Source organism: Alphaproteobacteria bacterium, assembly GCA_020638555.1.
Lineage (GTDB): Bacteria > Pseudomonadota > Alphaproteobacteria > Bin95 > Bin95 > JACKII01.
Genome location: JACKII010000003.1, coordinates 110551 through 167520, shown reverse-complemented (window position 1 = coordinate 167520; position 56970 = coordinate 110551). Strand labels below are relative to the sequence as shown.

Sequence of the window (56970 nt, the reverse complement as noted above, 5' to 3'; positions counted from 1 at the left end):
GGCAAAGCCGCACCATCTGCCAGACGGGCCGGCCGGGAAAGAAGGGGCCCGTGCGGAAGTATTTCATGGCGATCAGAATCAACACCATGCCAAGCAAGACTTGCAGGTGAAATGGCCATATGTTCCCGAACCGTCCATCCCAGGCCAAGGGGGCCCAATCCCGGGGGGGCATCGCAAACGGGATCAGGATCAGCGCAAAATATGTCCAGACATAGCGCGTATGCAGTTTCCAATAGCAAAAATAATGCCATATCAAGAAGGCAAAAAATCCGAGGGTCGATTTTATTAACCCAAACGATCCTATGCCGAGATGATTTTTGATTTCATTGTAGAAGTCGGCAATGATTTTCCGGACTGTTTTTGAGTCCAGTCGTCGATCCAACATCGCGACCACTTCGGAACCGGTGGGTGTCGCGAAATTGGCGCCGCAAAACAGGGCTGCGGCGCTGACGGAGAGAACGGGGTCGTAGCCGAGATTGATGAGAATGGGCGCGACAACATTCACGGTCCAGGCCAGCGAAAACAGCAACGGCATGTTGTTGGTGAACACAACAATGATCACCAGCATCAGCACCAAGCCACGGAAATTTTCGTTGGGGTTCAGGCCGTAAGTCAGTTCGTACAGGCGGTCGATCGCGAAGGTCTGGAAAACCAGTTCAATGGTCATTGTGAAGAGAATAATTTTTACTATATTGATTAATATTGAAGATAAAATAAGGTATTTAAAATTTATATCTTGTTTAGTTTTATTGGTATTAAGTATATCATAAAGATATCTTAACAAGAAGGAGGTGTTTATTTTATCGGTTGACCACATATTGCGGATAATTGTCAATCTTAATTTCTTATATTTTTCTTTTTCGTCGTTTTTTTCCTTATCTTTGCAGAGTGTGGCGCGCAAATTCGCTATGAATAAAAGGGAAATCACCAATAATATCGTGGTGTAAATGACAATCGTCGTTACCAGTCGCAAGCTGGTTTCGTGGATGGGCAGCGAGCGGATGTTGAAAATTCCATCGACGCAGAGCGCGCTGACGGTGACCAGCCCTCCCAGCCAAATGGCGATGCCGCCATAAAGCGGAAACCAGTAGAAACGGGCTAGAGCGGAATCGTTTCATTCTGGTTCGTAACCGCATGCGGTGAAGAAGCTGCGGGCGTCGTTCGGAGTGACGGCGTCGATGGCGTCGCGGATGGCGTCCCAGAGTGCGGGAAGTGTGCGGGCGGCGGCCTTTTTGAGCAGCGCCTTGATCTTGGCAAAGGCAAGCTCGATCGGATTGAAGTCGGGGCTGTAGGGCGGAAGGAACAGCAGGACGGCGCCGGCAGCCTCGATGGTCTCTCGGACGGCGATGGATTTGTGGGCCGGCAGGTTGTCCATCACCACGACATCGCCGCGGCGCAGCGTCGGCGCCAGGACTTGGCTGACATAGGCGAGGAAAGCCGCTCCGCTCATGGCACCGTCGAGCGTCATCGGCGCGACCACGCCCGCAAGCGTCAGGCCGCCGACGAACGTCGTTGTCTTCCAATGCCCGTGCGGAACCGGCGCCCGGCAGCGCTCGCCCTTGCGCGCACGGCCATACATCCGCGCCATCTTGGTCGAGGTTCCACTCTCGTCGATGAAGACCAGACGCTCCGGATCGAGGTCCGGCTGGGCGTCGAACCAGGCGTGCCGTCGCTGCGCTACGTCCGGCCGGTCTTGCTCGGCCGCATGCGCCGTCTTTTTTTGCGCGTCACGCCGTGGCGCTTGAAGAAAGCGTGCACCACACTCGGTGGCGGGCGGTAGCCGACCGCATCGTCCAACCGCATCGCGATCTCCGGGAGCGTCAGGTCCGGCTCGGCATCGATCCAGCCCATGACCAGAGCCGCATGCCGGTCGATGATGCTCTCCCGCCGTGCACCGCCTTGCGGCTTTGGCGCGAGATTGCCCGTCTCCCGCGCCTGCCGAACCCAGCGGATCGCAGAAGAGTAGCTGACACCAAACCGCGTCGCGGCCCGACGACGGCTCATGCCGTCATCAACGGCAGCAATCACACGGGAACGAAGATCAACGGAAAGAGCTGTCGCCATCGCGGCTGGCCTCCCTCACCAGCCCTTACTCTGAATCAGAAATTCGGTCCCACGGGAATCCCCCAACGACTCTTTCAGAAGCGAAACCGCTCTAGGGTCGCATCATCGGCAGGGTTGTTTGCGGCCTTCTCCCAAGCCTTTGCGTCTCCGTGCAGGTCAAAATCGCAGCGAACCCGAATATTGGTAAAGACCCATAGCCAGGAGAGTTGGATTATGATCCAAATCGGACGCTGCGAGTTCTTTGTAATTCTTAGAAATGCGCAATAAAATACTGCGCTAATCGCCGTAAAGCCGATGAACAGGATGAGGAATCCGCCGGTATGGCGCCAAAAAGCGCTCGTAGCTGAAGGCCAATCCCAGTCCAGGTTGGTGAACACATGGCGACCCTGGATGAGGGTGGCGGCGGTGGACCAATCCGCATCCACAGTGCCGATGCCGCTCCCCAGGCAAGACGCCCAGATCACCAGAACCAGCGACCAGGGCGTCAGCAGCACATGCTCGGTGAAACCGCGAAGCCAGCGCCAAAGTGGATGCCGCTGGACAGGTTCTTCGGTTGCTTGTTGGTTCGGCTCTTGCCCCGGAATGCCCGCATCTGCCATTCGCTCGCCCCCGCGCCGTGGCACAATTCAACCATGGACCGAGTGTATCGCCAATGGTTCCCGTCTGACAACAGCGCACACGGCCCCCCGGTTGCGCCAAGCATGAACGGGCGTGGCGCGACCGGGGGCAGGAGGGGCGGTGCCGGCCCTTTCCTCCTTGCCTAGCCGCCTTTCACTGCGGCGATCTGGGTGGCGGAGTAGCCCAGCATCTCGGCCAGCACCTCGTCGGTGTGCTCGCCGTGCAGCGGCACCCGGCCCGGCTTGCGCGGCGGCGTGTCGGAGAGGCGGAGCGGCGACCAGACCACGTCCTGGGTCGTCTCCGCATAGCGGGCCGGTTGCAGCATGTCGCGGCCGGTGGCCTCCGGTGAGGCGACGGCCTCTTTCGGCGTACGCACCGCGCCGGCGGGCACGCCGGCGGCGCGCAGCCGGTCGACCCATTCGGCGCGCGGGCGGGTCTTGAGGGCCGCCACCACTTCGGCCTCCAGCGCCGCGCGGTGTTCCAGGCGCGAGGCGATGCTGGCATAGCGCGGGTCGTCCGCCATGTCCGGCCGCTCCAGCGCCTCGCAGAAGCGGGCGTATTGCCGGTCGTTGCCGACCACGATCATGATCTGGCCGTCGGCGCAGTCATAGGTGCCGAGCGGGGTCAGCACCAGCGAACCGTTGCCGAGGCGCGGCATGTCCTCGCCCAGCATCAGCGGATACATGGCGGCATAGCCGGTGGCGGCGAACATGGAATCGAACAGCGACACGTCCACGTGCTGGCCCCGGCCGGTGCGGTGGCGCGCCTCCAGCGCCGCCATCAACCCCATGCCCGCATGCAGGCTGGTGAAGGTGTCCGCGACGGAGCCGCCGGCCTTTTGCGGCTCGATCTCCTCCGGCCCGGTCAGGTACATCAGGCCGGTTTCCGCCTGGGCAATCGGGTCGTAGCCGGCCACCAGGCGGAAGGGGGAGGAATGGCCGTAGCCGGAAATGGAACAGTAGACCAGGCGCGGGTTCAGCTCCTTGAGATCGTCATAGGCGAGGCCGTATTTCGCCATGACGTCGGGGCGGAAATTCTCCACCAGGATATCGGCCTTGGCCGCCAGTTCGCGGCAGGCCCGGCGCCCGGCCTCGCTGGCGAGGTCGACCAGCACGCTTTTCTTGTTGCGGTTCAGGCCCAGGAAATAGGGGGCATCGCCCTGCCAGCCGGCGGGCCGGTAGTGGCGGAAGTCGTCGCCGCCGCGCGGGTCCTCGATCTTGACAATCTCGGCGCCCAGATCGCCCAGCATCTGGGTCAGATAGGGGCCGGCAATCACCCGGGTGAAGTCGAGCACCAGCAAGCCGTCGAGCGGCGGCGCGGAAGGGGAGGACATGGGGAGGCGGTTCCTTGATGGGGAAGATACGGATGGCGTTGGCGGAAAAGTCTACACGCATTGGTCTTTGGAACAATGCCGGTGCCCTGTGCCGGGTGTGGGAAGTGGCCGAAATCACAGCCGTTGCGGTTGAATCGTGTTACCAGGACGGCAATGACACGCGGCGACAGCAAGGACGATCCCACCATGGCCAGTTCATCCGCTCTGCGTTGGTTGGAGCGTCGCCTGTTCGACGTGGTCGAAGCCGTGCCCGTCCTGGCCGTGCACGCCAACCGCATCCTGATCAACCGGGCGGTGGGGCGGGCCCGCACCCGGCCGCATCCCTGGAGCACGGCCCAGCCCTATACCAGTTGGACCGCGCTGTCGGACCGGAGTTGGAGCGGCCGCCACCTGCCGCCCAAGCCGGTCGCCGACCTGCCGCCGGTCGAGACGCTGACCCGGCTGTTCGCCCGGCCGGAGGATCGGCCGGCGGACCCGGACGGCAAGTCCACCTGTCTGTTCCCGGCCTTCGCGCAATACCTGACCGACGGCTTCATCCGCACCCTGACCGAGCCGCTGGCCGACCGTATCGGCTTGTCGGGTCTTTCGGACGACGAGTTGTTCCGGCGCACCACCTCCAACCACCAGATCGACCTCTGCCCGCTCTATGGCCGCACCCCGGCGCAAACCGCGGCGCTGCGGCAGAACAGCGAGACGCCGGGCGAACGCGGCCGCCTGAAGTCGCAGACGATCGACGGCGAGGAGTATGCGCCGTTTCTCTACCGCGACGGCGAACTCGACCCGCAATTCGCGGTGCTGGACCCGGTGCTGGGCGACGGTGACGGCCTGGCGGCAGAGAAGCGCGCCACCCTGTTCGCGTTCGGCGGCGACCGCGCCAACTCGGTGCCGCAGGTGGCGATGCTGAACACGCTGTTCCTGCGCGAGCACAACCGGCTGGCCGGCGAGATCGCGCAGCGCCACCCGGATTGGGACGATACCCGCGTGTTCGAGACGGCGCGCAATGTGGTGATCGTCCTCTTCATCAAGATCGTGGTCGAGGAATACATCAACCATATCTCGCCGAAGAATTTTTCCATCCGCGCCGACCCGCGCGCGGCCTGGCGGGCGGCCTGGAACAAGCCGAACTGGATCACGACCGAGTTCAGCCTGCTCTATCGCTGGCACGCCCTGATCCCGGACGCGATCCCCTGGGGCGGTGGCGAGCCGGTGCCGGTGGCGCGCACCTTCCTCGACCACGGCGTGCTGTTGCGCGGCGGCCTGCTGGCGGCGTTCCGGGATATCAGCGCCACGCCGGCGACGCGGCTCGGCCTGTTCAACACCACCAAGCGGCTGTTGCATGTGGAGGAACGCTCGATCCGCCAGGGGCGGGCCTGCCAGCTGGCCAGTTACAGCGACTACCGCGCCTATGTGGGCCTCGACCGGCCGCAGCGTTTCGAGGACGTGACCAGCGATCCGCAAGCGGCCGAGATGCTGCGCCGGGCCTATGGCAGTGTCGACCGGATCGAGTTTTTCGTCGGCCTGTTCGCGGAGGACCGGACGGTCAATTCCTCGCTGCCGCCGCTGATTCTGCGCTTCGTCGCCATCGACGCCTTCAGCCAGGCGCTGACCAACCCGCTGCTCTCGGAGCACGTGTTCAAGCCGGAGACGTTCAGCGCGCCGGGGTGGGATGCGATCCAGAACACGGTCTCGCTGCGCGACCTGCTGGCCCGAAACACCCCCGGCGGGATCGGCGAGACCTTTGTCGGCATGACAAGGCCGGAATGGGATTTCGTTTGAAGGCCGTTTTTTTGGGGAGGCGTGGCGGCGAATCCGGATGGTCTCCACTCCCTCCCCTCTCCCGCGCAGGCGGTAGGCCATGCCTCAGCGCTTCTCGCAACCGCCCGCCACGGGGAGGCAATCTCCTGGATACCTCCGGAAACCGTCATTGCGAGCCGAAGGCGAAGCAATCCAGGGTTTGACATGTTGAAAACCCCCTGGATGGCTTCGTCGCTCCGCGCCTCGCCATGACGGAATTGCGGGTTTCGGAGGCGTCTCGGTCGGCGATCCCCCGCGGGCCATTGGCGTTCCCCGAAGCGGACGGAGCCGCCGTCCGGGGCCGGTGTCGGCCGCCGCCTTACCCCAGCACCACGGCCTTCTGCTCGGCCAGCGCGGCGATCTCGGCCTCGCTGTAGCCGGCTTCCCGCATCACCTCGGCCGTGTGTTCGCCGACTTGCGGCGCCTGGCAGTGCAGGCCCAGATCGTGATCGCCCATCTCGATCGGCAGGCGGGGCAGTTTGGTCCAGTCGCCGTTCGGCAGTTGGATCGGAAGCAGGCCACCGCCGGCCGCGGCCAGTTGCGGATCGTCGAACAGGTCGGCAGCGGTGGCGACCGGGGCGAACGGGATGCCGATGCGCTCGGCAATGGCGACGATCTCGGCAGTGGTATGCCGCTTCACCAAATCGGCCACCAGCGGCAGCAGGGTCGGGCGCTCGGCGACGCGGGCCTCGTTCGAGGCATAGCGCGCGTCGGCCAGCAGGTCGTGGCGGCCGAATTCCTCGCAGAAGCGGCGCCAGTGATTGTCGGAGGTGAGGCCGATGAAAATCTGGTCGCCGTCGGCGGTCTCGAACGGTTCGTAGACCGCCCAGGCGCCCTCGCGCGCCGGCATTGGCGGCACCGGTCGGCCGGTGATCGCCTGGCCGGCCATGTGCTGGGTCATGAGCCAGGCCGTGCTCTCGAACAGCGCGCTTTTCAGATACTGGCCCTTGCCGGTGCGCTTGCGCTCCTCCAGCGCGGCGAGGGCCGCGACCACGGCCATGGTGCCGCCCATCATGTCGATCACGCTGGCGCCGGCGCGCAGCGGGCGGCCGGGCGGGCCGGTCATGTAGGCGAGGCCGCCCATGAACTGCACCACCTCGTCCAGCGCCGGCCGGTGCTCGTAGGGGCCGGAGAGAAAGCCCTTCAGCGCGCCATAGATCAGGCGCTCGTTCAGGTGCTTGACCTGGTCATAGCCGCAGCCGAGCCGCTCCATCGTGCCGGGGCCGTAATTCTCGAACAGCATGTCGGCCTGGCCGATCAGCCTGTGGGCGACGGCCCGGCCGGCCTCGCTCTTCAGGTCGAGGGCGATGCCGCGCTTGTTGCGGTTGAAACTGACGAAGAACCCGGCGGCGAACCCCGGCAGGCGGCGGGTCTTGTCGCCGGCGGGCGCCGGCTCGACCTTGATGACGTCGGCGCCGAGGTCGGCCAGAATCACGCCTGCGGTCGGCCCCATGATGGTGTGGCAGAATTCCAGCACACGGATGCCGGCAAGGGGGAGGGGGGCGGAGTCGGTCATCGCGGGGCGCTTCGGCTTGGGTCCGGAAAGGGGCGGTCAGCGGCTGCGGAGGGCAGCCAGGTGCGAGGCGAACTCGGCCAGCACCTGTTCGTAGACCGGGCGCTTGAAATCGACGATGCAGGCCAGCACCTCGTCCGGCTCGGCCCAGCGCCAGGCGGAGAATTCCTGGTGATGGGTGCGCAGGTCGATCTCGCGTTCCCGGCCGGTGAAGCGCAGCAGGAACCAGCGTTGCTCCTGGCCGCGATAGCGGCCGCGCAACGCCCGACCGGCCACCGCAGGCGGCAGGTCATAGCGGTACCAGTGCGCACTTTCGAACACCAGATCGGCCTGGGCAATGCCGGTTTCCTCGCGCAGTTCGCGCATGGCGGCCGCCCGGGGGGACTCGCCGGGGTCGATGCCGCCCTGCGGCATCTGCCAACTGTCCTCGGTGCCGACCCGCCGGCCGAGGAACAGCAGTCCCTCGGCATTGGCCAGCGCGATGCCGACGCAGGGACGGTAAGGCATGCCCTCCGGGTTGCGCGCCGCGGCCATTACCCGTCCTTGCGGCTGTTGAAGAGGGCGAGGCCGCGCAGCAGGTCGATGGCCCGCGACAACTGGTAGTCGACCGGCGCCGTTGCCGGCTTGGCCTCTGCCTTGTCGCCGGTCTTGTCCTCCGGTGCCTCGGGTGCGCCTTCGTCCTTGTCCATGCTGTCCGGCTTCGGCTTGGCCGCGGGGGCCGCGTCCTTCTTCGCCGGCGTGCCGTCCGACGTGCCGTTGGGATTGGCGAGCGCGCCCGGCAGGTCGGCCTCGCGCCGGCGGGCGGAGACGTCGATGGCCTCGACCTTGGCCGGCTGGACCTCGATATCCGGTACGATGCCGGTCGCCTGGATCGAGCGGCCGGACGGGGTGTAATAGCGTGCGGTGGTCAGGCGGATCGCGCCATGGCCGGGGATGGGCTGGATGGTCTGGACCGAGCCCTTGCCGAAGGAGGTGGTGCCCATGAGCAGCGCGCGACGGTGATCCTGCAACGCGCCGGCGACAATCTCCGAGGCGGAGGCCGAGCCGCCGTTGATCAGCACGACCATGGGCAGGTTGTCGGTGATGTCGCCCGGGCTGGCGTTGAAGCGCTGCGCGTTGTCCTTGTCGCGGCCGCGGGTCGAGACGATCTCACCCCGCTCCAGGAAGGCGTCGGAGACGGCTATGGCCTGGTCGAGCAGGCCGCCCGGATTGTTGCGCAGGTCCAGCACCAGGCCGATCAGCTTGCCGTTCGGCGCCTCTTTCTCCAGCTTCTTGACCGCCTTCGTCAGGCCGCTTTCGGTCTGCTGGCTGAAGCTGGTGATGCGCACATAGCCGATATCGCCTTCCAGCCGGGAGCGCACGGACTGGATCTTGATCACGGCGCGGGTGATGGAGACTTCGAAGGGCGGTTGGTCGCCGCGCCGCACGGTCAGCTTGATGTCGGTGTCCGGCTTGCCGCGCATTTTCTCGACGGCCTGCTCCAGGGTCAGGCCCAGCACCGGCTCGCCATCCAGATGGGTGACCAGGTCGCCGGACTGGATGCCCGCGCGGTAGGCGGGCGTGTCGTCGATGGGGGAGACCACCTTGACCAGGCCGTTCTCCATGGTGACCTCGATGCCGAGCCCGCCGAACTCGCCCTTGGTCTGAACCTGCATATCCTTGAAATTCTTCGGATTCAGATAGCTGGAATGCGGGTCCAGCGAGGACAACATGCCGTTGATGGCGGCTTCGACCAGCTTTTCGTCGGAGACTTCCTCGACATATTCCGAGCGCACCCGCTCGAACACATCCCCGAACAGGTTCAGCGCCCGGTAGGTTTCGGACGAGTTGGAAGCCGCCTGCGCCGGCGGTGGGTCGAGAAGGGGGGTGGTGACGAGAGCAAGGGCAAAACCGGCCCCGATCAGACCGAGCTTGCAGCAGGCGTTGCGCCGCATGTGTTCCAACTCCTAACGCGCGTCTAGCTGCGCCCAGCGGTAAACCATTGCAACGGATCGACCGGCCGGCCGTTCCGCCGGATTTCGATATAGAGCGAACCATGCGCTGCCACGCGCCCGACCGGTTCGCCTGCCAAAACCCATTGATCGGTCGCGACGTTCAGCCTGGAAAACCCGGTCAACACCGAATGGAAGCCGCCGCCGTGATCGATGATCAACACTAGGCCATACTTCTGGAACTCGCCAGCATAACGAATGCGGCCGTCTGCCGGGGCCAGGACCGGGGCGTCGGGCGTGGCGGATACGCTGATACCCTCGCTGAAGGCGTCCTTGCCCTCGCCAAAGCGCCGGGTGACGGAGCCGGTGACCGGCAGCAACAGGCCGCCGCGTCGCGATTCGAGACCGACCAGACGCAGCGGCGGGCCCGGGTCCGGCGGCGGGGCGGTGCCGGCCCGTTGGGCGATGATGGCGCGGCGCGCTCGCTCGGCCGCCATGGCGGCGTTGCGGGCGCTGCGGGCGTCGTCGAGGCGGGCGATCAGTTCGCGCACGTCGTCGGCGCTCTTGGCCTGGCGGTGGGCGGCGGCGATGGCGAGGTCGGCCTCGTTCTGCCGCACCGCCAGCACGGCGTTCTTGCGCCGCACCAGTTTCTGCACCTCGGCGAGACGGCGTTCCAGCCCGGCCTTGGCCTGCACCAGGTCGATCCTGGCGGCGGCCACGTCTTTGGCCGCCCGGCGGATATCGGCCAGGTCCTGGCGCACCCGATCGGCGCGGTGTTGCAGGCGCGGAACCAGGGCGCGCAGGACGAAGGCGCTGCGCAGGCGGCTGGTGGTATCGGTGCCCTGCAACAGGGTGGCGGCGGGCGGCACGGTGGCAAGGCGGGTGAGGGCGGAGATCGCCGTGCCGACCTCGGCCCGGCGGGCGTGCCAGGCGGCGAGCGTATCCGCCTGCTTGCGTTGCAGGGCGTGCAGTTCGGCGGCGCGCTGCCGGATCACCTGCTCATGGCTGCGCAAATCGTCGGCGGCGGACTGAACGGCGGTCTGCAAGGCCGCCACTTCGGCGCGCATGGCATCGGCGGCGGCGGCCGAGGCCGTCTTGGCCGCTTCGGCGGCGCGCAATTGCTGCTGCGCCTGCTCCAGATGGCGCTCGGCCGCGGCGCGTTCCGGGTCGGGGGCGGCCGCGCGGGCGGGGCCGACGGCCAGCGCCAGGGCCAATGCCAGGGCGGCCAGACGAAGAAGGGGCGCCATGCGGCCTCAATCCCGGTGATAGGGGTGGCCCGCCAGGATCTGCTGGGCGCGATAGAGTTGCTCGGCCAACATCGCTCGAACCATCATGTGCGGCCAGGTCGCCCGGCCGAAGCGGAGGGTTTTGGACGCCCGCCGGCGCACGCTTTCGTCCAGGCCGTCGGCTCCGCCGATGGCGAAGCCGCAGGCCGCATGGCCCTGGTCCCGCCATCCGCCCAGCAGATCGGCAAGGGCTTGGCTCGAAAGATCGTCGCCACGTTCGTCCATCGCGATGATCGGACCAGATTCGGGCAGCGCTTGCAAAAGCAATTCCGCCTCTGCGACCATCCTTTTCGGCACGGGCAGGCTGGCGCGCGCCTGCACCTCGCGCACGTCGAGCGGCAGGGTGGTCATGCGGTTGCGATAGGTATCGAGCAGCCCGCGCGCCGGGCCGGCACGCATCCGCCCGACAGCGGCGATGACGATGCGCATGGCACCGGCCCTTTTCGGGTGCGCGGGCCCCGGCGGCTCGCGATCAGGAGACGGAGGAGCCTGCTGTCCGGGCGCCGGCCGGCGATGCGGTCCACATGGCTTCGATGTTGTAGAACTCGCGCACTTCCGGGCGGAACAGGTGCACGAGCACGTCGCCGGTGTCGATCAGCACCCAGTCGCCCTGGGCGAGGCCTTCCACCTTGGGCGCGCCGGCGCTTTCCTTCACCGCACGGGCGACATAGTCGGCCAGGGCCTGGACCTGGCGTTGGGAGCGGCCGTTGGCGACGATCATATAGTCGGCCATCGGGCTCTTGCCGGCCAGGTCGACGGTGACGACGTCCTCTGCCTTGTGCTCGTCCAGCACGTGCAGGATCAGGTCGCGCAGCCGGTCGGCGGCCGCTTGCTTTGCCTTGGGCTTCCGCGCGCGTTGGGCGGGCAGGAAGTCGACGGCGGGACTCGCAGTCGGGCGACTGGGAGGTTCGGGGTCGGGGATTATCGGTTGGGTCCTCCGCTGAGGGCTGGCGACCGTCCGGCCCGGCGAAGCGCCGTGGCGGAAGCGGAATGCAGCCGGATGGGTAAAAACGTCCAGGCAGGCGGCTCACTCAGGGCCAATTGGCCCGCCGCCTCCAGGGGAACACGGTTGCGCGCATAGCGCTGTGCGGCTTTGCCTAGCATCGCCCGCATAGAATAGGTGGGCCGGCCCCAGACTGCAATGGGAACCGTCGCGGCGATGGTCTGCCACCGGGCCCAGCGCGGCAGCTGGATCAGATTGTCCGCCCCCATCAGCCAGACGAAGCGGGTGCCCGGAAAGGCCCGGCGAAGTGCGGCCAGCGTGTCGGCGGTGTAGCGTGTGCCGAACCGGGTTTCCAGGTCGGTGGGGGCGATGCGCGGATGCCGGGCCATGGCCTTCGCCGAGGCGAACCGGGCAGCGAACGGGGCCATGTCCGCCGCGGATTTCAGCGGATTCTGCGGCGAGACCAGCCACCAGACCGCGTCCAGCCGCAGGTATTGCAGCGCCAGGCGCGAAATGTGCAAATGCCCCTCGTGCGCCGGGTTGAACGAGCCGCCAAGCAGGCCGATGCGGCCGCCATTGGCGCGGCCCAGGCCATAGAGCAGGGGCGGTGTGGCGGTGGAAAGGCTCACCCCCATTCCTTCTTCATGGTCGGCTTCACGGCCGGGTTTCGCCGTGGCCGCGCACCACGTATTTGTAGCTGGTGAGCTGGTCGGCGCCGACCGGGCCGCGGGCGTGGAAGCGGTCGGTGGAAATGCCGATCTCGGCGCCGAACCCGAACTCGCCGCCGTCGGCGAACTGGGTCGAGGCGTTGTGCAGCACGATGGCGCTGTCCACCTCGGCCAGGAAGCGCTCCGCCGTGGCCGGGTCGCCGGTGACGATCGAATCGGTGTGGTGCGAGCCGTAGGTGTTGATGTGCTCCATCGCCCCGTCGACGCCGTCGACGATGCGGACCGCGATGATCGCGTCCAGATATTCCGTGCGCCAGTCGCTTTCCACCGCCGGCGTCACCCGCGGGTCGGCGGCCTGGGCGCTCTCGTCGCCGCGCACGGCGCAACCGGCCGCGAGCAGGTCGGCAATCAATGGTTGTAGATGGGTGCTGGCCGCACGCCGGTCGACCAGCAGCGTCTCGGCCGCGCCGCAAATGCCGGTGCGGCGCATCTTGGCGTTGACGGTGATGGCGCGCGCCATGCCCAGGTCGGCCGCGGCGTCGATATAAAGGTGGCAGAGCCCTTCCAGATGGCCGATCACCGGCATGCGCGCCTCGCGGAACACGCGTTCGGTCAGGCTGGCGCCGCCGCGGGGCACGATCACGTCGATCAGGCCGCGGGCGCGCAGCATGGCGCCGACGGCGGCCCGGTCCTTGGTGGGCACGCGCTGCACTGCGTCGCGGGGCAGGCCGGCGGCGGCGAACCCGTCCTGAAGGCAATCCACCAGCAGGCCGGAGGTGGCAAAACTGTCGGAGCCGCCGCGCAGCACCGCCGCATTGCCGGCCTTGACGCAGAGGCCGCCGGCGTCCGCCGTGACGTTCGGCCGGCTCTCGTAAATGACGCCGATCACGCCCAGCGGCACCCGCACGCGGCTGATATTGAGGCCGTTCGCCGGCGTCCAGGCCTGGTCGACCATGCCCACCGGGTCGGGCCGGTCCGCGACGGCGTCCAGCCCGCCGGCAATGCCTTCGATCCGGTCCGGCGTCAGGCGCAGCCGGTCGAGGAAGGCGGCAGAAATGCCGTTCTTCTCGGCCAGGGCGCAGTCGCCGGCATTGGCGTCGAGCAGGGCGTTGCCAGCGCTGCGCACCCGTTCGGCCGCTTCGTGCAGGCCTTGAGCCTTGGCCGCAGCGCTGGCCTTGCCGAGTGCGGCCGTGGCGGCGCGGGCCCTGGCGCCGATCCCGGCGAGCAGTGCGTCGGCGTCGGTCTCGCTCATGCCGGTCTGGCCGCTGGCAGTCTGTTGGGTCATGACGCTTCCCGTCGATTCGTCTTGGCCGGTGCCGCCGCCAGCAGGGACGGAGCGGTCAGCACCAGGTCGTCGCGATGGATCATCTCCTGCCGGCCACGATAGCCGAGCAGGTCCTCGAACACAGCGCTCTTGTGGCCGGCGATGCGGCGGGCGTCGTCGCTGTCATAGGCGACCAGGCCGCGCGCCAGTTCGCGCCCTTGCAGGTCGGCCACCAGAACGGCGTCGCCCCGCTGGAACTCTTCCTCGACCGCGCGCACGCCGGCGGGCAGCAGCGAGCGGCCGCGGCCGAGCGCGGCGGCGGCACCGGCATCGATGCGCAGCCGACCCTTCGGCCGCAGGCTGCCGGCGATCCACTGTTTATACGCCGTGCGGGGCGAGGTGGCGGACTCGAACCAGGTGCAGCGCGCGCTGCCGTCGAGCAGCGCTTGCAGGGCGTGCGGCTGGTGTCCGCTGGCGATCAGCATGTGGCAGCCGGCGCCGAGCGCAATCTTGGCCGCGACCAGCTTGGTGACCATGCCGCCGGTGCCGTCCTGGCCCGGCTTGCCGGCCATGGCCTCGATGCGGGCATTGACGCCCCGGATATGCGGCAAGAACTCCGCCGTGGGGTCGTGGCGCGGATCGCCGGTGTAGAGGCCGTCGATGTCGGACAGCAGCACCAGCACGTCGGCGCCGATCATCTGGGCGATGCGGGCGGCCAGCGAATCGTTGTCGCCGTATTTGATCTCGTCGGTGGCGACGGTGTCGTTCTCGTTGATCACCGGCACCGCCCGGTGTTTCAACAGAGTGGAAAGCGTGTTGCGGGCGTTCAGATAACGGCGCCGCTCCTCCGTATCCGACAGGGTCACCAGCACCTGGGCGACGGGGATGCCATGGGCGCCGAGCGCGGACTCGTAGGCGTGGGCAAGGCGAATCTGCCCCGCCGCCGCCGCGGCCTGGCTTTCCTCCAGCTTCAGGGTGCCTTTCGGCAGGCGCAACGAGCGCCGGCCGAGGGCGATGGCGCCGGAGGACACCACCACCACTTCCTGGCCGCGGGCGCGCATGCCGGCAATGTCTGCCGCCAGTGCCGCGAGCCAGGCCTGGCGCGGCGTGCCGGCGTCGCTATCCACCAGCAGGGCGGAGCCGATCTTGACCACCACCCGCCCGGCCGTGTTCAGGGGATGGTTCATGGCGCGAACGGTTCGGGTTCGGCTTCGGCCTCGGCGGCGCGACGCTCGGCGACGTGCTGCATCAGCCGGTCGCAGAGTTCCTCGACGCCGCTGCCGCTGACGCCCGACAGCAGCCAGATCGCCTCGGGGTCACAGCCGGCGGCTTCGGCCAGATATTCCCGTTGCAGCGCGATCTCGTCCGCGTCCATGGCGTCGATCTTGTTCAGCACCAGCAACTCGGTCTTGGATTCGAGGTCGGCGCCGTAAGCCTCCAACTCCTCGCGCACGGTGCGGTAGGCCGCAGCCACGTCCTCGCCCATGGAGCCGTCGACCAGATGCACCAGCAGATCGCAGCGCTCGATATGGCCGAGGAACCGCGTGCCGAGCCCGGCGCCGTCGCTCGCACCCTCGATCAGGCCGGGAATATCCGCCAGCACCAGCGTGTCCTCGCCGCGGCGCACCACGCCCAGATTCGGATGCAGGGTGGTGAAGGGATAGGCCGCGATCTTGGGTTGGGCGCGGCTGGTGGCGGAGAGCAGGGTGGATTTGCCCGCATTGGGCAGGCCGATCAGGCCAACATCGGCGATCAGCTTCAGCCGCAACCAGATCCACATTTCCTCGCCCGGCCAGCCGGGGTCGGCCCGGCGCGGCGCCTGGTTGGTGGCGGTCTTGTAGTGCTGGTTGCCGAAGCCGCCATCGCCGCCCTTCAGCAGCACGAGCCGGTCGCCGGCCTCGGTCAGGTCGGCGAGCACGTGCTCGGCGGTCTCATCCAGGATCTGCGTGCCGGGGGGCACTTTCAGCACCACATCCTCGCCCCGGGCGCCGCTGCGCTGGCGGCCCATGCCGTGCTGGCCGCGCTGGGCCTTGTAGTGCTGCTGGTAGCGGTAGTCGATCAGCGTGTTCAGATTGTCGACGCATTCGACGATCACGTCGCCGCCACGGCCGCCATCGCCGCCGTCCGGCCCGCCGAACTCGATGAATTTCTCGCGCCGAAAGCTGACGCAGCCGGGGCCGCCGTCACCGCTTTTGACGAAAATCTTCGCTTCGTCGAGGAAGCGCATGGGAACGGTGCTTTCCGTCGGAGGGGGCCTTGCGGCGGCCCCCTACAGGAGCGGGGGCCGCCGGGCGGCCCCGAGACCGTTTGCCGTTAGTCGTCGCCGTCCACGGCGGCGGCCTGGGCCGCGCCAATGGGCAGAACGCTGACGAACGCCCGGTCGCCGCGCTTGCGCACAAACGACACATGGCCTTCGGTCTTGGCGAACAGGGTGTGATCCTTGCCCATGCCGACATTGTCGCCCGCATGGAATTTCGTGCCGCGCTGGCGGACCAGGATATTGCCCGGAATGACCAGTTCGCCGCCGAACTTCTTGACGCCCAGGCGCCGGCCTTCGCTGTCGCGGCCGTTGCGCGAGGAGCCGCCTGCCTTTTTATGAGCCATGGCTCTGTCTCCTGAGGAAAGACTGACCGGGGATGCGACTAGCCGTCGATCGCCGTGATTTTGAGGACCGAGTGCAACTGGCGGTGGCCGTTCTTCGTGCGCGACTTCTGCCGCCGGCGCTTTTTGAAGATGATGACCTTGTCGCCGCGGCTCTGCTCGACGATCTCGGCCTTGACGCTGGCGCCGTCGACCGTGGGTGCGCCGACGCGCACCCCGGCATCGCCGGAGAGCATGAGGACCTGATCGAGCGTCACCTCGTTGCCGGCATCGCCCGGCAGGCGCTCAACCGTGATGACATCGTCTTTGGCGACGCGATACTGTTTGCCGCCCGTGCGAATGACTGCGTACATGTTCGAACAATTCCGTTCCGCTTCGCGCCTGGAGCCGCCATCGTACTGGACTTGGCCGCCAACCCGGGCGCGGTTCGGTTAACCTGCGGGTTTCGTCAGAGAGCTCGCCCTGAAAGCGAAGCGAGGACAATAATGAATGTGCCGTTTCTGTCAACCCCTGCAGCAGGGGCCGTCAGGGCTATCGCATTTGGCCGATGATGGATTTGGCGAAGTCGTCGGACCATCCTGCGCGTTTTCGCTTTCGGCTGATGGGGAGCTTTGGCCTTGCGGTTTGGAGGAGATTGAGGGTGATGCCGCGGAGTGTGGCGAGGTTTTCGGGCACCGCCTCACCCTGCAAATCCGCATGGAATATTCGCATGCGACTCCTGCGTCGGAGGAAGTGCGACCGGCGCCCGAATTTTTTGCTTTCCTCGACGCCCACCCGAGGCTATAAGGCCCGGCCGTTGGGGCGCGGAGAGGTGCCGGAGTGGTTGAACGGGGCGGTCTCGAAAACCGTTAAGGGCGCAAGTCCTTCGAGGGTTCGAATCCTCCCTCTCCGCCAGTATTTTGATGCGATATCGCTGATTTCCAACTCCAATTAGCCGCCATCATCATCCAGTCGCGCCGCGCCATGAAAGCCGCGCTCAAGCTGTTGCGGATACCGCTGAAGCGGCAGGGCTGTGTCTCAGACGAAATCGTGACTGACCGGCTTCGATCCAATGGCGCCGCGCTGGGCGACCTGGGCCTCAGCGACCCAGCGACCGCCACGTCACGGGCAGCCGTTCCAACAACCGGGCTGAGGTCTCGCATCGACCGACACGAGAGCGGGAGCGGCAACGACGAGGATTTCGATCGCCCGGCCCGGCGCAACAATTCCTCTCGATCCATCCCGCCGTCTACAACCTGTTCAACCAGCAACGCCGTCAGATTTCGCGGATTTCCCGCCGAACCCTGAAGTCGGTCCGCGTCGTAGCGCATGCCGGCTGGCGGGACGCCGTCATGGCCTGAGCAGTTGGGAATGGGTCTTCCTCTGGGCTTGCCGTCGTTAACGTGACAGCGCCCTCGCGTCGCTTCATCGGACGAACAACCCGCAACAGAATCGTTTGCGTCCCACCAATGTGTACCAGTTGGTGAGGCACAGGCCCTTGATCGGGCTGGATTTGTTGTGGATCAACGGCTTAGCCGAAGCTTGGTGCCCAGGAGAAGACTCGAACTTCCACGGCCTTGCGGCCACAGGTACCTGAAACCTGCGCGTCTACCAATTCCGCCACCTGGGCATTTGGGCTGAACCGCTGCGGCGCCGTCGGCGACCGCTGCAGTGCGGGGTAGGAGCGCGTTGTTAAAGGTCTGATCGCACCTTGTCAACGCCTTGCAGACGCCTCAGAAAGAAAGGCCATTTTATCGCAGCCGGAAGGCGTCTCCATGCGCTTCGACAGCAAGGCCAGCGCCCGCGACCATGTGTGGACTCGGCTGGAATCCGAGGGGTTGGCCGCCTATCCGTTTCCACCCCGCGGCCGCATCCCGAACTTCAAGGGCGCGCGCGAGGCGGCCGCCATGCTGTTCCGGTCGCCCTTGCTGGCAGGGGCCCGCCGCATCAAGGTCAACCCCGACAGCCCGCAACGGCATGTGCGGGCCGAGGCGCTGCGCCGGGGCATCGAGGTCTATGTGCCGACGCCGCGGCTCGCCGGCGGTTTCATGCTCCTGGATCCGGCGACCATCCCCGCGGAACTGGCCTGGCAGGCCGCCGCACGCGCGGCGTGGGAGCGGTTCGCGACGCCGATGGCGCTGGGGGACCTGCCGCGGTTCGATGCCATCGTGACCGGCTGCGTCGCGGTCACGCCGGCGGGCAAGCGTGCCGGCAAGGGGGCCGGGTACAGCGATCTGGAGTTTGCGATTCTGCGCGAACTCGGCCATGCGCCGGCGGCCGTCGCGACGACGGTGCACGACGTGCAGGTGGTCGAGGATTTCCCCATCGCTGGCCACGACCAGCCGGTCTCGCTGATCGCGACGCCGACCCGGCTGATCGCCGTGGCCGAGCCGCTGCCGCCGCCGTCCGGCATCGACTGGGCCGCTCTGCCCGCCGATGCCCTGACCGCCATGCCGGTGCTGGCCGACCTGGCGCGCCTACGGCCGCGCTAGCCGCTGGATCGGCCGTGCCGTGCCGGTCGAGCGGCTGAGGGGCGGGCGGCTGAGGGATGCGCCGGTCGAGTCCGGCCGTTGCAGGCCCTTGCGGCGCAGGGCTTCGGCCTTCTGCCCTTCGGTCAGGGTCCAGACCACCACGTCCTTCAGCACCTTGCCCAAGGCCTCGTCGAAGGCTTCGATCACCGGCCCCATCTGGTCGAGCGGCGCCTCCACGACCTTGCCGAACGCAGCCGAGGCGACGATCACCCGTTCGGGCATCTGCACCAGCTTGAAGTGCAGCGCCACGTTGACGATGTGCCGGTCGTCCAGGGATTCCGCCTGGAATTCCCGGAGTTCGCTTTTCAGCACATAGTCCGGGCGCAGACCGATGGATTCGCGGCCGACGGCGACGATGGCATGGCTGTTGTCGAAGGATTCGATGATCAGCGACTGCACCATCAGCGGCGCCCGGTCGACCCAGTTGGCCTGGGCGTAGTAGTCGAACCGCACCGGCGACAGCATCAGGCCGATGCGCGGCGTGTCGATGCTCGCCTGGGCCGCCGGCGGTTCCACCACCAGCTGCCAGGCAACCCGGGGCAGGTCCGGATAGGTGGTTTTCGGCGTCAGGCGATAGAGCCGCGGCGGCGGCCCCTGACCGGGCAGGAGCGATTCGCAGCCGGCGAGCGCCAGCGCGCCCAGGCCGGTGGCCAGAAGCGCGCGGCGGCGGAAGAGGGGGTTATCTTGCTTCATAGCCCTTCTGCTGATTTCCGAAGAGGAAGCCGGCCGGGTCGCGACCCAGCTCGTTGGCGACGCGTCGCAACGACCCCACCAGTTCGCGAAGGTCGGCGATAAAGGCATTCATATCGTACAGAGTGACATGGGTGAAATCCCGTATCGGCCGGCGGTTTTCCTGAAGCATCGCGTTCAGCGTGTTCGTGGTGGTGCTGACGCTCGTGCCGGCATCCTTGAACGCCGCAAAGGTTTTTTCCGCCTCCGCCAGTACGGGCTCGGCCGCCTGCATGGTCTTGGCGGTGGCGGCGAGGGCGGTTTTGATATCGTCTTCCGATTCGGTGACGATCCGATCCACGTCCGCGACCGTGGTGGTGGTCCGGGCGATCAGCTCGCGCACGCCCGGCCCCGCCGCTTTCAGGTCGTCGGAGAGCGCCGCCATATTGGCCAGAATGGTGGACACGGCGCGCCGGTTGTCGTCGCTCAGCAACAGGGAGGCCCGGCTCACCAGCGTATCCACCCGTTCGACCAGAGCCGGCGCCCCCTCGAACAGGCGTTCGAGTTGCGAGGGCTTGGTGCCGATCACCGGATAGTCGTCGTCGGGGGCCGTCTTCAGCGGCGGGTCGCTCTTGGAGCCCCCCGAAAGCAGGATCATCGAGCCACCGGTCAGCCCCTGCAATTCCAGGCTCGCAACGGTGCTGGACTTCACCGGCGTCGAGTTCAGCACCTCGATGGTGGCGCGGACCTGTTCCGCATTGTGCGGGTCGATGCGCAGGTCGATCACCTGGCCGACCGCGATGCCGCGATAGGACACCGTGCTGCCGGTTTTCAGGCCGACGACCGAATCGGTGAAGAACAGCCAGTAGCGGTCGTATTGCACATTGCCGTCGTATTTCGCCATCCACAGCACGAAGCCGATGGCCGCCGCCAGCAAGATCAAGACGGCGCTGCCGACCGCAAGATAGCCTGCCCTCGTTTCCATCATGCCGCTCCCGCATAGGCTGCCGCCCGGCCGCGCGGGCCGTTGAAATAATCGTGGATCCAGGGTTCCGGCCGCGCCCGGATTTCCTGGATCGTGCCGCAGATCGCCTGCTTGTTCAGCAACACGCCGATGCGGTTGCAGGCGGTGTAGAGGCTGTCCAGGTCGTGGGTGATCATCACCACGGTCAGCCCCAGCGCCGATTGCAGTTCCAGCACCAGTTCGTCGAAATGGGCGGCGCCGATCGGGTCGAGGCCGGCGGTCGGCTCGTCCAGAAAGACGATCTGCGGGTCGAGCGCCAATGCCCGCGCCAGACCGGCCCGCTTGCGCATGCCGCCGGAAAGCTCCGACGGGTATTTGCTTTCCACCGACGGGTCGAGGCCCGAGAGGCGCAGCTTCAGCGCGACGATTTCCCGTCGGTCGGCGGCCTTGAGCCGGGTGTGCTCCTTCAGCGGCACATCGATGTTTTCGCCCACGGTCAGCGAGCTGAACAGGGCGCCGTCCTGGAACATCACGCCCCAGCGCCGGCGCAGGGCCTGGGCCGCGGCGCCGGCGGACTGGGTGTCCTGGCCGAACACGCGGATTTCGCCGGCTCGCGGCCGGATCAGGCCGATAATGGTGCGCACCAGCACCGACTTGCCGGTGCCGGAACCGCCAACCAGCCCGAACACCTCGCCGCGCCGGATGGCGAGGTCGAGATTGTCGTGGATGACCTGCGTGCCGAACTGGGTGCGCAAGCCCCGCACCTCCACGGCCGGCGGCTCGGGTTCGTTGGTGCCGGTCTGCGCCTGCCAGGCGGGCTCAATCGGGTCCATGGTCGCTCACACTCCCAAGACCGAGAAGACAATCGACATGATAGCGTCGATCACGATGACGAAAAACAGCGCCTGCACCACGGCCGCGGTGGTGCGAATGCCGACGGAGGCCGCGCCCTGGCCGACTTCCAGGCCCTGTTGACAGCCGATGGCGGCGATGGCGGTGGCGAACAGGGGCGCTTTCACCATGCCGACCCAAAAGTGATAGAGCGACACCTCCGCATGGAACTGGCGGGTAAACTGGCTGAAGGAGATGTCGAGCGAGAAGGTGGCCATGATGGCGCCGCCCAGCACGCCCACGGCATCGGCAAAGATCACCAGGAACGGGAAGATCAGCATCAGCGCCAGCACGCGCGGGATCACCAGCAGCATGATCGGGTCGAGGCCGATCACGCGCATGGCGTCGATTTCCTCGTTGATCTTCATGGTACCGATCTGGGCCGCGAACGCGCTGGCGGAGCGGCCGGCGACGACGATGGCCGTGATCAATGCCCCCATCTCGCGCAGCACGCCGACGCCGACCACGTTGACCGTGTAGATCTGCGCGCCGAAGCGCGAGAGCTGGTCGGCTCCCTGATAGGCGGTGACCACGCCCAGCAGGAAGCTGAGCAGGCCGACGATCGGCAGCGCCGAAACGCCCGCGGCCTGCATATGGTAGACGATGGAGCGTCCGCGCAAATCCCGCGGCCGCAACAGCGCCCGCACCAGGCTGACGGTCACCTGGCCCTGAAACGCGACCATGTTCAGGACGATGGCGACCGCGGCTTCCGCCTGCTTGCCGAGATCGACGAGCCAGTCGCCCCACCGGCGCCGCGGCGGCGGCGCTGCGTCCGAGGGCAGGCGATAGGCCTCGGCAATCCGGTCGTAGAATTCGGGTGCGCCCTGCACGTCGACCGATGCGGCGACCTGCCGGATGCGTTCGATCCAGCGATACAGTGCCAGGGCCGCATTGCTGTCCAGCGGCTCGACGGCGTGAAAATCGACCCGGACGGTCTGGCCGGCGGCCTCTGCCGGCACCGGTCCCGGCCAGCCGGTTTGATCCAATGCCTCGGTCGTCCACGCGCCCGAGAGGATCACCGCCAGCGCGCCGCCCTCGGCGCTCCACTCGGCTTTGGGAGCGGACGTCACGGGTCAGTCCGGCACGGTACAAGGCGCGATGGCACACGCCCCAGGGGCAGCGGCGTGCGCCCGAGGGGCGATTGGGTGCGCCCGAGGCGCAGCGGCGAGCGCCGCCGGAAAGCACGGGCGGTCACAATCGGCAAGGGTCTGACCGGGAAACAATTCAACATCCGTCCTTGGTGCCCGATGGGAAATCGCGTGGCCGTGGGGGAGTGCATTCCCTGTTACCTCATTTCCTTATCGCCGATTCAACCGCGCGACTCCAGCCGGAATCGAGTCGAAAGGTGGTCGATCGGCCCGTGACCTTGCCCGAAACCCGGAGCATTGGCGATGCCGGCATGGACGAAGCGGCAGGCATGCCCGACCGCATCGGCGAGCGACAGGCCATGGGCGACGCCGCCGGCGATGGCGGAGGCCAGCGTGCAGCCGGTGCCATGGGTGTGGCGGGTCTCCAGCCGCGGCGAGACGAAGCGTTCCGCCGCGCCGCCCGGTTGCAGCAAAAGGTTGAGCACGCCGGCTCCGCTCAGATGCCCGCCCTTCAGCAGGACGGCGGCGCCGAACCGCTCGACCATCGCCCGGGCCGCCCGCTCCTGGTCGGCCCTATCGGCGACGGCGGCGCCGATCAGCACGGCCGCCTCCTCGGTGTTGGGGGTCATCACATGCGCGCGGGGCAGGATGTGCTCCGCCAGCGCGCCCACCGCTTCCGATTGCAGCAGGGCCGCGCCGCCCTTGGCGACCATCACAGGATCGGCAATCACCGGGATGGCGGCATGGTCCGCCAGCACTTCGGCTACCGCCTGGATCAGGGGCGCCGAATGCAACATGCCGAGCTTGATGGCGTCGGCGCCGATATCGTCCAGGCAGGCGCGCATCTGGGCCGCCACCACCTCTGGCGGGATGGCGTGCACGTCGCTGACGCCCTGCGAGTTCTGTACCGTGATCGCGGTCACCGCGGTCATGGCATAGGCGCCCAGCGCCGACAGCGTCTTGATATCGGCCTGGATGCCGGCGCCACCGCCGGAATCCGACCCCGCGACGACCAATACCCGTGGCGGCCGGCTCATGCTGCCACCTCCCGGATCACGTCGCAGAGCGCGTCGACCACGGCGGCGACTTCATCCTCGCGTTCGCCTTCGGCCATGACACGGATCAGCGGCTCGGTGCCCGACTTGCGCACCAGCAGCCGCCCGCTGCCGTTCAGCCGCTTTTCGGCGTCGCGGATGGCGCTTTTGACCCGGTCGTGATCCATCGGGTTGCCATTGGCATAGCGGACGTTTTTCAGCAACTGGGGGAAGGGGGCGAACACCGAGAGCAATTCGTCCGACGGCCGGCCGCTTTCCATCAGCACCGCCAGCACCTGCAATGCCGCGATCAGGCCGTCGCCCGTGGTGCTGTAATCGCTGAGGACGATATGGCCGGACTGCTCGCCGCCGACATTGTAGCGCTCGGCCCGCATGCGCTCGACCACATGGCGGTCGCCGACCGGGGTGCGGACCAGCAGCATTCCCAGGCTTTCCAGATAGCGCTCCAGCCCCAGATTCGACATGACGGTGGCGACGACGCCATTGCCGGTCAGCCGCTGCTGGGCGCACCAACTGCCGGCGATCAGCGCCATCACCTGGTCGCCGTCGATCACCCGGCCCTTGGCATCCACCAGTTGCACCCGGTCGGCGTCGCCGTCGAGCGCGATGCCGAGATCGGCGCCGGTTTCGCAGACCTTGCGGGCCAGCGCCTCCGGCTTGGTGGCGCCGCAATCGGCGTTGATGTTGGTGCCGTTCGGCTCGCAGGCGATCTGGGTGACGCTGGCGCCCAGTTCGAACAGCGCTTGCGGCGCCGCCCGGTAGGCCGCGCCGTTGGCGGCATCGACCACCACTTTCAGCCCATCCAGGCGCAGGCCGCGCGGCAGGGTGTGCTTGACAATTTCGATATAGCGCCCGGTGGCATCGCCCATCCGGCTGGCGCGGCCGATGCGCTCGACCGGCGGCAGCGCCCAGCCGCGCTCGGCGATCCGTGCCTCGATCGCCTGTTCCCAGTCGTCCGGCAGCTTGTAGCCGTCGCCGCCGAAAATCTTGATGCCGTTGTCCTGATAGGGGTTGTGCGAGGCGGAGATGACCACGCCCAGGCCGGCCCGCAGCGAGCGCGTCATGTTCGCCACCGCCGGCGTCGGCAGCGGCCCGGTCAGCACCACGTCGAACCCCATGGAGAGAAAGCCGGCCTCCATCGCCGACTCCAGCAGATAGCCCGAAAGCCGGGTATCCTTGCCGATCACAACCAGAGGGTGCTCGGCCGGCCGGCGCTCCCGGAACTCGGCCGCCGTCGCCATGGCCACGTCCACGGCCAGGTGGGCGGTCATCGGGTGCTGGTTGGCGGTGCCGCGAATGCCGTCGGTGCCGAAGAGTCGTTCTGCCATGCTGTGCCAGCCCTACGTGTTTCGGTTCATACCCTTTTAGCGGAAGAATCGGGCGATTTGCAGCGCCTGTCGCGTGGCGGCGACATCGTGGACGCGCAGAATGGCTGCCCCGCCCTGTTCCGCGACCAGGGCGGCCGCCAGCGAGGCGGGCAGGCGGTCCGCGGCGGCCGGCGCGCCGGCGATGAAGCCCAGCGAGGCCTTGCGCGAGACACCGATGACAATCGCCACGCCCAGGCCGGAGAGCAGGGGCAGATGCTGCAAGATGGCCTGGTTGTGGTGCACCCCTTTGCCGAAGCCGAAACCCGGGTCGATGGCGATGCGGTGCCGCGCCACCCCGGTGGCGGTCAGCGCGGCGATCCGGGCGTCGAACCAGTCATAGAGGCTGAAAATGCCGCGGGCCGAGCGCGGCCAGCGCTGCATGGTGGTGGGATTGCCCCGCATATGGCCGATGACGACCGCGGCGCCGTCCGTCAGCGCCGCCGCCGGCATCAGGCCGGAGACGTCGTTGACGATGCGGGCGCCCGCCGCAATCGCCGCTTCGGCCACCGACGGGCGCAGCGTGTCGGTCGAGACCACGGCGCCTTCCGCCGCCAGCGTGCGGATCACCGGCAGGGCCGCCGCGCACTCCCGCTCGGTGGCGGCGACCAGGTCGCTGCCGGGCCGGGTCGACTGGCTGCCGATATCGAGGATCGCGGCCCCCTCCGCCGCCAGTTGCCGGCCATGGGCGATGGCGGCGGCGATGTCCGGCTTGCGGGAATGGGCATAGAAGCTGTCGGGGGTCAGATTGACTACCCCCATCAGCGAGGGCCGTGCATCATGGCCGTCCGGCACGCCGCAAAACCCCGGTGGGCGTCGCCAGTGGTCGACGACGCGCCGGGCCTGCTCGCGCTCGCCCGCGTCCAGGGTGTCGAGCCACGCGGGCAGTTCGCCGGCGGCCAGTACCGTGCGCGGTTTGGGGGTGTCCGGCCGCCAGATGCCGATGCTCAGTGCCGAAACGGCACCGCCCAGCGCCGGCACGCTGTCGGCGTGCGGGCGGCTGGGACGGGGCAGCAGGTCGAGGGGCTCCAGATAGAGCCGGGGCGGCGATAGGGTCTTGATCACGCCTCGGCCGGGCGGGGCTTGGTCGCGGGGAAGGTGGAGCGCCCGCCATGGTCGGCCGGCTTGTCCGGCGTGCTGGGCTCCGACGATGCCTCGGGCGGCCGCTGGATGTTGATGGTCTCGCCCCGCAGCAGCGCCTCGACATTGTCGCGGTTCAGCGTCTCGTATTCCATCAGGCCGACGGCGAGACGGTGCAACCCGTCCAGGTGGGCGAGCAGGATGGCGCGGGCCGTGGTCTCGCCTTCCTCGACGAAGCGACGGGTTTCCTCGTCGATCAGCCGGGCGGTGGCGTCCGAGACGTTCTTGCGCTGCGCCACGGAATGGCCGAGGAACACCTCTTCCTCGTTGTCGGCAAAGCGCAGCGGGCCCAGCTTTTCGGAATAGCCGAACTCGGTGACCATGCGCCGGCCGAGGCTGGTGGCCTTCTTGATGTCGTCGGAGGCGCCGGTGGTGACGAAATCCTTGCCGAAGATCAGCTCTTCCGCGACGCGGCCGCCGAACAGGCTGGCGATCAGCGCCTTCAACTCCGTGGCCGACTTCGAATAGGCGTCCCGCTCCGGCAGGAACATGGTGACGCCCAGCGCGCGGCCGCGCGGGATGATCGTCACCTTGTGCAGCGGCTCGTGGCCCTTGACCTTGAGCATGACGATGGCGTGGCCGGCCTCGTGATAGGCGGTCAGCGCGCGCTCGTGCTCGGCCATGACCATGGAGCGGCGCTCCGACCCCATCATCACCTTGTCCTTGGCGTCCTCGAAGTCGCGCATGGACACGTTCTGGTGGTTGCGTCGGGCCGCGAGCAGCGCGGCCTCGTTCACGATGTTGGCGAGGTCGGCGCCGGAGAAGCCCGGCGTGCCGCGGGCGATGACCTTGGCGTCGACGTCCGAGGCGGTCGGCACGTTGCGCAGGTGGACCTTCAGGATCTTCTCGCGGCCGATCACGTCGGGGTTCGGCACCACCACCTGGCGGTCGAAGCGGCCGGGGCGCAGCAGCGCCGGGTCGAGCACGTCCGGGCGGTTGGTGGCGGCGATCAGGATCACGCCCTCGTTCGCCTCGAACCCGTCCATTTCCACCAGCAACTGGTTCAGGGTCTGCTCGCGCTCGTCATTGCCGCCGCCGAGGCCGGCGCCGCGATGGCGGCCGACCGCGTCGATTTCGTCGATGAAGATGATGCAGGGCGCGTTTTTCTTGCCCTGTTCGAACATGTCGCGCACCCGGCTGGCGCCGACGCCGACGAACATTTCGACGAAGTCCGAGCCGGAAATGGTGAAGAAGGGCACGTTGGCCTCGCCGGCGATGGCGCGGGCCAGCAGCGTCTTGCCGGTGCCGGGCGGGCCGACCAACAGCACGCCCTTGGGGATTTTGCCGCCCAGGCGCTGGAATTTCTGCGGGTCGCGCAGGAATTCCACCACTTCCTGCAACTCGCTCTTGGCCTCGTCGATGCCGGCGACGTCCTCGAAGGTGACGCGGCCCTGGCGCTCGGTCAGCAATTTGGCCTTGGACTTGCCGAAGCCCATGGCGCGGCCGCCGCCCGATTGCATCTGGCGCATGAAAAAGATCCAGACGCCGATCAGCAGCAGCATCGGGAACCAGGAAATCAGGATGCTGAGCAGCGTGTTGTCTTCCGGCGGCACGGCGGTGACGCGGGCGCTGCTGTTCTTGGCCTCGGTCAGAAGCTCATTCGAGTCCGGCAGATACGTATAGAATTCCCGGCCGTCACGGAAATGCCCGTTCACGTCATGGCCGCTGATTTCCATGTCGCGTACGTTGTCGTTGCGCACATCGGAAATCAGGTCCGAATAGGCCACCTGATTGCGGTGCGAAGTCCCGACCGAGCCCTGGAACGCGTTAAACAACGCCACCAGCAGAACGAAGATTATCAGCCAAACGACGATATTGCGCATTAGGTATCCCAGGTTGGCGACGCCAAGCGGCCCGCGCTCGATGCGGACTTCCAGACATTATGGATGTATGAAGAAGATAAGACGCGATGGCTAGGGCACAAGCCGAAAATTCGCGGCCTCGTCGGGTGTAAGCCAGGCGCAAGCCAGATTGGACGCCCAGAACGGGCCGTGCGGCCCGCGCCAGAGGCCCAGGTGCGGAATAGCCGCAAGGCGGCCGTCGCCGAAAAGCGCCGGCAGGCCGTCCAGCACGGTGGCCGGCGCCAGCCGCTCCAGGGCGCCGACGCGCCGCCCCGCCAGGGCTTCGACCGTCCAGGCGCCGGCCGGCGGTGCCGCGCGCAGGGTCACCCGGCAGCGCCCGTCCCAGACCGTGTCTTCGCATACCGCGCCGCCGCTAAGAGGCAGGGCCGCGACGATGCTTTCCGCCCGCCGCGCCACCCACCAACGGCCGCCGTCTGCCGCCAGCCGCGCGCCGCCCAGCGTGGCGGGCGGGCCATGGTGCAGGGCGGCCGCGAAGTCGGCCTGGCGCAACCGGTCGGCCGCCCCGTCGCCGGGCCGACCGCCAGCCGGGCCGCGCGCCGCAGCAGACGTTCGGCGAGACCGGGCGAAAGCGCGCGCAGCATCGCGGCATCGAAGGCCACCGCGCCCAGCGGCGAGACCGTCGCCGCCAGCGCCCAGGCCTCCGCCTCCAGGCGCTCGCGTGCCATGCGCCAGCGGGCGATGCGGCGCACCCGCTCTGCGTCCCGGGCTTGTGCCTGCGTTCCGACCCGGTCCGGGAGGGGGGCGTTCAGCACCCGGCGGACAGCGGAGCGCTTGTAGGCAGGGTTGCGGTTCGACGGGTCCTCCGCCCAGCCGACGCCGGCGGCCATCAGGCCGCGGCGCAGGTCGCGGGCCGAGCGGTCGAGCAGGGGCCGTTCGATCCGCACGCCGTCCACGCTCCGGGCGGCGCTGATGCCGGCCAGCCCTTCCAGCGGGCCACCGGCCAGCAGGCGGATGGCGGCGGTCTCGATGGCGTCGTCGCCATGCTGGCCGAGCCAGAGCCGGGCAAGGCCGTGGTCGCGACAGAAACCGACCAGAGCCTCCAGGCGTGCCGCGCGCCAATGGGCGTGGCCATGGCCCTTCGGCTGCACGGTCAGGGTGCGGAAGGCGATGCCGAGGCGCTGCGCCAGTCCGGCGATCCGGGCGCGCTCGGCTGCGGTGGCGACACGGGTGCCGTGATCGATGGCGAGCGCGACCAGCGCGGACGGCGTATGCGTCGCCGCAGCATGCAGCAGCAAGGCGGTGCTGTCGGCACCGCCGGACACCGCAACCGCCAGGGTCGCTCCGAGCGGACGGTCCGTCCTCTCGGGAGGGGGAAAATCGTGTTGACCGGGAAAATCCGCCGCACTGCCCATCGCGCAGGCCATCCACCGATTGTTGCGGCAAAGTCGGGCGGCAGGGGGCGCGGCCCTAACGGCCGGTTTGCCGGGCTATTCGCATCCGCTGCTGCGTTTTGCCTCTTCGACCCAGACCCGCCAGATCGGCGCCATTTTGTCGGTCAGCGGCAGCACGATGCCCGCATAGCGGCAGGCATTGTCGCGGTCGCCGTTGCGCGAAAGCGCCAGCGTTGCGACCACCGCCGCACGCAGGCCCAGCGGCTGTGCGCCGTGCTTCTCCGCAACCGGGCCGAGGGTGGCGATGGCGGTCGGGTAGTCCTGCAAGGCGAAGGCGGCGAGGCCGCGATAATAGTCCGCCTCGTCCGCCAGAGCGGGCGGCAATGCCGCCGCATCCGCCGGCCGCGGCTGGGCCGCGGCCTGGAAATCGCCGCGCAGCAGCGGCGCACGCAGCGCCGCCCTGTCGTCGGCGCCTGCCGCTGCCGTCGGCAGCAGCAGGCCGAGAAGGAGGAGGCGCAGGGCTGTCGTTTGCCAGCGCATGGCGCCCTCCGTCTCTTATTGCACCACGACGACGGCGCGGCGGTTCTTCGCCCACGCGGCCTCGTTCGAGCCGAGCACGGCCGGACGGTCCTTGCCGAAGGTCGTGGTCTCGATCCGGTTTTCCGCGACGCCCATGGCCATCAACGCCACCTTGACCTCGTGCGAGCGACGGGCGCCCAGCGCGTAGTTGTAGTCGCGGGTGCCGCGCTCGTCGGCATGGCCTTCGATCAGCACGCGAACGGACGGGTTTTCCTGCATCCATTTGGCCCAGGCCGCCACGGTGCCCTGCATGTCCGGGCGAACGGTGTAACGGTCGAAATCAAAGAAGACCCGATCGCCGATGGTCTGGTTCAAATAGGCCTGGGTGTTGGGGGCAGGGCCGGCCGGCTGGGTGGTGGTGCCGGTGCCGCCGGTGCCGCTGGCATCGGTGCCAGCCTGCTGGCTGGTGCTACAGGCCGCCAGGAACAGGCCCAAGGCCAACGCCAAAAGAAACCGCATGAAAACTCTCCTTCGTCAAAGCGACGGGGGTTGAGTGGGGGCGGCGCAGGAGGGGGATAAGCGCCAGCGGCAGACCCTACGCCCGGACCCGGCACGATGCAATTGCACCGCGCCGGCACGCGTTAACAAAGGTTTGTGATCAGCCGCTCTTGTATGGGTCTGCCGCGTCGCGCAGTCCGTCGCCCAGGAAGTTGAAGGCCAGGATGGTCAGAATCACCGGCACCACCGGCAGCATCAGCCAGGGATAGAGCGCGACCACGTTGATGTTCTGCGCCTCCACCAGCAGCACGCCCCAGCTGGTGATCGGCGGGCGCAGGCCCAGGCCGAGAAAGCTGAGCGCGGTCTCGCCCAGAATCATGCTGGGGATGGAAAGCGTGGCCGATGCGATCAGATGGCTCATGAAGTTGGGGATCAGGTGGCGGCCGATCACCCGCGCCGGCTTGGCGCCCATCAGCACCGCGGCGGTGGTGAAATCCTCCTCGCGCAGAGCCAGCAGCTTCGAGCGCACGGCGCGCGCGAGCCCGGTCCAGTCCAACATGCCCAGGATGATGGTGATGCCGAAATAGACCAGGATCGGGCTCCACGTCACCGGCAGGGCGGCGGACAGGGCCATCCACAACGGCAGTTCCGGAAACGAGCGCACCACCTCGATCGCGCGCTGCACCGTATTGTCGACCCAGCCGCCGTAATAGCCGGCCAGCCCGCCCAGGAGGATGCCGATGGCGAACGAGATCGTGATGCCGAACAGGCCGACCGTCAGCGAGATGCGCGCGCCATAGATGATGCGCGACAGCACGTCCCGCCCCAGCCGGTCGGTGCCGAGCAGGAACAACTGGCCGCCTTCGGCCGGGCAGACCAGGTGGAACCGCCCCTCGATCATGCCGAAATAGCGGTAGGAATCGCCCAGGCAGAAAAAGCGCAGCGGCTGCGGCAGGGTCGTGTCTTCCGTATAGCGCCACTGGAAATCCTTGAGGTCGAACTCCCCGACGCTCTTGTAGACGAACGGGCCGACGAAGGCGCCGTCGTGGAACCAGTGCACCTCCTGCGGCGGATGGTAGAGGAAGTCGGTGTTCCGCGTTTGCAGCGCGTAGGGTGCCAGGATTTCGCTGACCAGGATCGAGGCGTAGAGCGCGATCAGGAACAGGCCGGACCAGACCGCCAGCCGGTGGCGTTTCAGCTTCCACCACATCAACTGCCACTGGGTGGCCAGGTAATAGCGTTCCTGCTCGGCCGTCACGGCCTCGACCGAATAGGGGTCGAACGGCGCCTTGGAAACGGTGTGCGGCAGGGGGTCCAGGTCGGGGCGGCGGGGCGGGGCGGTCATTCGCCATTGCCTCCGCCCAGGCGGATGCGCGGGTCGAGCGCGGCCAGGGCCAGATCGGAGATCAGGACGCCGATGACCGTCAGCGAGGCCAGGAACATCAGGAACGAGCCCGCCAGATACATGTCCTGCGCCCTGAGTGCCTCGATCAGCATCGGCCCGGTGGTCGGCAGCGACAGCACCAGCGAGACGATGGCGGCACCGGAGACCACCTGCGGCAACAGGTTGCCGATGTCGGCGATGAACGGGTTCAGCGCCATGCGCAGCGGGTATTTCGTCAAGACTTTCAAGGGACTGAGGCCTTTGGCTCGGGCCGTGGTCACATATTGTTTCTGCAGTTCGTCCAGCAGGTTGGCGCGCAGGCGGCGGATCATGCCGGCCGTGCCGGACGTGCCGATCACCACGACCGGCACCCACAAATGCTCCAGCACGCTCAGGAATTTGGCCCAGGACATGGGCTGGTCCAGGAATTCCGGCGCCATCAGGCCGCCGATGGAGGTGCCGAACCAGACCTTGCCGAAATAGAGCAGCACCAGCGCCAGCAGGAAGTTCGGCGTCGCCAGCCCCAGGAAGCCGACCAGCGTCAGGCCGTGATCGCCCCAGCTATACTGGTTCGTCGCCGAATAAATGCCGATGGGAAAGGCGACGATCCAGGTGAAGATGATGGTGGAGAACGATAACAGGAAACTGAGATAGAGCCGGTCTCCCACCACCTCGCTCACGGGCAGGTCGTAGGCGAAGGAATAGCCGAAATCGCCGGTCAGCATGCCGCCGAGCCAGAGCAGGTATTGCTCCCAATAGGGCTTGTCGAGGCCGTATTGCTGGCGCAGGAACTCGATCTTGCTCTGGTCGACCGCCTCGCCCTGGGACTGCAATTCGGCCATGTAGGTGGTGAGATAGTCGCCGGGCGGCAGTTGGATGATGACGAACACCAACACGCTGATCGCCAGCAGGGTCGGAACCATCATCAGGATGCGCTGGGCCGTGTAGTTCAGCATCGGGCGGCCTGCCTGTCCCTCGGGTCGTGCGTTGCTTGCGGCGTGTGCATGGCGCGGACCCTCACTCCGGTGTCAGCCAGAACCGGTCCGGCCGGTAGCAGCCGAAATGCGCCCCCGGATCCCAGTTGTAGAAGCCGTTGGCGGGAATGTTGTGCAGGCGGTTCGATACGACCACCGGCTGTTCGGCGCCTGCGGCCAGCCCGATCGTGAACACCTGGTCGGTCCAGATGTCCAGCATATCGCGCCAGATGGCGCGGCGGGCGTCGTCGGTCCGAGCCTCGCGCCAATCCCGGTAGAGGTCGAACAGGAGTTGCGGCTCCGGCATGTCGATGGGCGCGCCGGATTGGCCCTTGGTCTCGTAGTATTGGCCCCAGCGCGGCCACTGCAATTGCTGCTGCGTGGTCGGCGCCAGTTCGGCGGGCGACATTTCGGCGGTGGCGAGGCCGTTTTCCAGGCCGAACCAGATCGCCATCTGCGTCTGGCCCGCAAAGATCCGGTTCCGCAGCACCTCGCGTTGCAGCGGTTTGGTGAAAATCTTGATGCCCGCGTCCAGCCAGGAATCGTGCACCAGTTGCAAGGCATCCACCTGCTCGGTGCTCTCGCCCGCGGTTTCGACGATGATTTCCAGCGGCCGTCCGTCCGGCAGGCGCCGGATGCCGCCCGGGCCTCGCTTCAGGCCGATTTCGTCCAGCAGCGCATTCGCCCGCTTCAGGTCGAACTGGGTCCAGCGGGTATCCCGCATCGTGTCGTACAACGGACTTGCCGGCAGGACGGTGTTCGCGGGGCCGGCTTTCACGGCGCGGCCGTAAAAGATCACCTGGTTGATCTCGTGCCGGTTCACCGCCAGCGACAACGCCCGCCGGAAGCGCACGTCCCGGAACAGGGCGCGCCAGACCGGGTCCTCGATGTTGAGGTTCGGATAAAGCGCCAGTTCCGCGCCCTTGCCGGTGCGCCACAGCAGCGTGTGAAATTTGTGGTTGTCCTCGTTCTGCTTCAGGAACGAGATATTGTCGAAGCGCAGATAGCGGGCCTGCAGGTCGCTTTCGCCGCTGCCGGCCTTGGCCGGGATCAGGCCGGACGAGGCGATGCCCATGATCACCTGGTCGATATAAGGCAGTTGCCGGCCTTGCGGATCGACCCGGTGATAGAACGGGTTGCGCTCGAAGACGAAGCGTTCGGCCGGCGCCTTGGTGGTGTTGCGCCAGGGCTCCAGCGTCGGCAGGTCCGGATTGTCGTTCTTGTAGGCATTGTCCTTGCGGTTGTGCAGCGAGGCCCAGTTGCGCCGCTTCGACTTCTTCACTCGCTCTTCCAGCTTGGCCGGGTCGGCATAGCGCGGATGGTATTTTTTCAGGTAGTGCTTGGGCGCATAGATATAGAGCGGCCGCGCGCCGGCCAGCGCCGGCAGGAAGGTGGGGTTCGGCTTCGGCCATGTGTAGCGCACCGTGGTGTCGTCCGGATATTCCACCACCGGCGGTTCGCCATCCACCAGCATCTCGATCGGCGGGCCGGAGGGCGACAATTCCGGATTGTTCGCCATATCCTCCCACCAATAGCGGAAATCGTCGGAGGTGAAGGGCTTGCCGTCGGACCATTTGTGGCCCTTGCGCAGATAGAGCGTGAAAATCCGCCCGTCCTCGACGGTGTAGCGCTCCAGAATGTCCGGCTCCAGTTCCAGCCGGTGATTGTAGCCGACCAGCCGGGCATAGCCGTACACCACCATCTGGCGCACGTCCTTGGCGCTGGCCATTAGGATGTTGATCGAGCCGCCCTCCCGGCCCGGCTCGGCAAAGGCGTCGGCGAAGGGCTCGACATCGGGTGTCTCGGGCAGGCGGTCCGCCACCGGCGGCAGGTCGCCGGCCTTCACCTTGTCGGCGAAATACGGCGTTTCTAGGTAGTTGGCCGCACTCAGCGACAGCCAAAGCAACAGCAATGCCAGAATGCGCATGGTCGGTCCGCCCCTCACGCCGCCGCCGCTTCGGCGCGCTGGCGCACATAGTGGCCCGGCTCCACCTCCACCAGCCGCGCGGCGCCGTCGGCGTCGGCATAGGGGGGCGGCCAGGCCGCGGGGTCGGACGCGCGTTCGTCCATCACCCGGCGGAAATCCAGCGGATGATCCAGGCTCGGCTCCGGCACCGCGCTCACCAGCGCCTGGGTGTAGGGATGGCGCGGGCCCCGGAACAGTGCGGCGCGCGGCGCCAGTTCCACCAGCCGCCCGGCGCACATCACCGCGATCCGGTCCGCCATATAGTCCACCACCGCCAGATTGTGGGAAATGAACAGGTAGGTCAGCCCCAACTCCCGCTGCAAATCCTTCAGCAGGTTCAGGATCTGCGCCTGCACCGACACGTCGAGCGCCGAGACGGGCTCGTCGCAGATCAGCACTTGCGGCCGCAGCGCCAGGGCACGCGCGATGCCGATGCGCTGGCGCTGGCCGCCGGAAAAGCTGTGCGGGTAGCGGTTCAGATAGCGCGGGTCCAGGCCGACGCGCTGCATCAGTTCGATGACGAAGGCGCGCCGCTCCGCCGCCGTGCCGATGCCATGGATCACCAGCGGCTCGCTGACGATGTCGAACACGGTCATGCGCGGGTTCAGGGCGCTGAACGGGTCCTGGAAAATGTACTGCATCCGGCGGCGCAACTGCATCAGTTGCGCCCCTTCGGCATGCAACACGTCGACTGGTCCGTTCTCGGTGCGCAGCGTGACGCTGCCGCTGTCCGGGGCCAGCGCCTGCATGATGATTTTCGAGGTCGTGGACTTGCCGCAGCCACTCTCGCCGACCAGACCCAGGCACTCGCCGGGAGCGATGGCGAACGAGACGTCGCGCACTGCCAGTGTCCGCCCGCCGGCATGGCTGCCCGCGAACAGGCCGCGCTTGCGCTGGCCGAAGGATTTGGTCAGCCCCGCGACCGTCAGAATCGGGTCGTGGCCTTCCAGGGGCGGGCGCGGCGTCAGCAGCGTGCCGCTGGCGGCTTCCACCTCGCGCAGCGGCACCAGCCGCTCGCCCACTTCCATGTGAAAGCGTGGCACCGCGTGCAGCAGCGCTTTCAGGTAGGGGTGGCCCGGATCGCGGAAAATATCCTCGACCGCACCGGATTCCATCAGCCGACCGTGATAGAGCACCACCACCTCGTCGGCGACATTGGCGACCACGCCCAGGTCGTGGGTGATGATCAGCACGGCCATCTGAAAACGGGCCTGCAAATCCTTCAGAAGCTTGAGGATTTGCGCCTGGATCGTCACGTCCAGCGCCGTGGTCGGCTCGTCGGCGATCAGCAGCGCCGGGCGGCAGACCAGCGCCATGGCGATCATCGCCCGCTGGCGCAGCCCGCCGGAGAGTTCGAACGGATAGCTGTCGATGGTGCGCTCCGGATCGGGGAAGCCGACCAGGTCCAGCATCTCGATGGTTTCGGCGCGCGCCTCTGTCTTGCCGACGCCGCGGTGGAGTTCCAGCGCCTCGCCGATCTGGTTGCCGATGGTGTGCACCGGCGAGAGCGATGTCATCGGCTCCTGGAAAATGATGGCGATGCGCCCGCCGCGCAGATTGCGGAAGGCGCCGCCGTCCGGCGCCAGTTGGGCGATGTCGACCACGGCGCCATTGGCCGCGGGATCGCGAAAGCGGATGGCGCCCCCGGTGATTTTGGCCACCCTTGGCAGGATGCCCATGATCGCCTGGGCGGTGACCGATTTGCCCGAACCGCTCTCGCCGACCAGGGCGACCGTCCGGCCCGCCGGCACGCGAAAGCTCAGCCCATCGACCGCCCGCATCGGCCCGCTCGGCAGGCTGAAGTCGATGCAGAGGTTCTCGACCTCAAGCAGCGGCGTCACGCGGTATCCTCCCTGGTGGGCAATGGTTGGCCCTTGGATGCAAAGTTTTCTCGTCCAATAAGCGTAACCGACAAATCGTGTCGAGTGATAGCGGTCACCACCCAACGCAGCAGGCCGTCGAAATCGTCCAGGTTCGAGTCCACCTTAACGGTTCCGTTTGGTCCGATCACTTTCAGTTGCAGCCAGCCCTTGTCTTTTTCCTTGCGGGTGGAAAAATAGCGCAGGTCGACCCCCTGCACGTCCTCCCAGCGAATCGCCTTGCTGCGTAAGCCTTCGATCCGGATTCCCGCGTCGGAGGCGATGACCGTCGATTTCTGGCGCATGAAGGTCGTCACGCCGAACGAGCCGAACAGGCCGGCAAACCCCAGGACGATCAACAGCACCAGGGGATGCGCGCCCAAAGCCGCCGGCAGCGGCACCATGGACAGGCCGAAGCCGGCGCCGGCGCGCAGATAGTCTGGCACCAGATTGCCGAGCGGATAGTGAAAACGGGCCTCTGCGGTGGTCATTCGGGCTCCGACGCCGGGTCAGGGAAGGCGGGCAGCGTCCAGACGCAGCACGATTTTTCTGTTGTAGCGGCGAACAGCGCGCCAAGAAAGGCCCAGGCGTCGGCCTGCATCACCCGATGATGGCCGAGCACGCCCGTCGGTTCGTCGGCGTCGGCCCGGCCGTTGCGCTTGGCGGACAGATGGGCGGTCAGGTCGCGGACGCAGGCCTCGGCGCCGCGGAAACTTGCCCCCGCCCGCCAATCCAGTAGGTCCACATGCGTGTTGATCCGGCCGAGCCCCGGCGCGGCAAAGGGCTTCGAGCGCGGCTTGAAGGTGGAAAGGCCGCAAAACCCCAGGCCGGGCAGCAGCGGCAGCAGGTCCGGCGCGATGCGGTTCCAGGGCGGCACCAGCACCGGCCGCGCCCGAGCGCCGAACCGCCGCGCCAGTTGCCGCCGGCCTTCCTCCAGGCCGGCGCGGATATCCGGCGCCGCGCTCACCAGTTCCTGCTTTTTCGCCGGCGGTGCGGCGCGGTTGGCGTGGCGGATGCCGTGCTGCCAGACCTGAACGCCCGACTCCGCCGCCACAGCGTCCGCCAGCGCGTCCGTCGCCGCCAGCGGGATCGCCGCCAGCGCCAACGGCACCTCCGCCGCGCGCCGCAGCGCCAGCATGGTTGCCAGGGCCGGAGCGGCGTCGGCGGCGTCGTCGTCGCGCCACCAGAATTGCGCCACCCGCCCGGCCTCGCTCCAGGCGTCGAGTTCGGCCAGCAGCGGCGCGAACGCGCTCACGCGCGCCGCCGGGCCAGCGCCGCCCGCAACAGGCGCACGGTCTCGGCAGACCCGTCGGTGGCCAGCCGGTCGAGCGAGCCGGGCGGGGCCGCCAGCGCCCGGTCGATGCCGGCGGCCAGGCGCTCCGGCGTCAGGTCCGCCTCGTTCACCACATGCAGCACGCCGCGCTCCGCCAGCCGCCGCGCCCGCAGCGTCTGCTCGCTCTCCAGCCCGCCCGCATAGGGGACGACGACGCCGGGAATGCCCGCCGCCAGCACGTCCATGATGGTGTTGTAGCCGGCCTGGCTCACAGACAGCCGCCCGCGGGCGAGCAGGCCGGGAAAGTCCGGCCGGGCCGGTTCGACCACCGTGTCCGCGTCGGCCAGCCGTTGCAGGTCCCGCACCGCCGCCTCGCCGATCCCGGCGCCGCAGAGCAGCCGCCAGGGCAGGTCGCGCGCCCGGCTGAGCGGCTTCGCGGCCAGGGCCGCGCGCAGCAGCGGTTCGCTGACGGCACCGCCGCCGGCGGAGACGATGACCTCGCCCTCGCCATCCCGGCCCGCCGCCGCGATCGGCTCTTCCACCACATAGCCGGTATAGGCGAGGCGGTCGCCGATGCGCTCCTTGTGCGGAAAGGTCTCTTCGAACGGCACCAGATCCGGGTCGCCGTGGACCAGCACCAGGTCGAACAGCCGCTCGGTCCGCTCCAGCATTTCCAGCAGGCGTTCGGGTTTGGGCGGCTCCACCAGGATATCGCGAACGGAGCAGGCGACCAGCACGCCCCTGGCACGCATTTCGGTCAGGAACGGCTCCAGTTCGAACGCCAGTTGCCGGCGGCCGAACGGAAACAGTTCGGTCAGCACGATGTCGGGCCGGATCGTCTCGGCGGCGGCCATCAGCGCGGTGCGGCGCGTCTCGCGCCAGGCGTCGTCGATGGGCCGGTCGCCTTCGGTGCGCAGGTCCTTGAAATACACATCCACCGCGCGCACCGGCGGCAATTGCATGAACCCGGCACCGTCGAGCCGCAGCCCCGGCACCGGGAAACCGCCGGAGACCACGGTGACAGCGAACCCGGACCGGGCCAGGGCGCGGGCCAGCGTCGCCGTGCGCTTCAGATGGCCGATGCCCAGCAGGTGCTGGACCCAGAACAGGATTTTCGGGGCGTCCCCGGCGCGCTCTGCCATGGTGTCGCTCATGGCACCGGCTCGCCCAGCGGCACATTGGCGTCGCGCAATTCCAGCGTGCCCTCGGCCGTCACCCAGAACACGTGGGCGGCCGGGCGGCGCAGTTTCACCGGCGACTTGCCGAGGAAATCCCAGCCGGTCGCCAGCGCCATCGCGACCCGGATCACGCCCCGGTGGGTGACGGCGACGGTCGGCCGGTCGCGCTCCGCCACCGCGCGCACAAAGTCCTGAAACCGCGCCGAGACCTGGCGCGGGCTTTCGCCGCCCGGCGGCTGGAAATCCCAGCCGCGGCCTTCCATTTCGGCCATTTCCTCGCCCAGGCTCTCGCGCAGGTCGGTGAGGCGCTTGCCCTGCCAGTCGCCCCAGTTCGTTTCCTGCAAGCGCTCGTCCACGGCGACGGTGCGGCCGGCCAGGTGCCGGGCGGTGTCGCGGCAGCGTTGCAGGGGGCTGGTCCACCAGTCGGCGGCCAGCAGCGGCGCCGGCGGCTCCCAGGTCAGCAGGGCTGCGCGCCCGGCCTCGCTCAGCGGCGTGTCGGTCTGGCCCTGGATGCGTCCGGCCTCGTTCCAGGTGGTGGGCGCGTGCCGGATCAGGCTGAGGAGTGGCATAGGGCCTCCGTCAGAATGCGGTCGAGTGCGATGGCTGCGGTTTGGAGCGAATGATGCCGCAAAACCCGCGCCCGCGCAGCCTGTCCCATCGCCTCACGCCGGGCGGGGTCGTCGAGCAGGGTGGCGACGGCGGCGGCGAAGGCGGCGATGTCGTCCGGCGGCGGCAGCAGGCCGGTCGTGTCGGCCGCGACCACCGCGGGCACGCCGTCGGTGCGGCCGGCCACCACGGGCAGCCCGCCGGCCTGCGCTTCCAGCAAGGCCATGCCGAACGCCTCGCGCACCGCGGGCCAGACCAGCAGGTCGGCGGCCGGATAGACGCGGGCGAGGGCCGCCTCGTCCAGCGCGCCGAGCCAGTGCACACGGTCCGCCAGCGGTGCGAAGGCGGCGTGCACCGCCGCCGCCGCCGGGCCGTCGCCCGCCACCAGCAGGCGCCAGGGGCGGTCGGTGAGGCGCGTCAGGGCCGCGGCCAGCTGGCGGTAGGAGGCGAGCTTGTCGCCGGGCCGCATCATGCCCACGGCCAGCAGCCAGGGCTCCCCCATCGGCAGGCCGTATCGCGCCGCCAGGGCCGCGCGGGCGCCTGCCGCCGGCGCGTACGGGGTCGGGTCGAGAAACGGTGGCAACAGGGCGATGCGGCCGGGGGCGAGCGGCTCCAGGCAGGCGCGGTCGTTCGGGTTCAGGCAGACGATGCGGGCCGCCTGGCGCACCGCATGCGCGACGGCGCGATGGCTCAGATCCCAGGGGCCGCCGGCGCGTTTCGGCGCATGGCTGGCCTCGATCGCGATATAGGGGATGCCCAGCGCCGCCGCCACGTGCGGGCCGATCCAGTCCGGTGCCTTGTAATAGAGGTGATAGGTGATCCACGCGTCGGGCCGGGCGTCCGCGCCCGCATACCGCCGCAGCAGCCGCGCTGCCACGCGCTGGCCGAGGTCGGCCAGCCGCGCCTGCCGCAGCCGGTCGCCGACCGCATCGCGCGACCGCAGCCGGGATGCCAGATGCACGTCATGGCCGGCGAGCCGCAACGCCTCCAGCAGCAGCCGGGCGATGCGGCGGTCGCCGGACGGGGTGGGGTGGTCCGGCGGCTTCAGCGGCGCATAAAAGGCAACGCGCATGCGGGGAGGACGCCCTTATTCCGCGGCGCGCGCTGACGGCGCACCGGCGGCGAGGCCGAAGCGCCGCGCCAGTCGGTCCACGCCGGTCTCGCACGAGAACCGCTGGCGCAACGCCGCCGCGCCGGCCAGGCCGAGGCGCGCGCGCTCCTGCGGCGCCCGGATCAGTGCCGCCAGGGCGTCGGCCAGCGCGGCCGGATCGCCCGGCGGCACCAAACGCCCGGTCTCGCCGTCGCGGATCAGTTCCGGGATGCCCGCCGCCGTCGTTGCCAGGCAGGCCAGGCCCTGGCTCTGCGCCTCCATCAGCACGTTCGGCAGGCCGTCGCGGTCGCCGTCATCCGCCACCTTGCTGGCGAGCACGAACAGGTCCGCCTCGCGATAGGCCGCGACCACCGCCTCCTGCGCCTGCGAACCCTGCCAGGTGATGCGGTGGGCGATGCCCAGGCGCTCGGCCCGCTGTTGCAGGGGCCTGGCAAGCTTGCCGCCGCCGATATGGGTCAAATGCCAGGCCAGGTCCGCCGGCAAGCGGGCGAGGGCGTCGAGCAGGTCGTCATAGCCCTTTTTCGGCACGGCCCGGCCGACCGAGAGCAGCCGCGCCGGCGCGCCGGGATCGCTGCCGTCACGTGCCCCGCGCTCGGCCAGCGGCGGCGGAAATCGGCCGAGGTCCAGGCCGTGATACAGCAACTCTACCCGTTCCGGCGCGGGTGCCAGCGCCTGGAGGTGCGCGGCGCCGAAGGCGGTGCAGGTCACCGCCCAGGCGCAATCCGCCAGCTTCTCGCGCTTTTCCCATTCGGGCGAGGTCCAGATGTCCTTGGCATGGGCGGAGACGCTCCACGAGAGGCCGCTGAGCGCCGCCGCATAGCGCGTCACCGAGGCCGGGGTGTGCAGGAAATGCGCGTGCAGATGGCCGATGTCCGCCGGAAGTTCAGCAGCCAGCACCAGCGCCTGGCCGAACCGTCGGCCGCGGTTCGGCGTGCGGTCGCGCCGCCAGTCGCGGAGCCATTGCCGCCGCACCGCCCGATAGGCCGGCCGCCGCCGCACCCGCCACCAGGCCCGCAGCACCCGGAGCGGCTCCTGATACAGGTATTCCGGCAGATAGAGCACCGGCGCCCGGATCGCGTCGTGCATCGGGTGACGCTTCCGGTCGGTCGGATGGCGCAGCGAGACGATGTGCTGGTAGAGCCCGCGCTGCTGCAACGCCAGGATTTCCTGGGCGATGAAGGTCTCGGAGAGCCGTGGATAGCCTTTCAGAACGACCGCAACCGCCGTCCGCCCGGGCGCGGAACCGTTGCGGTCAGTCACCGCCCGCCTCGGCAAAGCGCAGCGGCGGCAGGCGCGCCTGGTCCAATGCGCGACCGACCAGGCGATTGACGTTGTCCAGTCCGTCCAGCAGGCCCGGCACCACCACGTCCGACGGCCGGCCCTGCTGCGGCAATTGCCGGATCGCCGTCGCCATGACGCGCGCCGGGCGGCCGTCGTCCGGGTCGAGCATGCGCACCAGCCCCAGCTCCTGCGCCCGCGCGGCGCGGATCGACTGTTCCATGCGGGGCCGGGTGCGGGGGACGATGATGGCCGGCTTGTCGAACGACAGGATCTCGCAGAACGTGTTGTAGCCGCCCATGGCGATGACGCCAGTGGCGCCGGCGATCAGCGTTTCCATCTGGTTGTAGAAGGTGATCGCCTCGACATTGGCCAGCGCCTCGATGCGCTGGCGGAAGGCCTGTTGCTGCTCGCCCTGCATGAACGGGCCGAACACGACCAGGGCGCGATAGGGCTGGTCGGGGTCCTGCTCGTAAGCGCGGACCACCCAGTCCACCAGCGCATCGCCGTCGCCGCCGCCGCCGGGCGTCACCAGGATATAGGGCTCGGTGCCGACCAGGTTCACCGCCGCATCGGGCCGCGGGCTCACCCGCCGGCGCAGATAGCCGGTATAGACCATTTTGCGCCGCACGGAATCCGGCAGGTCGACCCCTTCCAGCGGGTCGCAGATTTGCGGCAGGCCATAAACCCAGATGTCGTCATAGAGATCGCGCAGCGCGGAATGGGCCTTTTTGCGCTTCCATTCCGGCTCCAGCGCGTCCGGATCGTCCATCACGTCGCGCAGGCCCAGCACGATGCGGGTGCCGTGTTCGCGCAGCATTTCCAGGGTGGCGCGCACCTCGCCGCGCAGGCCCAGCGGTTCCTTGTCGACCAGGAACACGTCGGGATCGAAAATCCGCGCGGTCTCGCCGATCACCGCCGCCCGCAATTCCAGCGTCTTTTCCGGGGCGATGTCGAGCGCGTGCGAGGTGTACTCGCCGTTCGACAGCTTGATCATGCCCGGAATGCGCACGAAATCGACCCGCGGACGGAAGTCGAAACTGCCGATGATCGGCGAGCCCGAAAGGATCAGCACCGACAGATGATCGTAGGTCTCCACCAGTGCATTGGCGATCTCGCGGCAACGGCGCAGATGGCCGAGGCCGAAACTGTCATGGCTGTAGATCAGGATCCGCCTGCTTCCCGACACACCAGTCAGCGCTTCTCGCATTGACCGCTCCCATTTGCAACTTTCGGCCGGACCCTTTGGGGGCAATCTTCCGAGCCCTTCACTCCGTACCGAGCGGCACGCTACCACGCACGCATCACATCTTAAACATGGGCTAAAGGCGGAGTTCGGCCAAGTGATTGTTAGTCGCGGGGATTTCGGGTAAGTTCGAGATTGGCTCCCGGCCGCGCCTTTGTGCCAAGAGTTACCGATGAAGCAAACCCTGTTCGGCTATATCTTTGCCTACAGTAAGCGCCAGCAGATCATTTTGATCGTGCTGACATTTGCCGCATTTCCGTTCATTTACTTTCAGGCGGAGTTGCCGAAGCGCATCGTCAACGGGGCCATTCAGGGGCGGCCCGCCGATTTTCCAAAGGAATTCTATGGCTACGAGTTCGAGCACTTGCCGTATCTGTTCGTTTTGTGCGGCCTGTTTCTCCTGCTTGTCCTCATCAATGGCGGCTTCAAATACGTTCTCAATGTGATGAAAGGGCGGTTGGGCGAGCGCATGCTGCGCCGGCTGCGCTATATCCTGTACGAGCGCATTCTGCGCTTTCCCCTGCCGCACTTCCGCCGGGTCAGCCAGGGCGAGTTGATCCCCATGGTGACGCAGGAGGTGGAGCCGCTGGGCGGCTTTTTCGGCGATGCGCTGGCGCTGCCGCTCTACCAGGGCGGCATCCTGGTGACCCTGCTGGTGTTCATCCTGATGCAGGACCCTTGGCTCGGTCTGGCGGCGGTGGCGCTGTTCCCCATCCAGGGCGTGCTGGTGCCCAGGCTCCAGAAAAAGGTCAACCAGCTGGCCAAGCAGCGGGTGCAGAACATCCGCATCCTCTCGGACCAGTTGGGGGAAAGCATCAGCGGCATATCCGAAATTCACACCAATGACAGCAGCCAGTATCAGTTGTCGCGATTTTCCCATCGCCTGGGAATTATCTATGAAATCCGGTACGAAATTTTCCGGAGAAAATTTTTTATTAAATTTTTCAACAATTTCTTGGCGCAATTCACGCCGTTCCTATTCTATTCGCTGGGCGGGTATCTGGCGATCACGGGCAATCTGAGCGTCGGTGCGCTGATCGCCGTCATCAGTGCCCACAAGGACATGAACGCGCCCTGGAAGGAATTGCTGGCCTATTACCAGCAGCTGGCCGACGCCCGGATCAAATACGATACCGTCATCCAGCAGTTCGACCCACCGGGCATGATGGAGCCGGATCTGCATGCCACGGACGACATTCCGCCGTCGCCGTTTCCGGGCGAGGCGCAGATCGCCCTGCGCCATGTCGGGCTCGCCGACGACGACGGCACGGTCTACCTGCACAATGTCAATCTGGCCTTCGGCCTGGACCAGCGGGTCGCCTTTGTCGGCCCCAGCGGCGGCGGCAAGGAGGAGATCGCGCCGCTGCTGGTGCGTCTGATCGCGCCGACATCGGGCCGCATCCAGTATGGCGACGACGACCTGGGAACGATACCGGAGGCGCGGCTCGGCCGGCGCATCGGCTATGTTTCGGCCCAGCCCTATCTGTTTTCCGCCAGCATCCGCGAAAACCTGCTGCTGGCGCTGCGCACGCACCCGCCGGCGGAGGTCGACGAGAGCCGCCGCGCCTGGATCGCCGAGGCGGAGACGGCCGGCAACAGCATCTTCAATCTGAGCGGCGACTGGATCCATTACGAAGGCGCCGGCCTCGACGGCAGTGCCGACGACCTGCAACGGCGCCTGCGCCAGTCGGTCAAGGACGCCCTGCTGGCCGACGACATTTACGAGTTCGGCCTGCGCGGCCGCATCGACGGTGACGCCCATCCGCATCTGGTGGAATCCCTGCTCGAGGTGCGGGCCGCCTTCCGCGAACGGGTGGCCGCCAGCGGGGCCGGCGCCCTGATCGAACCCTTCGATCCCGAGCGGTACAACCGGAACGCCACCTTTGCCGAAAACCTGCTGTTCGGCACCCCGGTCGGAACCACGTTCGACCTGGAGAATCTGGGCGAACATCCCTATGTGCGAGAGACGCTGGACCGGGTCGGATTGACCGACGATGTCGTCCGGATCGGCCGCAAGGTGGCGGAAACCATGGTGGAACTGTTCGCCGACATCGAACCGGGACACGAATTGATGGAGCAGTTCAGCTTCATCGCCGCAGAGGACCTGCCGGAATTTCAGGCGCTGCTGGGACGGATCGACCGCGGTGGCCGGGGCCTTGCCGGGTTGGGCGAGGAAGACCGCAGCCGGCTGATGTCGCTGCCGTTCCGCCTGATCCCCGCGCGCCACCGTCTGGACCTGCTCGACGACTCGCTGGAAGAACGCCTTCTGGAAGCCCGCCACTCCTTCGCCGAACACCTGCCGGAAGATCTGAAAGGGGCCGTGGCCTTCTTCGATCCGGAACGGTACAATAGCGCGGCTTCGATTCAGGACAATATTCTGTTCGGAAAGGTCGCTTATGGACAACCTCAGGGAGCGGCGAAGGTGCGGGCTCTGGTCGGTGAGGTCTTGAACGAGTCCGGCCTGCACGATTCGATCCTGGATGTCGGGCTCGAATATCATGTCGGCGTCGCCGGCGGCCGGCTGTCGGCCGTGCAGCGGCAGAAACTCGCCTTTGCCCGCGCGCTGGCCAAGCAACCGGACCTGCTGGTGGTCAACCAGGCGCTGTCCGTGTTCGACGAGTCGATGCGCGGCAAGGTGTTTGCCAGTATCCTGGAAGCCCAGGCGCCGCGCGGCGTGGTCGCCGTGCTGGATCAGCCGGACCAGGCACAGGCCATGCAACGCATCTTCACCATCGAGGGCGGCCGGGTCGAAGCCGAATCGGCGGGGGCCGCTCCAATCACCAAGGCCGCGGAATAGCGGGAAGTCGGGAGAATCCCATGTCGCTGAACCAGGAAGTCGATGCGTTGCGCCGTCTCCCGCTGTTCCAGCGGATCGAGCCGCGCCGGCTGAAACTGCTGGCCTTCACCAGTGAGCGCATGGTGTTCCCGGCCGGCGAGGACATTGTCCGGCAGGGGGACCCGGGGGATTCCGCCTATATCGTATTGGCGGGCGAGGCCGACGTGTTCGTCGCCTCCGCCAGTGGCGAGCTGAAGGTGGCGACACTCGGCTGCAATGACATTATCGGTGAAATCGCGATCCTGATCGACATCCCGCGCACCGCGACCGTGCGGGCCGCAAGCGATCTCACCACGCTGCGCATTTCCAAGGAGCATTTTTTCCGGCTGGTGACCGAAGTGCCGGAAATGGGAATTGAAATCATGAAAGAACTGGCCCGCCGGCTGGAGAAAACCACCGCCGACCTGCGCGAAGCGCGGGCGGCATGAGCCGGCTCGACAGCTTTATCCGCCGCATGCAAGCCCAGCGCGCCTGTCTCGACCGGGCCGCGGCGCTGATTGCGGATGTTCCCGGCCCGGTGCTGGAACTCGGCCTTGGCAACGGACGCACCTACGACCATCTGCGCGAGATCCTGCCCGACCGGCGCATTTTCGTGTTCGAGCGGCTGGTGCAGGCCCACCCCTCCTGCATCCCGCCGGACGATGACCTGTTCCTCGGCGATTTCCGCGAGACGCTGCCGACCGCGGCCGCGCGCATCGGCGCGAAGGCGGCGCTGGTGCACGCCGATTTCGGCCAGGGCGGTGCCGCCAGTATCGCCGCCATGGCGCAGTTCCTGGCGGAGACGCTGGCGACGCTGACGGCGCCGGGCGCCGTCATCGTCTCCGACCAGCCGATCGACGGCGAAGGTTGGGAAAGCCTGCCGCTTCCCGAGGGCATCAATCTCCGCCGCTACTTCATGCAGCGCGTACCGCGCTGATCCTCGGCGGTCGTGCAAGCTCCGCACCCACCGCCCGCTTCACCGCAGGACGCCTTCCCCCTGACCTTTCATCCCGAGTAGGCGCATAACGCCGTATCGAGGGTGGCGGCGATGGGTGGGGCAGGGGTGTGGGGCGCAGCCACCCGGTCTCGGTCTCAGAGCAGATTGCCCTGGCGGGTGTCTCCCGGCTGGGGCGGTCGCTTTGACTTGCGTTTGGCCGGTTTCGGCTCCGGCTCGGCGGTGGGCGCGTCGCCCTGGATCACCGCCGCGCGTGTCTGGTTCTCGCGGAATTGCAGCGTCACGGCGAGGCCGGGCGTCGCGTCGGCGGCGTCGGTGATCGGACCCTCCGGTCCGCGCACCAGCACGAAGCCCCGGTCCAGCACCCGCTCGTAGGAATAGGACTCCAGCAGCGCGCCCGCATGGACCAGCCGCCGCTCCGCATCGTCCAGCGCGCGGGCGGTCGCCCGCGGCAGCCGCCGGGCGGCGTCGACGCGCGCCAGGGCATGGTCCGCGCCGCGCACCGCCTGTTCCGCCGCCCGGTCCAGCGCCCGGCCCTGCGCTGTCAGCGACTGGGCGTGCAGCGCCAGGATTTCCCGCGGATGCCGCAGCCGGGCCGCCGTGGCGCGGAGCGTCTGCGCCGCCCCGACCAACTGTCCGCGCAACGCCAGCGCCAGGCGCTCCGCCTGGTCGTCGACCCGTTGCGCCGCCTGTTCCACCAGATCGCCCGGCGCCGGCAGGCCGCGGGCCGCGCCTTGCAGCCGCAGGCCGCGCTCCTCCAGCCCCCGCAGCGCGCTGCCGGTCAGGCGGCGGTCGAGGTCGCCGATCCGCAACAGCAGGTCGCTCAGCACCGGCACCGCGTGCTCGGCGGCGGCGGTGGGGGTGGGGGCGCGCCGGTCGGCGGCGTGGTCGATCAGCGTCGTGTCGGTCTCGTGCCCGACGGCGGAAATCAGCGGGATCGCCGAATCCGCGGCCGCGCGCACGACGATTTCCTCGTTGAAGGCCCAGAGGTCCTCCAGCGAGCCGCCGCCGCGCGCCACGATCAGCACGTCCGGCCGTGGCAGCGCCGCGTCGCCGGGCGCGAGCGCGTTGAAGCCGCGGATCGCCGCCGCCACCTGCGCCGCCGCCGCCTCGCCCTGCACCGCCACCGGCCAGAGCAGCACCCGGCGCGGGAAGCGGTCGCGCAGCCGGTGCAGGATGTCGCGAATCACCGCGCCGGTGGGCGAGGTGACGACGCCGATCACGCCGGGCAGGAAGGGCAGGGGCCGTTTGCGCTCGGCCGCGAACAGGCCTTCCGCCGCCAGCGCCCGGCGCCGGTCCTCCAGCAGTTTCAGCAGCGCGCCTTCGCCCGCCAACTCCATCTGCTCCACCACGATCTGGTAGGTGGAGCGGCCGGGATAGCCGGTGATCTTGCCGGTGGCGATCACCTCCAGCCCGTCTTGCGGCGCCACGCCCAGCCGGCCGGCCGCACCGCGCCAGCAGACCGCGTCCAGCACGGCGTCTTCGTCTTTCAGCCGGAAATACAGATGGCCGGAGCCGGCGCGTTTGAAGCCGGTGATCTCGCCGCGCACGCGCACACGGCCGAACTCGCCCTCCAGCAGGCCGCGAATGGCCCGCGCCAGCTCCCCAACCGAGAATTCCGGCTGGTTCGAGGGCGCAGCAGGGGGCTCCGGCGGCCGGGAGGGTGCCGAAAAGTCGAGGCCCGGTTCAGCGGGCGGTGGTGTATGGTTGGTCGTCATCGCGGCGGATGCTACAAGACCCGCCTCGATTGTGACAGATGCCAAGCGGAGAATTCCGGCGTGAAGTTTCTAGTGATCGGCAGCGGCGGCCGCGAGCACGCGCTTTGCTGGGCCATCGCGGCCTCTCCCCTCTGCGATGGGCTCTGGTGCGCCCCCGGCAATGCCGGCATCGCCCGCGAGGCTAGCTGCCTGCCGGACCTGGCCGCCGACGACCTGGACGGCATTCTCGCCTTTGCCAAGGCCAACGCCGTCGATCTGGTCGTGGTCGGCCCGGAAGCGCCGCTCTGCGCCGGCCTGGTGGACCGGCTGGAGGCCGCCGGCGTCAAGGCGTTCGGCCCCAGCGCCGCCGCGGCGCAGATCGAGGGCTCCAAGGGCTTCATGAAAGACCTTTGCGCCAAATACGGCGTGCCGACCGCCAAATACCGCCGCTTCCGCGATCCCGTCATGGCCAAGGCCTATGTGGCGCAGCAGCCGGGCCGTGTCGTCGTCAAGGCCGACGGGCTGGCCGCCGGCAAGGGCGTGCTGCTGCCGGAAACCCGGGCCGAGGCGGTGGCCGCCATCGACCTCGCCATGATCAAGGGCGAGTTCGGCACCGCCGGCCAGGAAGTGGTGGTCGAGGAGTTCATGGAAGGCGAGGAGGCCAGCTTCTTTGCCCTGGTGGACGGCACGACCGCCGTGCCCTTCGGCACCGCCCGCGACCACAAGCGGGTCGGCGACGGCGACACCGGGCCGAACACCGGCGGCATGGGCGCCTATTCTCCCGCCCCCATGGTCGACGAGGCCATGAGCGAGCGCGTCATGCGCGAGATCATCAACCCGGTGGTGGAGGGGATGGCCAAGGAAGGCGCCCCGTATAAGGGTGTGCTCTATGCCGGCCTGATGCTGACCGCCGACGGGCCGAAGGTGATCGAGTTCAACTGCCGCCTGGGCGATCCGGAGGCGCAGGTGCTGCTGCCGCGCCTGCAATCGGACCTGATCCCGGCCATGTTCGCCGCCCGCGACGGTGTGCTCGACCAGTTCGACCTGCGCTGGTACGACGAGGCCGCGGTGTGCGTGGTCATGGCCGCGAACGGCTATCCCGGCGCCTATCGGAAGGGCACGGAAATCCGCGGCCTCGGCATTCTGTCGGAGGTGTGGGACGTGATCGTCTTCCACGCCGGCACGGCCATGGACGAGGGCCGGGTGCTGGCGACCGGCGGCCGGGTGCTGGGCGTGACCGGCCTCGGGCCCTCGATCCCAGAGGCGGCCGCCCGCGCCTACAGCGCCATCGACCGGATCGACTGGCCGGACGGGTTCTGCCGCCGCGACATCGCCGGCCGCGAGACCGGCACCCCGGAGGCCGGCACCCCGGAGGCCGACACCCCGGAGAAGGCCGGGTGAAAATCGGCATTGTCTCCGACATCCACGGCAATATGGCGGGGCTGCAAAAGGCCGTCGACCTGATGGGCGCGGTGGACGAGTTGTTGTGCCTCGGCGACAGCATCTACGACTATCGCTTTTCCAACGAGGTGATCGGCTGGCTGCGCGAGCACGAGATTCCGACCATTCTCGGCAACCACGAATGGGGGTTTCTCGGCCCCCAGGGCGAGCGGGCGCGGGCCGCGGCCTGGGTCGACCAGGATCTGGTGGCCTGGCTGGAAGCGCAGCCCTACCGGATGGAGTTGGAGCGCTGCGGCCAGCGCATCCTCATGGTACATTCGACGCCGTGGGAGCCCTATGGCGACTATGTCCTGCCCGGCTCCCGCGACCTGCGGCGCTTCGGCGAGGCCGGTGCTGACATCGTCCTCTACGGCCACACCCACCAGCAGGTGGCGGAGCGTTTCGGCGACGTGCTGGTGGTCAACCCCGGCTCCGCCGGCGACGCCCGCGACACCCGCAACGGCCGCCAATTGTCGTGCGCGGTGCTGGACTTGGCCGCCGGCGATGTCAGGATCATCGACTACACGGTGTAAGGCCGACGCGGGCCCTTCGGTCGCCCGCCTCTCGTTTCACCCCGAGTGGGCGCAACGCGCCGTATCGAGGGGCGGGCGCCTGCGTGTCCCTCGATACGCGCCTGCGGCGCCACTCGGGATGAAGCGGGCTAGAGAAGGGGCGCTGACCGGCGTCGCCCACCAACCAACGGAAGGAAACCGCCCATGGCCAGCCTGGAGCAGTTCGGCCTCGATGTCGGCATTTACGGGCCGCTCGCCCAGCCGGAGACCATCACCACGCTCGCGCAATTCGCCGAGAGCGCCGGATTCGAGTCGATCTGGCTCGCCGACCATGTGGTGTTCCCGACGGCGTTCGCCTCGCAATACCCGTTCAGCGCCGACGGCCGCTTTCCCGCCCCCACCGCCGACCCGTTGCTGGAGCCGATCGCGGCCATGGGCGTGCTGGCGGGCGCGACCAGCCGCGTGAAGATCGGCACGGCGGTCCTCATCATTCCGTATCGCAACCCGGTGCTGCTGGCGCGCATGCTCATCACCATCGACCAGTTCTCCGGCGGCCGGGTGATCCTGGGCGCCGGCGTCGGCTGGCTGCGCGAGGAGTTCGAGGTGCTGGATACCGCCGACTTCGCACTGCGCGGCAAGGCGACGGACGAGTATCTGGAAATCTTCAAGGCCATGAGTGCCGGCGGCGCCGTTGCCTATGAGGGCGAGACCTACCGCTTCCCGCCGGTGCATTCGGTGCCGGGCTCGGTGCAGCGACCGCATCCGCCGGTGCTGATCGGCGGCGTCTCCAACCCGGCGCTGCGCCGGGTCGCCCGCAATGACGGCTGGCTCGCCGTCGCCCTCGGCCGCAACGAAATGCCGGAGCGGCTGGCGGCGTTGCAGCGCATCTGCGCGGAGCAGGGGCGGCGTTTCGACGATCTGCAACGGGTCTACAAAATCTTCATCGCCCCCGGCGAGCCGAAGGTCGGCCCATTCGGCACGCGCGACATGGGCAGCGGCTCCGAGGCCCAGATCGTCGACGACCTGAAAGCCATCCTGGATGCCGGCTTCCAGAAGATCATCGTCCGCTATCGCGGCGACAGCGCCGCCGCACAGATGGAGCAGATGGACCGCTTCGCCGACGCCATCGTGCCGAAGCTCTGAGGGGCCTTCGACTGCCCCGCCGACCGGCATCCTTGCGAGGCGCTGCCTTCCACGACGGCGTCATTGCGAGGCGCCCGTAGGGCAACGAAGCAATCCAGGCAACGCCGCCTTTCGCTCTGCCGCCTGGCTGGATTGCTTCGCCTGCGGCTCGCAATGGCGATTGGACGAAAACCCGCACCTCCTCAGATCGGCGAGATCGACCGGCGTTTCGGCGGCCCCTTGAACGGCCGCCGGGCCGGCAGGGAGGCCAGCGCGCGGATGAACACCTCCCGCGTTTCCGCCGGGTCGATGATGTCGTCGATGCCGAACCCCTCGGCGGCGTGGCGGGCGCCGATGCGGGCGCGGGTCTCGTCGATCAGTTCCTGCCGCCGCGCCATCGGGTCCGGCGCGGTCTCGTAGTCGCGGCGGAAGGCGACATCCACCGCGCCTTCCACCGACATGGCGCAGATTTCCGCCGTCGGCCAGGCGAAGGCGTAGTCGGCGTCGAAGCTGCGGCCGCCGCCCATGGCGATATAGCCGGCGCCATAGCCCTTGCGCAGCGACAGCGACAGGCGCGGCACCGTCACATGCGCCATCTCGAACAGCAGCCGGCCGCTGCGCCGGGCCATTCCCGTCGCTTCCGCCGCCGAGCCGATGGCGAAGCCCGGAATGTCGATCAGGGTGATGAGCGGCAGGCCATAGGCATCGGCCAGCGCCACGAAGCGCGCCGCCTTCTCGCAGGCCTTGGCATCGAGCATGCCGCCCAGATGGCGCGGATTGTTCGCCACGATCGCCACCGGCCGGCCTGCCAGCCGCGCGAAGCCAGTGACGATGTTGCGCGCATAGGTCGGCTTCAGTTCGAAACGGCTGCCGCCGTCGACCAGGCCGTCGATGACCTTGCGCACGTCATAGGTCTGGCGCTGGTCCGCCGGTACCAGGTCGTAGAGCGCGTCCGGCGCGTTCGGCGGTTCGACCGCTTCGGCCAGCGGCGGCGGCTCGGCGGAGTTCGACGGCAGGTAGGAGAGGAAGCGGCGCACCGCGTCCAGCACTTCGGCTTCCGTTTCCACCGCCAGGTCGGCAATGCCGTACTTGTCGGCCTGGAGCTTGGCGCCGCCCAGCGCCTCCTTGTCGATGGTCTCGCCGATGCCGGCCTTGACCAGGGCCGGCCCGGCCATGCCCATCTGCGAGCCGCCGCGCACCATGACGACGAAATCGGCAAGGCTCGCATAGTTGGAGGGGCCGGCAAAGCCCGCGCCCATCACGGCCACCGCCATCGGCGTCCAGCCGGAATTCATGCCCAGCAGGTGAAATACCCGGCTGCCGGCCGCGAAATGGCGGGAGTTCTGACCGTCCTGGATGCGATGGCCGCCGCCTTCGACCAGCATGACCAGCGGCAGGCCGGCCTCGGTCGCGCGCTCGATGGCGCGGTTGTTCTTGGCACTGCCGGCCACGCCGACCGAGCCGCCATGCACCGTGAAATCGTGGGCGACAACCACGACCGGCCGCCCGCCGACCCGGCCCGCGCCAGTGACAATGCCGTCCGCCGGTGCCGTCAGCCCCTGGTTCCAGGGGTTGTCGTGATGCGGCGCGGCGAGGCCGCCGGTCTCCAGAAAGCTGCCGGCGTCCAGCAGGCCGTCGATCCGCTGCCGGGCGGAGAGCTTGCCGTCGCGCGTGCGTTTCGCCATCGCCTCCGGGCGCTGCTTGTCGAGGGTGGTGGCCTTGGCGGCGGCGATGCCGGCGGCGCGGTCGCGCGCGGTCGGGGGCGTTGGGGACATGAGGGCGTTTCCAGATAGGAGGATCGGTTGCCGGCAAGCGTAGTGGCATCGGCCGCCGGATGGAAACACCGCACGCGAGTCAAGGCTGCCGTTCTCCGTCTCGGCCATCTGCCGTCGTCGCTTTCCCCTTTTCTTCGCTTTCCCGGCCGCAGGGCCGGGATCTCTCGCCGGGGAGGGGCGCAACCGCTGGAGCGTGCCCCGGCCGGAGGTCCCGGATACCGGCTCCGCCGGTTCCGGGAGAGCTCGAATGGGGCGGGGTCATGCTGGTTTTGAGCTGCGGTTCGCAAGGTTGCGTCTGCGTTTGCGCTACCCCCTCTTCATCGCTTTCCCGGCCGCAGGGCCGGGATCTCCCGCCGGGGAGGGGCGCAACCGCTGGAGCGTGGCCCGGCCGGAGGTCCCGGATACCGGCTTCGCCAGTTCCGGGAAAGGTCGAATGGGGGCGCTTTCGCTTGGCGTGCGCGCCCGCGCTCACCCCTTGGCGAACAGCCGCTCCGGTGCCAGCGCGGCGGCGGTCAGGCCGAGGCCGCGCACCGCTTCGGGCAGGTCCTCGCCCTCGACCAGGGCCGCCGCCGCGGCGCCGAGCCCCGGCGCGGTCTGGATGCCGTAGCCGCCCTGGCCGCAAAGCCAGAAAAAGCCCTCTTGGGCGGGGGCATAGCCCGCGACCGGCGTCTTGTCGGCGACGAAGCTGCGCAGGCCGGCCCAACTGTGCTTGATCGCCCGGATTTCCAGCGTGCTCGCGGCCTGGATGCGGTCGGCGCCCAGCGCGATGTCCATCTCCTCCGGATAGGCGTCGTGCGGCTCCACCGGCGTCTCGTCGGCGGGGGAGCCCAGCAACAGGCCGGCGTCGGGCTTGAAATACCACTGCTCGTCCACGTCGACGGTCAGCGGCCAGTTTCTGCTGTCCATGGAGGCCGGCGGTTCGAACAGAAACGCCGTGCGCCGCTTCGGCACGCAGCCGACCGGCCGGCAACCCGCCATTCGCCCGATGGTATCGGCCCAGGCGCCGGCGGCGTTCACAACGATCGGCGCCGAGAACTCGCCCGCACCGGTGCGCACGCGCCACTGACCGCCCGAGCGCTCCAGCGCCTGCACCTCGGCATTGACCACCACCTCGCCCCCCTGCGCGCGCAGACCGCGCAGGAAGCCCTGGTGTAGCGCGTCCACGTCGATGTCGCGTGCGTTCGGCTCCCAGCCGGCGCAGGCGACATAGTCCGGGCGCAGGGCAGGGGAGATCGCCCGCGCCTCGGCCGCGTCCAGCAGGCGCACCGACGGCACCAGCGCCTGGCCTTCCTTCACCGCGGCTTCCACCGCCGCGCTCTGGTCGGCCCGGCCGACGAACAGGGCGCCGCGGGGCGAGAGCAGCGGGTGGTCGGCAAAGCCTGCCGGCGGGTTGTCGTAGAACGCCTCGCCGGCGATTGTGAGCGCGCAGATGGCCGGGTTGCCGTAGGCCTGGCTGTAGAGCGCGGCGGAGCGGCCGGTGGTGTGATAGCCACACCGCTCCTCGCGCTCCAGCAGCACGACCCTCCGACCTCGGCCGGCCAGGAAATACCCGGCCGAGGCGCCGGCCATGCCGCCGCCGATGATGACGATGTCGGCGGTTCGGCTCATCCGTTCATCTTTGCCATGTCGGCCTTGGCCAGTTGCCCGACCTTCTTGAACGCCGGCCGGCCAAAACAGCGGTCGAGCCAGGCGGCCACATTCTGATGCGGTGCCCAGTCCAGCCTGGCCATCTGTCCCCAATGCAGGACGCTGGCGACGTTAAGGTCGGCCACGGTGAACCGGTCGCCGACCAGCCAGTCCCGGCCGGCCAGGGCGCGGTCGAGCACGCCGAGCGGCCCTTCCAGCGCCGCGCGCTGCTCCGCCACCTTCGCCGGATCCTTGGCGTAGCCCATGATGCCGAGCGTGTGGAACAGGGCGCCGATCAGCGGCTTTTCGCACTCGCCCATGACCCAGTGCGCCCACTGGTCGGCGCGCGCCCGGTCGGCGGCGCTGTCCGGCTGCAGGCTGCCCTGGCCATAGGCATCGGCAAGATAGGTGTTGATCGCCATCGACTCGAACAGGGTCAGGTCGCCGTCGACCATCGCCGGCAGCTTGCCGTTCGGGTTGACCGCCAGATAGGCGGGCGCCTTGTGCTCGCCTTTGGCCATGTTCACGTCTTTCTTGACGTAGTCGATGCCCAGTTCTTCGACGGCCCAATAGTTCCGGGCGGCGCGGGTGACGGCGGCACCGTAGAGGGTAACGGTCATTGCTGCGGACTCCTGTGCAACGGGAAGGCGGCAACGTTACCGCCGTCCTCCCGTTGCTGAGAAGAGACAATCGTGCGACGGCGCCCTATTCGGCCGCTTTGGCCTCCGCCTCCGGGAAGGCCTGGATCCATTTGGTCGGGTCGGCGCGGCCGTATTGCGGCGCATAGGCGGTGCCGGCGCCCAGTTCGAACGCCGCCCGCCAGGGCCAGCGCGGCTCATAGAGAATGCCGCGGGCCATGGCGATCATGTCCACCTCGCCGGAGGCCACCAGGCGTTCCGCCAGCCGCGGGTCGCGGATCATGCCGACGGCCATGGTCGGCAGGCCGCTGGCGGCCTTGATCTGCGCCGCATAGCCGGCCTGATAGCCGGGCGAGAGCGGCGGGCGCACCAGGCTGTTGCCGCCGCCGGAGACATCCAGGAAATCGCAGCCTTCCGCCGCCAGCGCCTTGGCAAAGACCATGGCGTCCTCGACGTGCAGGCCCTCGTCGTCCCAATCGGTGCCGTTCAGGCGCACGCCCAGCGGCTTGTCGTCCGGCCAGGCGGCGCGCATGGCCTGGAACAGCTCCATCGGGAATTTGATGCGGTTGGCAATGTCGCCGCCATAGGCGTCGTTGCGCTTGTTGGCGATGGGCGAGAGGAACTCGCTCACCAGATAGCCGTGGGCGCCGTGCAGCTCGACCACGTCCAGGCCGATGCGCGCCGCCCGCTCGGTCGAGGCGACCGCGGCGGCGATGACCGCGTCCATCAGCGCCCGGTCCATGGCAACCGGCGTGTGCCAGCCCTCGCCGAACGGCACCGCCGACGGCGCGACGGTCTCCCAGGCGCCATCTTCCGGCTTCAGCGGCGCACCGCCCACCTGCGGCGGATAGGTGGAGGCCTTGCGGCCGGCATGGCCCAGCTGAACGCCGATGGGCATGGCGGAATATTTCCGGGCAATGTCGACCGAACGCTTCAGGGCCGCCTCGTTCGCATCGGAATAGAGGCCGACGCAGCCGGGCGAGATGCGGCCGCGCGCCTCGACGCCGGTCGCCTCGATGATGAACAGGCCGGCGCCCGACTGGGTCATGCTGCCGAAATGGATGGTGTGCCAGTCGCTGGCCGAGCCATCGACCGCGGAATACATGCACATCGGCGCGATGACGATGCGGTTGGGCAGCGTCACGCTGCGCAGTTCGAGGGGCTGGAACAGGGCGCTTGCCATGGGAAAAGCCTCTTTTCGGTCTGTTCGGTTCGAATTGTGATGCGATAGGCTCTTAGCCCACCCCCGGCGCCGGGAAAAGCGTCGGTCGCGAAAAAGGAGTTTTGCTCAATGACAAGCCTTCGCCCGCTGCTGGCCACCGGCCAGCCCATTTGTGCGCCGCTGGTGCTCAACCCGATGATGGCGATGATGGCCGACAAGGCCGGTTTCGACGCGCTCTATCTGGGCGGCGGTGCCACCGGCTATGCCAAGGCGCTGCTCGAAGCGAACCTGAACGTTTCCGAGATGTGCGCCGCCGGCACCGAGATCGCCGCCGTGACCACGCGGCCGCTGATCCTCGACGGCGCCACGGGCTTCGGCGATCCGATGCACATGCACCGCACCATCCCCATGGTCGAGACCGCTGGCTTCGCCGCCATCGAGATCGAG

52 protein-coding genes, 2 tRNA genes and 1 pseudogene (2 of these 55 cut by a window edge) are annotated in these 56970 nt (G+C 68.1%); 10 read left to right on the top strand and 45 right to left on the bottom strand.

The genetic code is table 11. The annotated features are described in order from the left end of the window. The 4 genes and pseudogenes from H6844_12355 to H6844_12340 form a co-directional block, all read right to left on the bottom strand. Positions 1–667: the 5' portion of a hypothetical protein gene (locus tag H6844_12355; protein MCB9930188.1), read on the bottom strand. It extends 209 nt beyond the left edge of the window; 667 of the gene's 876 nt are visible here — the first part of the coding sequence; it begins with the start codon at positions 665–667; its stop codon lies beyond the left edge, outside the window. A 447-nt stretch (positions 668–1114) separates the two neighbouring features. Next, positions 1115–2064 (bottom strand): annotated as a pseudogene (locus tag H6844_12350) (IS630 family transposase). A gap of 74 nt (positions 2065–2138) precedes the next feature. Next, positions 2139–2663 (bottom strand): hypothetical protein, encoded by a 525-nt coding sequence (locus tag H6844_12345; GenBank protein MCB9930187.1) that lies wholly within the window; start codon positions 2661–2663, stop codon positions 2139–2141. A gap of 161 nt (positions 2664–2824) precedes the next feature. Beyond that, positions 2825–4015, bottom strand: a complete 1191-nt coding sequence (locus tag H6844_12340) for a CoA transferase (protein MCB9930186.1) — start codon at positions 4013–4015, stop codon at positions 2825–2827. A gap of 186 nt (positions 4016–4201) precedes the next feature. Here H6844_12340 and H6844_12335 point away from each other — a divergent pair, with 186 nt between their 5' ends. Beyond that, a complete protein-coding gene (locus H6844_12335) occupies positions 4202–5791 on the top strand; it encodes a heme peroxidase (protein MCB9930185.1) in 1590 nt (529 codons plus the stop codon). A gap of 337 nt (positions 5792–6128) precedes the next feature. Here H6844_12335 and H6844_12330 read toward each other — a convergent pair whose 3' ends face one another. The 12 genes from H6844_12330 to rplU all read right to left on the bottom strand — a co-directional run bounded on the left by H6844_12330 (position 6129) and on the right by rplU (position 16368). Beyond that, positions 6129–7325 carry a CoA transferase gene (locus H6844_12330; GenBank protein MCB9930184.1) on the bottom strand — a complete coding sequence of 399 codons (1197 nt, stop codon included), beginning with the start codon at positions 7323–7325 and terminating at the stop codon, positions 6129–6131. Between the two features lie 36 nt (positions 7326–7361). After that, positions 7362–7856: an RNA pyrophosphohydrolase gene (locus tag H6844_12325; GenBank protein MCB9930183.1), complete on the bottom strand. Its 495-nt coding sequence runs from the start codon at positions 7854–7856 to the stop codon at positions 7362–7364. Further along, positions 7856–9256 (bottom strand): S41 family peptidase, encoded by a 1401-nt coding sequence (locus H6844_12320; protein ID MCB9930182.1) that lies wholly within the window; start codon positions 9254–9256, stop codon positions 7856–7858. Before H6844_12320 ends, H6844_12325 begins: the two co-directional genes overlap by 1 nt. Positions 9257–9279: 23 nt before the next feature. Next, entirely contained in the window at positions 9280–10500 is a 1221-nt protein-coding gene (locus tag H6844_12315; GenBank protein MCB9930181.1) for a peptidoglycan DD-metalloendopeptidase family protein, read from the bottom strand. A gap of 6 nt (positions 10501–10506) precedes the next feature. Further along, positions 10507–10968: a 23S rRNA (pseudouridine(1915)-N(3))-methyltransferase RlmH gene (gene rlmH / locus H6844_12310; GenBank protein ID MCB9930180.1), complete on the bottom strand. Its 462-nt coding sequence runs from the start codon at positions 10966–10968 to the stop codon at positions 10507–10509. 43 nt (positions 10969–11011) lie between these two features. Further along, entirely contained in the window at positions 11012–11407 is a 396-nt protein-coding gene (gene rsfS / locus H6844_12305) for a ribosome silencing factor (GenBank protein ID MCB9930179.1), read from the bottom strand. Between the two features lie 53 nt (positions 11408–11460). Further along, positions 11461–12117 carry a nicotinate-nucleotide adenylyltransferase gene (locus H6844_12300; protein MCB9930178.1) on the bottom strand — a complete coding sequence of 219 codons (657 nt, stop codon included), beginning with the start codon at positions 12115–12117 and terminating at the stop codon, positions 11461–11463. Between the two features lie 19 nt (positions 12118–12136). Then, positions 12137–13402, bottom strand: coding sequence for a glutamate-5-semialdehyde dehydrogenase (locus H6844_12295; GenBank protein MCB9930177.1), 1266 nt, complete (start codon positions 13400–13402; stop codon positions 12137–12139). 29 nt (positions 13403–13431) lie between these two features. Beyond that, on the bottom strand, positions 13432–14601 hold the full coding sequence (locus H6844_12290; GenBank protein MCB9930176.1) for a glutamate 5-kinase: 1170 nt from the start codon (positions 14599–14601) through the stop codon (positions 13432–13434). Further along, complete coding sequence (gene obgE / locus H6844_12285; GenBank protein ID MCB9930175.1) at positions 14598–15641, bottom strand: GTPase ObgE; 1044 nt, start codon at positions 15639–15641, stop codon at positions 14598–14600. Before obgE ends, H6844_12290 begins: the two co-directional genes overlap by 4 nt. A gap of 86 nt (positions 15642–15727) precedes the next feature. Then, positions 15728–16018 carry a 50S ribosomal protein L27 gene (gene rpmA, locus H6844_12280; protein ID MCB9930174.1) on the bottom strand — a complete coding sequence of 97 codons (291 nt, stop codon included), beginning with the start codon at positions 16016–16018 and terminating at the stop codon, positions 15728–15730. A 38-nt stretch (positions 16019–16056) separates the two neighbouring features. Continuing rightward, on the bottom strand, positions 16057–16368 hold the full coding sequence (gene rplU, locus H6844_12275; protein ID MCB9930173.1) for a 50S ribosomal protein L21: 312 nt from the start codon (positions 16366–16368) through the stop codon (positions 16057–16059). 452 nt (positions 16369–16820) lie between these two features. On the opposite strand from rplU, the gene H6844_12270 reads away from it, so the two are divergent. Beyond that, positions 16821–16909 (top strand) — tRNA-Ser (locus tag H6844_12270). Positions 16910–17537: 628 nt separating this feature from the next. Here the strand turns inward: H6844_12270 and H6844_12265 are convergent. Continuing rightward, positions 17538–17624, bottom strand: a tRNA-Leu gene (locus H6844_12265). A 145-nt stretch (positions 17625–17769) separates the two neighbouring features. Between H6844_12265 and H6844_12260 the strand changes: the two genes are divergently transcribed. Continuing rightward, entirely contained in the window at positions 17770–18486 is a 717-nt protein-coding gene (locus H6844_12260) for a 5-formyltetrahydrofolate cyclo-ligase (GenBank protein ID MCB9930172.1), read from the top strand. Here the strand turns inward: H6844_12260 and H6844_12255 are convergent. The 23 genes from H6844_12255 to H6844_12145 all read right to left on the bottom strand — a co-directional run bounded on the left by H6844_12255 (position 18472) and on the right by H6844_12145 (position 42745). After that, positions 18472–19218, bottom strand: coding sequence for a membrane integrity-associated transporter subunit PqiC (locus H6844_12255; protein MCB9930171.1), 747 nt, complete (start codon positions 19216–19218; stop codon positions 18472–18474). The genes H6844_12260 and H6844_12255 overlap by 15 nt on opposite strands. Beyond that, on the bottom strand, positions 19205–20182 hold the full coding sequence (locus tag H6844_12250; protein ID MCB9930170.1) for an MCE family protein: 978 nt from the start codon (positions 20180–20182) through the stop codon (positions 19205–19207). Before H6844_12250 ends, H6844_12255 begins: the two co-directional genes overlap by 14 nt. After that, positions 20179–20991, bottom strand: a complete 813-nt coding sequence (locus tag H6844_12245) for an ABC transporter ATP-binding protein (GenBank protein ID MCB9930169.1) — start codon at positions 20989–20991, stop codon at positions 20179–20181. Before H6844_12245 ends, H6844_12250 begins: the two co-directional genes overlap by 4 nt. 6 nt (positions 20992–20997) lie before the next feature. Then, on the bottom strand, positions 20998–22119 hold the full coding sequence (locus H6844_12240) for an MlaE family lipid ABC transporter permease subunit (GenBank protein MCB9930168.1): 1122 nt from the start codon (positions 22117–22119) through the stop codon (positions 20998–21000). Between the two features lie 239 nt (positions 22120–22358). Next, complete coding sequence (thiD, locus tag H6844_12235) at positions 22359–23174, bottom strand: bifunctional hydroxymethylpyrimidine kinase/phosphomethylpyrimidine kinase (protein ID MCB9930167.1); 816 nt, start codon at positions 23172–23174, stop codon at positions 22359–22361. Then, complete coding sequence (locus H6844_12230) at positions 23171–24520, bottom strand: phosphoglucosamine mutase (protein ID MCB9930166.1); 1350 nt, start codon at positions 24518–24520, stop codon at positions 23171–23173. The genes thiD and H6844_12230 overlap by 4 nt, the downstream gene beginning before the upstream one ends. Before the next feature lie 36 nt (positions 24521–24556). Beyond that, positions 24557–25621, bottom strand: a complete 1065-nt coding sequence (folP, locus tag H6844_12225) for a dihydropteroate synthase (GenBank protein ID MCB9930165.1) — start codon at positions 25619–25621, stop codon at positions 24557–24559. After that, entirely contained in the window at positions 25618–27519 is a 1902-nt protein-coding gene (locus H6844_12220; protein MCB9930164.1) for an ATP-dependent metallopeptidase FtsH/Yme1/Tma family protein, read from the bottom strand. Before H6844_12220 ends, folP begins: the two co-directional genes overlap by 4 nt. A 90-nt stretch (positions 27520–27609) precedes the next feature. Further along, positions 27610–27864 carry a hypothetical protein gene (locus tag H6844_12215; protein ID MCB9930163.1) on the bottom strand — a complete coding sequence of 85 codons (255 nt, stop codon included), beginning with the start codon at positions 27862–27864 and terminating at the stop codon, positions 27610–27612. After that, the gene (gene tilS / locus H6844_12210; GenBank protein ID MCB9930162.1) at positions 27861–28820 is read right to left on the bottom strand and encodes a tRNA lysidine(34) synthetase TilS; all 960 of its coding nucleotides are present in this window, start codon (positions 28818–28820) and stop codon (positions 27861–27863) included. The genes H6844_12215 and tilS overlap by 4 nt, the downstream gene beginning before the upstream one ends. Positions 28821–28985: 165 nt before the next feature. After that, positions 28986–29429: a hypothetical protein gene (locus H6844_12205; GenBank protein MCB9930161.1), complete on the bottom strand. Its 444-nt coding sequence runs from the start codon at positions 29427–29429 to the stop codon at positions 28986–28988. A 15-nt stretch (positions 29430–29444) separates the two neighbouring features. Beyond that, the gene (gene pal, locus H6844_12200) at positions 29445–29927 is read right to left on the bottom strand and encodes a peptidoglycan-associated lipoprotein Pal (GenBank protein MCB9930160.1); all 483 of its coding nucleotides are present in this window, start codon (positions 29925–29927) and stop codon (positions 29445–29447) included. Between the two features lie 139 nt (positions 29928–30066). Continuing rightward, positions 30067–31251 (bottom strand): ABC transporter permease, encoded by a 1185-nt coding sequence (locus H6844_12195; protein ID MCB9930159.1) that lies wholly within the window; start codon positions 31249–31251, stop codon positions 30067–30069. Next, positions 31248–32246 (bottom strand): ABC transporter permease, encoded by a 999-nt coding sequence (locus tag H6844_12190; GenBank protein MCB9930158.1) that lies wholly within the window; start codon positions 32244–32246, stop codon positions 31248–31250. The genes H6844_12195 and H6844_12190 overlap by 4 nt, the downstream gene beginning before the upstream one ends. Before the next feature lie 61 nt (positions 32247–32307). Beyond that, positions 32308–34191, bottom strand: a complete 1884-nt coding sequence (locus H6844_12185; protein MCB9930157.1) for an ABC transporter substrate-binding protein — start codon at positions 34189–34191, stop codon at positions 32308–32310. Positions 34192–34205: 14 nt separating this feature from the next. Then, positions 34206–36011: an ABC transporter ATP-binding protein gene (locus tag H6844_12180; protein MCB9930156.1), complete on the bottom strand. Its 1806-nt coding sequence runs from the start codon at positions 36009–36011 to the stop codon at positions 34206–34208. Between the two features lie 56 nt (positions 36012–36067). Then, positions 36068–36580: a hypothetical protein gene (locus H6844_12175; protein MCB9930155.1), complete on the bottom strand. Its 513-nt coding sequence runs from the start codon at positions 36578–36580 to the stop codon at positions 36068–36070. Beyond that, complete coding sequence (locus tag H6844_12170) at positions 36577–37344, bottom strand: hypothetical protein (protein ID MCB9930154.1); 768 nt, start codon at positions 37342–37344, stop codon at positions 36577–36579. The genes H6844_12175 and H6844_12170 overlap by 4 nt, the downstream gene beginning before the upstream one ends. Continuing rightward, a complete protein-coding gene (locus tag H6844_12165; protein ID MCB9930153.1) occupies positions 37341–38516 on the bottom strand; it encodes a glycosyltransferase in 1176 nt (391 codons plus the stop codon). The genes H6844_12170 and H6844_12165 overlap by 4 nt, the downstream gene beginning before the upstream one ends. Then, complete coding sequence (locus tag H6844_12160; GenBank protein ID MCB9930152.1) at positions 38513–39109, bottom strand: histidine phosphatase family protein; 597 nt, start codon at positions 39107–39109, stop codon at positions 38513–38515. Before H6844_12160 ends, H6844_12165 begins: the two co-directional genes overlap by 4 nt. Next, complete coding sequence (locus tag H6844_12155; GenBank protein ID MCB9930151.1) at positions 39091–40218, bottom strand: glycosyltransferase family 4 protein; 1128 nt, start codon at positions 40216–40218, stop codon at positions 39091–39093. The genes H6844_12160 and H6844_12155 overlap by 19 nt, the downstream gene beginning before the upstream one ends. A gap of 15 nt (positions 40219–40233) precedes the next feature. Then, positions 40234–41517, bottom strand: a complete 1284-nt coding sequence (locus H6844_12150) for a glycosyltransferase (protein ID MCB9930150.1) — start codon at positions 41515–41517, stop codon at positions 40234–40236. Further along, entirely contained in the window at positions 41510–42745 is a 1236-nt protein-coding gene (locus H6844_12145) for a hypothetical protein (GenBank protein MCB9930149.1), read from the bottom strand. The genes H6844_12150 and H6844_12145 overlap by 8 nt, the downstream gene beginning before the upstream one ends. Positions 42746–42953: 208 nt before the next feature. On the opposite strand from H6844_12145, the gene H6844_12140 reads away from it, so the two are divergent. Genes H6844_12140 through H6844_12130 form a run of 3 tightly spaced genes read left to right on the top strand, consistent with a single transcriptional unit; the run spans position 42954 to position 46533 of the window. Continuing rightward, a complete protein-coding gene (locus H6844_12140; GenBank protein MCB9930148.1) occupies positions 42954–45578 on the top strand; it encodes an ABC transporter ATP-binding protein in 2625 nt (874 codons plus the stop codon). A 20-nt stretch (positions 45579–45598) separates the two neighbouring features. Continuing rightward, the gene (locus tag H6844_12135) at positions 45599–46045 is read left to right on the top strand and encodes a cyclic nucleotide-binding domain-containing protein (protein ID MCB9930147.1); all 447 of its coding nucleotides are present in this window, start codon (positions 45599–45601) and stop codon (positions 46043–46045) included. Next, positions 46042–46533 (top strand): hypothetical protein, encoded by a 492-nt coding sequence (locus tag H6844_12130; GenBank protein ID MCB9930146.1) that lies wholly within the window; start codon positions 46042–46044, stop codon positions 46531–46533. Before H6844_12135 ends, H6844_12130 begins: the two co-directional genes overlap by 4 nt. A 155-nt stretch (positions 46534–46688) precedes the next feature. Here the strand turns inward: H6844_12130 and H6844_12125 are convergent, their stop codons facing one another. After that, positions 46689–48269, bottom strand: a complete 1581-nt coding sequence (locus tag H6844_12125; GenBank protein ID MCB9930145.1) for an exodeoxyribonuclease VII large subunit — start codon at positions 48267–48269, stop codon at positions 46689–46691. Between the two features lie 60 nt (positions 48270–48329). On the opposite strand from H6844_12125, the gene purD reads away from it, so the two are divergent. The 3 genes from purD to H6844_12110 all read left to right on the top strand — a co-directional run bounded on the left by purD (position 48330) and on the right by H6844_12110 (position 51343). Next, on the top strand, positions 48330–49649 hold the full coding sequence (gene purD / locus H6844_12120) for a phosphoribosylamine--glycine ligase (GenBank protein ID MCB9930144.1): 1320 nt from the start codon (positions 48330–48332) through the stop codon (positions 49647–49649). Continuing rightward, a complete protein-coding gene (locus tag H6844_12115) occupies positions 49646–50221 on the top strand; it encodes a metallophosphoesterase family protein (protein MCB9930143.1) in 576 nt (191 codons plus the stop codon). Before purD ends, H6844_12115 begins: the two co-directional genes overlap by 4 nt. Before the next feature lie 183 nt (positions 50222–50404). Then, positions 50405–51343: a TIGR03619 family F420-dependent LLM class oxidoreductase gene (locus tag H6844_12110; protein ID MCB9930142.1), complete on the top strand. Its 939-nt coding sequence runs from the start codon at positions 50405–50407 to the stop codon at positions 51341–51343. 182 nt (positions 51344–51525) lie between these two features. Here H6844_12110 and H6844_12105 read toward each other — a convergent pair whose 3' ends face one another. The 4 genes from H6844_12105 to H6844_12090 form a co-directional block, all read right to left on the bottom strand. Next, complete coding sequence (locus H6844_12105; protein ID MCB9930141.1) at positions 51526–53097, bottom strand: acyl-CoA carboxylase; 1572 nt, start codon at positions 53095–53097, stop codon at positions 51526–51528. 468 nt (positions 53098–53565) lie between these two features. Continuing rightward, the gene (locus tag H6844_12100; GenBank protein ID MCB9930140.1) at positions 53566–54705 is read right to left on the bottom strand and encodes an FAD-binding oxidoreductase; all 1140 of its coding nucleotides are present in this window, start codon (positions 54703–54705) and stop codon (positions 53566–53568) included. Continuing rightward, complete coding sequence (locus tag H6844_12095) at positions 54702–55343, bottom strand: glutathione S-transferase family protein (protein ID MCB9930139.1); 642 nt, start codon at positions 55341–55343, stop codon at positions 54702–54704. The genes H6844_12100 and H6844_12095 overlap by 4 nt, the downstream gene beginning before the upstream one ends. Positions 55344–55428: 85 nt before the next feature. Then, complete coding sequence (locus H6844_12090; GenBank protein MCB9930138.1) at positions 55429–56544, bottom strand: NADH:flavin oxidoreductase/NADH oxidase; 1116 nt, start codon at positions 56542–56544, stop codon at positions 55429–55431. 108 nt (positions 56545–56652) lie between these two features. Here H6844_12090 and H6844_12085 point away from each other — a divergent pair, with 108 nt between their 5' ends. Then, positions 56653–56970, top strand: the beginning of a protein-coding gene (locus H6844_12085) for an isocitrate lyase/PEP mutase family protein (protein MCB9930137.1). The gene runs 549 nt beyond the window's last position; 318 of the gene's 867 nt are visible here — the first part of the coding sequence; it begins with the start codon at positions 56653–56655; the stop codon falls past the right edge of the window.

Coding starts and splice junctions, on each gene's coding strand:
- H6844_12345 (MCB9930187.1), bottom strand. CDS start 2,663: ATGGCAGATGCGGGCATTCCGGGGCAAGAGCCGAACCAACAAGCAACC.
- H6844_12340 (MCB9930186.1), bottom strand. CDS start 4,015: ATGTCCTCCCCTTCCGCGCCGCCGCTCGACGGCTTGCTGGTGCTCGAC.
- H6844_12335 (MCB9930185.1), top strand. CDS start 4,202: ATGGCCAGTTCATCCGCTCTGCGTTGGTTGGAGCGTCGCCTGTTCGAC.
- H6844_12330 (MCB9930184.1), bottom strand. CDS start 7,325: ATGACCGACTCCGCCCCCCTCCCCCTTGCCGGCATCCGTGTGCTGGAA.
- H6844_12325 (MCB9930183.1), bottom strand. CDS start 7,856: ATGGCCGCGGCGCGCAACCCGGAGGGCATGCCTTACCGTCCCTGCGTC.
- H6844_12320 (MCB9930182.1), bottom strand. CDS start 9,256: ATGCGGCGCAACGCCTGCTGCAAGCTCGGTCTGATCGGGGCCGGTTTT.
- H6844_12315 (MCB9930181.1), bottom strand. CDS start 10,500: ATGGCGCCCCTTCTTCGTCTGGCCGCCCTGGCATTGGCCCTGGCGCTG.
- rlmH (MCB9930180.1), bottom strand. CDS start 10,968: ATGCGCATCGTCATCGCCGCTGTCGGGCGGATGCGTGCCGGCCCGGCG.
- H6844_12300 (MCB9930178.1), bottom strand. CDS start 12,117: ATGGGGGTGAGCCTTTCCACCGCCACACCGCCCCTGCTCTATGGCCTG.
- H6844_12295 (MCB9930177.1), bottom strand. CDS start 13,402: ATGAGCGAGACCGACGCCGACGCACTGCTCGCCGGGATCGGCGCCAGG.
- H6844_12290 (MCB9930176.1), bottom strand. CDS start 14,601: ATGAACCATCCCCTGAACACGGCCGGGCGGGTGGTGGTCAAGATCGGC.
- obgE (MCB9930175.1), bottom strand. CDS start 15,641: ATGCGCTTCCTCGACGAAGCGAAGATTTTCGTCAAAAGCGGTGACGGC.
- rpmA (MCB9930174.1), bottom strand. CDS start 16,018: ATGGCTCATAAAAAGGCAGGCGGCTCCTCGCGCAACGGCCGCGACAGC.
- rplU (MCB9930173.1), bottom strand. CDS start 16,368: ATGTACGCAGTCATTCGCACGGGCGGCAAACAGTATCGCGTCGCCAAA.
- H6844_12260 (MCB9930172.1), top strand. CDS start 17,770: ATGCGCTTCGACAGCAAGGCCAGCGCCCGCGACCATGTGTGGACTCGG.
- H6844_12255 (MCB9930171.1), bottom strand. CDS start 19,218: ATGAAGCAAGATAACCCCCTCTTCCGCCGCCGCGCGCTTCTGGCCACC.
- H6844_12250 (MCB9930170.1), bottom strand. CDS start 20,182: ATGATGGAAACGAGGGCAGGCTATCTTGCGGTCGGCAGCGCCGTCTTG.
- H6844_12245 (MCB9930169.1), bottom strand. CDS start 20,991: ATGGACCCGATTGAGCCCGCCTGGCAGGCGCAGACCGGCACCAACGAA.
- thiD (MCB9930167.1), bottom strand. CDS start 23,174: ATGAGCCGGCCGCCACGGGTATTGGTCGTCGCGGGGTCGGATTCCGGC.
- H6844_12230 (MCB9930166.1), bottom strand. CDS start 24,520: ATGGCAGAACGACTCTTCGGCACCGACGGCATTCGCGGCACCGCCAAC.
- H6844_12220 (MCB9930164.1), bottom strand. CDS start 27,519: ATGCGCAATATCGTCGTTTGGCTGATAATCTTCGTTCTGCTGGTGGCG.
- H6844_12205 (MCB9930161.1), bottom strand. CDS start 29,429: ATGCGCTGGCAAACGACAGCCCTGCGCCTCCTCCTTCTCGGCCTGCTG.
- pal (MCB9930160.1), bottom strand. CDS start 29,927: ATGCGGTTTCTTTTGGCGTTGGCCTTGGGCCTGTTCCTGGCGGCCTGT.
- H6844_12195 (MCB9930159.1), bottom strand. CDS start 31,251: ATGACCGCCCCGCCCCGCCGCCCCGACCTGGACCCCCTGCCGCACACC.
- H6844_12190 (MCB9930158.1), bottom strand. CDS start 32,246: ATGCTGAACTACACGGCCCAGCGCATCCTGATGATGGTTCCGACCCTG.
- H6844_12185 (MCB9930157.1), bottom strand. CDS start 34,191: ATGCGCATTCTGGCATTGCTGTTGCTTTGGCTGTCGCTGAGTGCGGCC.
- H6844_12180 (MCB9930156.1), bottom strand. CDS start 36,011: ATGCGGGCGGTCGATGGGCTGAGCTTTCGCGTGCCGGCGGGCCGGACG.
- H6844_12175 (MCB9930155.1), bottom strand. CDS start 36,580: ATGACCACCGCAGAGGCCCGTTTTCACTATCCGCTCGGCAATCTGGTG.
- H6844_12165 (MCB9930153.1), bottom strand. CDS start 38,516: ATGAGCGACACCATGGCAGAGCGCGCCGGGGACGCCCCGAAAATCCTG.
- H6844_12160 (MCB9930152.1), bottom strand. CDS start 39,109: ATGCCACTCCTCAGCCTGATCCGGCACGCGCCCACCACCTGGAACGAG.
- H6844_12155 (MCB9930151.1), bottom strand. CDS start 40,218: ATGCGCGTTGCCTTTTATGCGCCGCTGAAGCCGCCGGACCACCCCACC.
- H6844_12145 (MCB9930149.1), bottom strand. CDS start 42,745: ATGCGAGAAGCGCTGACTGGTGTGTCGGGAAGCAGGCGGATCCTGATC.
- H6844_12140 (MCB9930148.1), top strand. CDS start 42,954: ATGAAGCAAACCCTGTTCGGCTATATCTTTGCCTACAGTAAGCGCCAG.
- H6844_12135 (MCB9930147.1), top strand. CDS start 45,599: ATGTCGCTGAACCAGGAAGTCGATGCGTTGCGCCGTCTCCCGCTGTTC.
- H6844_12130 (MCB9930146.1), top strand. CDS start 46,042: ATGAGCCGGCTCGACAGCTTTATCCGCCGCATGCAAGCCCAGCGCGCC.
- H6844_12125 (MCB9930145.1), bottom strand. CDS start 48,269: ATGACGACCAACCATACACCACCGCCCGCTGAACCGGGCCTCGACTTT.
- H6844_12110 (MCB9930142.1), top strand. CDS start 50,405: ATGGCCAGCCTGGAGCAGTTCGGCCTCGATGTCGGCATTTACGGGCCG.
- H6844_12105 (MCB9930141.1), bottom strand. CDS start 53,097: ATGTCCCCAACGCCCCCGACCGCGCGCGACCGCGCCGCCGGCATCGCC.
- H6844_12100 (MCB9930140.1), bottom strand. CDS start 54,705: ATGAGCCGAACCGCCGACATCGTCATCATCGGCGGCGGCATGGCCGGC.
- H6844_12095 (MCB9930139.1), bottom strand. CDS start 55,343: ATGACCGTTACCCTCTACGGTGCCGCCGTCACCCGCGCCGCCCGGAAC.
- H6844_12090 (MCB9930138.1), bottom strand. CDS start 56,544: ATGGCAAGCGCCCTGTTCCAGCCCCTCGAACTGCGCAGCGTGACGCTG.